Source organism: Grimontia marina, assembly GCF_900060185.1.
GTDB classification, from domain to species: Bacteria; Pseudomonadota; Gammaproteobacteria; order Enterobacterales; family Vibrionaceae; genus Enterovibrio; species Enterovibrio marinus.
The window spans coordinates 1-57,671 of sequence record NZ_FIZY01000023.1 but is presented as its reverse complement, the minus strand read 5'-3'; the positions used below and the strand labels follow the sequence as shown (position 1 = coordinate 57,671).

Annotated in this window: 50 protein-coding genes, 1 pseudogene and 1 riboswitch (1 of these 52 running past the window's edge); of the genes and pseudogenes, 28 read left to right on the top strand and 23 right to left on the bottom strand. The window is 46.5% G+C overall.

The genetic code is table 11. The features are described from left to right. The 8 genes from thiP to leuA all read right to left on the bottom strand — a co-directional run. On the bottom strand, positions 1–363 hold the 5' end (the start) of the coding sequence (gene thiP, locus GMA8713_RS13230) for a thiamine/thiamine pyrophosphate ABC transporter permease (protein ID WP_062710522.1). Its footprint begins 1,239 nt before the window's first position; only the first 363 of its 1,602 coding nucleotides appear in the window; it begins with the start codon at positions 361–363; its stop codon lies beyond the left edge, outside the window. Positions 364–367: 4 nt separating this feature from the next. Beyond that, on the bottom strand, positions 368–1,339 hold the full coding sequence (gene thiB / locus GMA8713_RS13225; RefSeq protein ID WP_422615200.1) for a thiamine ABC transporter substrate binding subunit: 972 nt from the start codon (positions 1,337–1,339) through the stop codon (positions 368–370). 71 nt (positions 1,340–1,410) lie between these two features. Further along, positions 1,411–1,513, bottom strand: a riboswitch (TPP riboswitch). 81 nt (positions 1,514–1,594) lie between these two features. Beyond that, entirely contained in the window at positions 1,595–2,401 is an 807-nt protein-coding gene (locus GMA8713_RS13220) for a DUF547 domain-containing protein (protein ID WP_062710513.1), read from the bottom strand. A 54-nt stretch (positions 2,402–2,455) separates the two neighbouring features. Then, entirely contained in the window at positions 2,456–3,205 is a 750-nt protein-coding gene (locus GMA8713_RS13215; RefSeq protein ID WP_084387728.1) for a DUF4344 domain-containing metallopeptidase, read from the bottom strand. 93 nt (positions 3,206–3,298) lie between these two features. Beyond that, on the bottom strand, positions 3,299–3,901 hold the full coding sequence (gene leuD, locus GMA8713_RS13210) for a 3-isopropylmalate dehydratase small subunit (RefSeq protein WP_002537722.1): 603 nt from the start codon (positions 3,899–3,901) through the stop codon (positions 3,299–3,301). Positions 3,902–3,911: 10 nt separating this feature from the next. Then, complete coding sequence (leuC, locus tag GMA8713_RS13205; RefSeq protein ID WP_062710507.1) at positions 3,912–5,312, bottom strand: 3-isopropylmalate dehydratase large subunit; 1,401 nt, start codon at positions 5,310–5,312, stop codon at positions 3,912–3,914. 39 nt (positions 5,313–5,351) lie between these two features. Further along, positions 5,352–6,440, bottom strand: coding sequence for a 3-isopropylmalate dehydrogenase (gene leuB, locus GMA8713_RS13200; RefSeq protein ID WP_046306228.1), 1,089 nt, complete (start codon positions 6,438–6,440; stop codon positions 5,352–5,354). A gap of 2 nt (positions 6,441–6,442) precedes the next feature. After that, on the bottom strand, positions 6,443–7,999 hold the full coding sequence (gene leuA / locus GMA8713_RS13195) for a 2-isopropylmalate synthase (RefSeq protein WP_062710504.1): 1,557 nt from the start codon (positions 7,997–7,999) through the stop codon (positions 6,443–6,445). A gap of 453 nt (positions 8,000–8,452) precedes the next feature. Between leuA and GMA8713_RS13190 the strand changes: the two genes are divergently transcribed. The 10 genes from GMA8713_RS13190 to GMA8713_RS27715 all read left to right on the top strand — a co-directional run bounded on the left by GMA8713_RS13190 (position 8,453) and on the right by GMA8713_RS27715 (position 21,769). After that, positions 8,453–9,097, top strand: coding sequence for a TetR/AcrR family transcriptional regulator (locus GMA8713_RS13190; RefSeq protein WP_062710500.1), 645 nt, complete (start codon positions 8,453–8,455; stop codon positions 9,095–9,097). Further along, the gene (locus GMA8713_RS13185) at positions 9,094–10,425 is read left to right on the top strand and encodes an efflux RND transporter periplasmic adaptor subunit (protein ID WP_062710497.1); all 1,332 of its coding nucleotides are present in this window, start codon (positions 9,094–9,096) and stop codon (positions 10,423–10,425) included. The genes GMA8713_RS13190 and GMA8713_RS13185 overlap by 4 nt, the downstream gene beginning before the upstream one ends. Next, complete coding sequence (locus tag GMA8713_RS13180; RefSeq protein WP_062710494.1) at positions 10,422–13,538, top strand: efflux RND transporter permease subunit; 3,117 nt, start codon at positions 10,422–10,424, stop codon at positions 13,536–13,538. Before GMA8713_RS13185 ends, GMA8713_RS13180 begins: the two co-directional genes overlap by 4 nt. Positions 13,539–13,627: 89 nt before the next feature. Then, positions 13,628–14,134 (top strand): phosphatase PAP2 family protein, encoded by a 507-nt coding sequence (locus tag GMA8713_RS13175; protein WP_062710491.1) that lies wholly within the window; start codon positions 13,628–13,630, stop codon positions 14,132–14,134. Between the two features lie 28 nt (positions 14,135–14,162). Continuing rightward, positions 14,163–15,299, top strand: a complete 1,137-nt coding sequence (locus tag GMA8713_RS13170) for an MJ1255/VC2487 family glycosyltransferase (RefSeq protein ID WP_062710488.1) — start codon at positions 14,163–14,165, stop codon at positions 15,297–15,299. 336 nt (positions 15,300–15,635) lie between these two features. After that, on the top strand, positions 15,636–16,583 hold the full coding sequence (gene leuO, locus GMA8713_RS13165; RefSeq protein ID WP_062710485.1) for a transcriptional regulator LeuO: 948 nt from the start codon (positions 15,636–15,638) through the stop codon (positions 16,581–16,583). Between the two features lie 345 nt (positions 16,584–16,928). Further along, positions 16,929–18,725, top strand: a complete 1,797-nt coding sequence (locus GMA8713_RS13160; protein WP_062710481.1) for an AMP-dependent synthetase/ligase — start codon at positions 16,929–16,931, stop codon at positions 18,723–18,725. 521 nt (positions 18,726–19,246) lie between these two features. Beyond that, positions 19,247–20,965: an acetolactate synthase 3 large subunit gene (locus GMA8713_RS13150; RefSeq protein WP_062710477.1), complete on the top strand. Its 1,719-nt coding sequence runs from the start codon at positions 19,247–19,249 to the stop codon at positions 20,963–20,965. Beyond that, positions 20,965–21,462, top strand: a complete 498-nt coding sequence (gene ilvN / locus GMA8713_RS13145; protein WP_002537707.1) for an acetolactate synthase small subunit — start codon at positions 20,965–20,967, stop codon at positions 21,460–21,462. Before GMA8713_RS13150 ends, ilvN begins: the two co-directional genes overlap by 1 nt. 154 nt (positions 21,463–21,616) lie before the next feature. Beyond that, positions 21,617–21,769 carry a hypothetical protein gene (locus GMA8713_RS27715; RefSeq protein ID WP_198159506.1) on the top strand — a complete coding sequence of 51 codons (153 nt, stop codon included), beginning with the start codon at positions 21,617–21,619 and terminating at the stop codon, positions 21,767–21,769. Between the two features lie 86 nt (positions 21,770–21,855). Here the strand turns inward: GMA8713_RS27715 and pykF are convergent, their stop codons facing one another. Continuing rightward, on the bottom strand, positions 21,856–23,268 hold the full coding sequence (gene pykF / locus GMA8713_RS13140) for a pyruvate kinase PykF (protein ID WP_062710474.1): 1,413 nt from the start codon (positions 23,266–23,268) through the stop codon (positions 21,856–21,858). A gap of 642 nt (positions 23,269–23,910) precedes the next feature. Between pykF and GMA8713_RS13135 the strand changes: the two genes are divergently transcribed. Next, positions 23,911–25,350: a transporter substrate-binding domain-containing diguanylate cyclase gene (locus GMA8713_RS13135; protein WP_062710581.1), complete on the top strand. Its 1,440-nt coding sequence runs from the start codon at positions 23,911–23,913 to the stop codon at positions 25,348–25,350. On the opposite strand, the gene GMA8713_RS13130 is transcribed toward GMA8713_RS13135, so the two are convergent. Beyond that, positions 25,347–26,240: a GGDEF domain-containing protein gene (locus tag GMA8713_RS13130; protein WP_062710471.1), complete on the bottom strand. Its 894-nt coding sequence runs from the start codon at positions 26,238–26,240 to the stop codon at positions 25,347–25,349. The genes GMA8713_RS13135 and GMA8713_RS13130 overlap by 4 nt on opposite strands. A gap of 312 nt (positions 26,241–26,552) precedes the next feature. On the opposite strand from GMA8713_RS13130, the gene GMA8713_RS13125 reads away from it, so the two are divergent. From GMA8713_RS13125 to GMA8713_RS13105, 5 genes are all read left to right on the top strand, one after another. After that, a complete protein-coding gene (locus GMA8713_RS13125) occupies positions 26,553–27,032 on the top strand; it encodes an SEL1-like repeat protein (RefSeq protein ID WP_062710468.1) in 480 nt (159 codons plus the stop codon). A gap of 111 nt (positions 27,033–27,143) precedes the next feature. Further along, positions 27,144–27,470 carry a ribbon-helix-helix domain-containing protein gene (locus GMA8713_RS13120; RefSeq protein WP_062710464.1) on the top strand — a complete coding sequence of 109 codons (327 nt, stop codon included), beginning with the start codon at positions 27,144–27,146 and terminating at the stop codon, positions 27,468–27,470. 113 nt (positions 27,471–27,583) lie between these two features. Continuing rightward, complete coding sequence (locus tag GMA8713_RS13115) at positions 27,584–27,979, top strand: VOC family protein (RefSeq protein ID WP_062710461.1); 396 nt, start codon at positions 27,584–27,586, stop codon at positions 27,977–27,979. 51 nt (positions 27,980–28,030) lie between these two features. Continuing rightward, positions 28,031–28,573, top strand: a complete 543-nt coding sequence (locus GMA8713_RS13110) for a hypothetical protein (protein WP_062710458.1) — start codon at positions 28,031–28,033, stop codon at positions 28,571–28,573. A 2-nt stretch (positions 28,574–28,575) separates the two neighbouring features. Continuing rightward, positions 28,576–30,150 (top strand): GMC family oxidoreductase, encoded by a 1,575-nt coding sequence (locus tag GMA8713_RS13105; protein ID WP_062710455.1) that lies wholly within the window; start codon positions 28,576–28,578, stop codon positions 30,148–30,150. Between the two features lie 30 nt (positions 30,151–30,180). Here GMA8713_RS13105 and GMA8713_RS13100 read toward each other — a convergent pair whose 3' ends face one another. Beyond that, positions 30,181–30,915: a VOC family protein gene (locus GMA8713_RS13100; protein WP_062710453.1), complete on the bottom strand. Its 735-nt coding sequence runs from the start codon at positions 30,913–30,915 to the stop codon at positions 30,181–30,183. A gap of 291 nt (positions 30,916–31,206) precedes the next feature. Between GMA8713_RS13100 and GMA8713_RS13095 the strand changes: the two genes are divergently transcribed. Further along, complete coding sequence (locus GMA8713_RS13095) at positions 31,207–31,767, top strand: hypothetical protein (protein WP_157515604.1); 561 nt, start codon at positions 31,207–31,209, stop codon at positions 31,765–31,767. A 30-nt stretch (positions 31,768–31,797) separates the two neighbouring features. On the opposite strand, the gene GMA8713_RS13090 is transcribed toward GMA8713_RS13095, so the two are convergent. Together GMA8713_RS13090 and GMA8713_RS13085 are read right to left on the bottom strand one after the other, a co-directional pair. Next, complete coding sequence (locus GMA8713_RS13090; RefSeq protein WP_198159505.1) at positions 31,798–32,565, bottom strand: substrate-binding periplasmic protein; 768 nt, start codon at positions 32,563–32,565, stop codon at positions 31,798–31,800. Between the two features lie 155 nt (positions 32,566–32,720). Beyond that, positions 32,721–33,353, bottom strand: coding sequence for a 3'-5' exonuclease (locus GMA8713_RS13085; protein WP_062710443.1), 633 nt, complete (start codon positions 33,351–33,353; stop codon positions 32,721–32,723). Between the two features lie 311 nt (positions 33,354–33,664). Between GMA8713_RS13085 and cspE the strand changes: the two genes are divergently transcribed. Next, positions 33,665–33,877 (top strand): transcription antiterminator/RNA stability regulator CspE, encoded by a 213-nt coding sequence (gene cspE, locus GMA8713_RS13080; RefSeq protein ID WP_062710440.1) that lies wholly within the window; start codon positions 33,665–33,667, stop codon positions 33,875–33,877. Positions 33,878–33,939: 62 nt separating this feature from the next. Here the strand turns inward: cspE and GMA8713_RS13075 are convergent, their stop codons facing one another. The 3 genes from GMA8713_RS13075 to GMA8713_RS13065 form a co-directional block, all read right to left on the bottom strand. Next, positions 33,940–35,661 (bottom strand): glycoside hydrolase family 30 protein, encoded by a 1,722-nt coding sequence (locus GMA8713_RS13075; protein ID WP_062710438.1) that lies wholly within the window; start codon positions 35,659–35,661, stop codon positions 33,940–33,942. 187 nt (positions 35,662–35,848) lie between these two features. Next, on the bottom strand, positions 35,849–36,700 hold the full coding sequence (locus tag GMA8713_RS13070; protein ID WP_062710435.1) for an alpha/beta fold hydrolase: 852 nt from the start codon (positions 36,698–36,700) through the stop codon (positions 35,849–35,851). Between the two features lie 396 nt (positions 36,701–37,096). Continuing rightward, a complete protein-coding gene (locus GMA8713_RS13065) occupies positions 37,097–37,444 on the bottom strand; it encodes a hypothetical protein (protein WP_062710432.1) in 348 nt (115 codons plus the stop codon). Between the two features lie 241 nt (positions 37,445–37,685). Here GMA8713_RS13065 and GMA8713_RS13060 point away from each other — a divergent pair, with 241 nt between their 5' ends. From GMA8713_RS13060 to GMA8713_RS13050, 3 genes are all read left to right on the top strand, one after another. Further along, positions 37,686–38,093: a MerR family transcriptional regulator gene (locus GMA8713_RS13060; RefSeq protein WP_062710428.1), complete on the top strand. Its 408-nt coding sequence runs from the start codon at positions 37,686–37,688 to the stop codon at positions 38,091–38,093. 33 nt (positions 38,094–38,126) lie between these two features. After that, positions 38,127–39,020 carry a sterol desaturase family protein gene (locus tag GMA8713_RS13055; RefSeq protein WP_062710425.1) on the top strand — a complete coding sequence of 298 codons (894 nt, stop codon included), beginning with the start codon at positions 38,127–38,129 and terminating at the stop codon, positions 39,018–39,020. Between the two features lie 410 nt (positions 39,021–39,430). Continuing rightward, on the top strand, positions 39,431–41,278 hold the full coding sequence (locus GMA8713_RS13050; protein WP_062710422.1) for a bifunctional helix-turn-helix transcriptional regulator/alpha/beta hydrolase: 1,848 nt from the start codon (positions 39,431–39,433) through the stop codon (positions 41,276–41,278). A gap of 217 nt (positions 41,279–41,495) precedes the next feature. On the opposite strand, the gene GMA8713_RS13045 is transcribed toward GMA8713_RS13050, so the two are convergent. The 7 genes from GMA8713_RS13045 to GMA8713_RS13020 form a co-directional block, all read right to left on the bottom strand. Continuing rightward, positions 41,496–42,467 carry a TAXI family TRAP transporter solute-binding subunit gene (locus tag GMA8713_RS13045; protein WP_062710420.1) on the bottom strand — a complete coding sequence of 324 codons (972 nt, stop codon included), beginning with the start codon at positions 42,465–42,467 and terminating at the stop codon, positions 41,496–41,498. A 19-nt stretch (positions 42,468–42,486) separates the two neighbouring features. Beyond that, a complete protein-coding gene (locus tag GMA8713_RS27710) occupies positions 42,487–42,663 on the bottom strand; it encodes a hypothetical protein (protein ID WP_198159504.1) in 177 nt (58 codons plus the stop codon). Between the two features lie 8 nt (positions 42,664–42,671). Beyond that, entirely contained in the window at positions 42,672–43,439 is a 768-nt protein-coding gene (locus GMA8713_RS13040; RefSeq protein WP_062710416.1) for a hypothetical protein, read from the bottom strand. Between the two features lie 682 nt (positions 43,440–44,121). Continuing rightward, the gene (locus GMA8713_RS13035; RefSeq protein WP_062710413.1) at positions 44,122–44,655 is read right to left on the bottom strand and encodes a DJ-1/PfpI family protein; all 534 of its coding nucleotides are present in this window, start codon (positions 44,653–44,655) and stop codon (positions 44,122–44,124) included. Positions 44,656–45,419: 764 nt separating this feature from the next. Continuing rightward, the gene (locus GMA8713_RS13030; RefSeq protein WP_062710410.1) at positions 45,420–46,451 is read right to left on the bottom strand and encodes a hypothetical protein; all 1,032 of its coding nucleotides are present in this window, start codon (positions 46,449–46,451) and stop codon (positions 45,420–45,422) included. 579 nt (positions 46,452–47,030) lie between these two features. Further along, positions 47,031–47,216, bottom strand: coding sequence for an IS1 family transposase (locus tag GMA8713_RS26775; RefSeq protein WP_084387727.1), 186 nt, complete (start codon positions 47,214–47,216; stop codon positions 47,031–47,033). 286 nt (positions 47,217–47,502) lie between these two features. Next, positions 47,503–47,928, bottom strand: a complete 426-nt coding sequence (locus tag GMA8713_RS13020) for a hypothetical protein (RefSeq protein WP_232314435.1) — start codon at positions 47,926–47,928, stop codon at positions 47,503–47,505. 735 nt (positions 47,929–48,663) lie between these two features. Between GMA8713_RS13020 and GMA8713_RS13015 the strand changes: the two are divergent. The 7 genes and pseudogenes from GMA8713_RS13015 to GMA8713_RS12985 all read left to right on the top strand — a co-directional run. After that, positions 48,664–49,088, top strand: a pseudogene (locus tag GMA8713_RS13015) (IS3 family transposase); the annotation flags it as partial. A 424-nt stretch (positions 49,089–49,512) separates the two neighbouring features. After that, positions 49,513–50,811: a tyrosine-type recombinase/integrase gene (locus GMA8713_RS13010; RefSeq protein ID WP_062710399.1), complete on the top strand. Its 1,299-nt coding sequence runs from the start codon at positions 49,513–49,515 to the stop codon at positions 50,809–50,811. Positions 50,812–50,814: 3 nt separating this feature from the next. Beyond that, the gene (locus GMA8713_RS13005) at positions 50,815–51,642 is read left to right on the top strand and encodes a hypothetical protein (protein ID WP_062710396.1); all 828 of its coding nucleotides are present in this window, start codon (positions 50,815–50,817) and stop codon (positions 51,640–51,642) included. A 110-nt stretch (positions 51,643–51,752) separates the two neighbouring features. After that, positions 51,753–51,938 carry a helix-turn-helix transcriptional regulator gene (locus GMA8713_RS13000; RefSeq protein ID WP_062710394.1) on the top strand — a complete coding sequence of 62 codons (186 nt, stop codon included), beginning with the start codon at positions 51,753–51,755 and terminating at the stop codon, positions 51,936–51,938. Between the two features lie 2 nt (positions 51,939–51,940). Further along, positions 51,941–53,194, top strand: a complete 1,254-nt coding sequence (locus GMA8713_RS12995) for a VapE domain-containing protein (RefSeq protein WP_084387726.1) — start codon at positions 51,941–51,943, stop codon at positions 53,192–53,194. Positions 53,195–53,514: 320 nt separating this feature from the next. Continuing rightward, on the top strand, positions 53,515–57,033 hold the full coding sequence (locus tag GMA8713_RS12990; RefSeq protein ID WP_062710390.1) for an esterase/lipase family protein: 3,519 nt from the start codon (positions 53,515–53,517) through the stop codon (positions 57,031–57,033). A 90-nt stretch (positions 57,034–57,123) separates the two neighbouring features. Then, positions 57,124–57,671, top strand: a 548-nt coding sequence (locus GMA8713_RS12985; RefSeq protein WP_198159503.1) for a helix-turn-helix domain-containing protein, incomplete at its 3' end; no start/stop codon positions are given.

Genomic DNA, 57,671 nt, shown 5'->3' with positions numbered 1-57,671 from the left:
CAAAGGAAGCCAATCTGACAGCAATCCTCTTTTTCCGTAAATCGCCAGAATACCGAATACGCCAACCAGCACAGGCAGGACCAGCGTCATGGAAAATAATTTCAGTAATAAGCGCTTGCCGGGAAATTGCCGACGTGAGAGCGCATGGGCAACAGGAATCGCTAACCCGACGGACAACAGCGTGGAAAGGACTGCCTGCTTAATGCTGAATAGGGTGACATGCTTGAGGTAAGGATCGTGCCAAAGTGAGGCGATATCTAGCGTTGGAGCCTGAGTCAGTAAAGAAAACAACGCGGTGCTAATCAGCACCGCGATGACTGACGCCGACAATATGCCGGGCCAGGTTCTGGAAGGGTTTAGCACGGACTTATTTCACCAGCGCCGATTGCCATTCACGAATCCAGTTGCGGCGGTTGTCGGATACTTTTTCTGGTGCGAATTGCAGACTTTTCGACGGCACAGAAAGGGTGTCGAAGCCTTTTGGCAGTTCAACCCCCGTAACCGGATACATCCACTGACCCGTTGGTACTGCATTTTGGAAGCCATCACTCAGGATGAACTGCATAAATTGATCAGCCAGTTCCTGCCTTTCCGAACTCTTCACTTTCGCTGCCACCTCGACCTGCATGTAGTGGCCTTCTTCAAAGTTAGCACTGCTGAAGTTCGGGTTTTCTTCCGCAATCAGGTGATAAGCCGGAGACGTGGTGTAAGACAGCACCATGTCTGATTCGCCATTCAGGAACATGCTGTAAGCTTCAGACCAGCCTTTGGTCACAGTAACTGTTTTCTCTGCCAGTTGCTGCCAGGCACCCGCAACATCATCGCCGTAAACGGATTTCATCCACAGCATCAGGCCTTGGCCTGGTGTTGATGTACGTGGGTCTTGATAGATAACGGAGATGTCATCACGCTTCTCAACCAGCTCTTTCAGGCTCTTTGGCGGATTTTCCAGCTTGGTTTTGTCATAAACAAAAGCGAAGTAGCCATAGTCGTATGGAACGAATGTGTTGTTGTTCCAACCGTCAGGCAGAGTGACAGACTTTGTGTCCACACTGTGAGCGGCCAGCAGACCGGTCTTCTCTGCTTCAGTCATTAGGTTGGTATCTAAGCCCAGAATGACGTCAGCTTTGCTGTTTTTTCCCTCTAGACGCAGGCGATTAAGGATGGTTACGCCATCTTCCAGAGCCACAAGGTTCAGGGTGCAGTGACATTCTGCTTCGAAGGCTTTTTTAACCGCTGGGCCCGGGCCCCAGTCAGCGGCAAAAGAGTCGTAAGTGTATACTGTCAGGGTATCAGTAGAGTGTGCCAGCGCAGGACCAGCCATGGTCATTGCCAACATCAGAGCAGAAATAGAATATTTCATCGGTGCCTCACGTCAATGTGCGGCGAGGGTGAGGTCATTGAGCGGGTCAGCTTTGGACATCTCATTCCTACGCCAGCATTATCTGGTTCAGGTACATGGGTTTAGCGTTCGCAATCTCAGCCGACGAAGTCAGCACCCCACGAGATGGTCAATATTGTAAACCAATCGTAATGATATAAATAGCAACGGGCGCGTAATGCGCCCGTCTTTAGTTTTTCAACAAAATACATTTTAAGGTTGGTTAAGTGACCAATCGTAATCGTATTTAATTTTACCCTTCCAGCCTTCAAGCTTTGAGCCGTCGCGGTGTTGGTCGATGGCTTTTAGTATTTCTTGCTCGTTATTACCGAAATCTACGCCATACCAGTCGTAGATCGAGGAAAGAGTCAGAGTATTACCGTCAATGCTGGCGCCTTTATTACTGTTGGTGAACTGCTTGGCTGCTGCTTCCAATAGCGCTTCACTGTTATCTGCGGAGAACGCGGTCGTAGCGAGGTTAGGGCAACCCAAGCTAGCACAATTGACCGCATAGTGAATGCGTGAGTCATTCCAGATGGGGCGAAGAATACGGTGCTCAATGTCATTGAGCGTCAATGATTGCCCTGCGATTTTGGCAACTTCATCATCCCAAGGACCAAAACTTAAAAAGCCACCCAGCTTAGTAATTGATTTTACAGGGTACTCGTCGAGAATAAGTTGAACAGTCAGCGCATTGTATAGATTTACCCAGTAAGCAAACTGTTCAGCCTTGCTGTAATTGCGAGGATCCAGAGCAGTCAGATTAGTCAGATATTGACTGAGCAATGCCTTATCAGCCGGACTGACTGCGCTGTAATTGAAAAGATTGTGCTGGCCTTTTTCGAGAAGGTACTTGTCTAGGATTTTCTGCCAATGGCCGTGATCAAATGAAGCAGAGCTAGACTCATTACTCTTTTCCCAAATAGGCCAGAGGTCGCTTTTTGGGGCAGCGAATACAACGGCCGGCGAGAGAAAAGCGATCAAAAGCAAAGGACGCAATAGTGCAAAAATTGGCTTCATGGTGATACTCAGTGAAAAGCTACAATGTGAAAATAGACCGGAGAGTGACTATTTTCATTCACTTTCACTGAGCATTTCTATCACTCTTGACCAGTTGCGCGACTGGGTTTCAAATTCATAAGGACAAAACAAATCCCGTTCTGCCTCGACAAGCTCAGGATCCATTAAATCCTCAAATTTCTCAGGATCGCTGCCGTAGATCAAACATAGCGATCTTGCGTAGCGCTGGGCATCGAGACTGTGCTCTCCCCACATGGAAACATCATCGATAAACTCAGTGTCCATATCCTCGATGGCAAAAAGATCGACGCCAATAAATGCGGTTTCAGCGTCATAAAACTTAATGATGGATAGCGTAGCAAAACTGTCGACGGCGTCTTCCTCTTTGCCGAGTGCTGGGAAATCCCACAGAAAAAGATACGCATGTCCATACTCATGCAGCAAGGTGTGAATAATCGACGCCTTCGTGGCTTCATCCGGTGTAATACCTTCGTGGGAAGGAGGGACGCTCTGGAATTTTTCTTTCGCGTAACGCACAAATTCGTAAGGCATTTGAATAGTTGTGGTATCAGGGTCAAAGAGTGGCCCGTCCAGATCTCCAAAACGGATGGTCAATGTGTCAGGAAGGGGAGCGTAGTCATTGACCAGTTTTACTGTCTCTTTGGTAACGTTCTCAACCAACTGTTTAGCTGTTTTATCCTCTGAGGTCGTAGGCGTGTCAAAGATAAGCTTGGTCTCGGCACTCACTTGCACTGTGTTAAGGAAAAACAACACTACCATTGCAGTGATAACTGGGCGCATCATGACCTTCCTTGTCGACGTGGCTTTCTACCAGCATAGAAAAAGCCGACTCAAAGAGTCGGCTTTATTGTGAGATTTAGTTGATAAATCCAATTGTTAGGAAAGAAAAGCAGGGATCTTACTTTCGTATTCTGCGATCTTTTCTTCGTGTTGAAGCGTCAAGCCGATGCTGTCTAAGCCATTCAGCAAGCAATGACGGCGGAACTCGTCGATTTCGAACGAGTAGGTTTTGCCACCGGCAGACACAGTTTGCGCTTCCAGATCCAACGCGATCTCCGCGCCTTCATTGGCTTCCACAAACTTAAACAGTTCGTCGACTTCTGCTTCAGTTAGCTTAACAGGTACCATCTGGTTATTGATGGAGTTGCCGTAGAAGATGTCCGCAAAGCTTGGCGCGATCATCACTTTGAAGCCGAAATCAGCCAGTGCCCAAGGTGCGTGCTCACGGGATGAACCACAACCAAAGTTCTCGCGTGCCAGCAGCACACTTGCGCCTTTGTACCGAGGTTGGTTCAGCACAAACTCTGGGTTGTCCTGCTGACCTGCATCGTCCAGAAAACGCCAGTCGTGAAACAGGTGCTTACCAAAACCGGTGCGGGTCACTTTCTGCAAAAATTGCTTTGGAATGATGGCATCAGTATCGACGTTTGCTGCGTCCAGCGGTGCCACCAAGCCTGTGTGTTGTTTAATTCCTGACATGGTGGGCTCCTTATAAGCTGTTTACGTCAACAAAGTGACCAGCAACGGCTGCAGCAGCTGCCATTGCCGGGCTCACCAGGTGAGTACGTCCTTCGCGACCCTGACGGCCTTCGAAGTTACGGTTACTGGTGGATGCACAGCGCTCTTTTGGTCCAAGGCGGTCATTGTTCATCGCCAGACACATAGAGCAACCTGGCAGACGCCATTCAAAGCCAGCTTCAACGAAAATCTTGTCCAGACCTTCTGCTTCGGCTTGCGCTTTTACCTGCTCAGAGCCCGGCACTACCAGCGCCTGAACGCCTGCAGCCACTTTACGGCCTTTGGCAACAGCCGCTGCGGCGCGCATGTCTTCGATACGTGAATTGGTGCAAGAGCCGATAAACACTTTATCGATGGTGATATCAGTAATTTTCTGGCCAGCTTCGATGCCCATGTAGCGAAGCGCACGCTCTGCAGAGTGACGCTCGATAGGGTCGCTAAAGCTTTCCGGTGCTGGAACCACATCGTTGATACCCACCACCTGACCTGGGTTAGTGCCCCAAGTGACTTGGTTGGAGATGTCTGCCGCTTCCAACGTGACGATAGTGTCGAACTCAGCGTCAGCATCAGTTTTCAGGCTGTTCCAGTATTCAACAGCTGCATCCCAGTCTGCGCCAGTTGGTGAAAACTTGCGGCCTTGCAGGTATTCAAAGGTGGTTTGATCCGGTGCCACCAGACCCGCTTTCGCGCCCAGCTCGATCGCCATATTACAGACCGTCATGCGGCCTTCCATGGTCAAATCTTCAATCGCCTGACCACAGAACTCAACCACGTGACCGGTACCACCTGCGTGGCCGACTTTACCGATGATCGCGAGGACGATATCTTTCGCGGTCACGCCTTCAGCGACCTTGCCTTTGACCTCAATTTTCATGGTCTTGGCACGGCCTTGCTTCAGGGTTTGAGTCGCCAGTACGTGTTCAACTTCAGAGGTACCGATACCGAATGCCAGTGCACCAAACGCGCCGTGGGTTGCAGTATGGGAATCGCCACAAACAATGGTGGTGCCCGGCAGGGTAATACCCAGCTCAGGACCCATCACGTGAACAATACCCTGGTAAGGGTGGTTCAAATCGTAAAGGGTGACGCCGAACTCTTCACAGTTCTTTGCCAACGTTTCCATCTGAATTTTTGCCATCTCGCCCGAGGCATTGATGTCTTTGGTCTCAGTAGAAACGTTGTGATCCATGGTCGCGAAGGTTTTAGAAACCTGACGCACTTTACGACCGTGTTGACGTAGGCCATCAAACGCCTGAGGAGAGGTCACTTCATGGACCAAGTGACGGTCGATATACAGCAACGGGGTTTCGCCCGGTGCTTCTACGACGATATGCGCGTCGTAGATTTTTTCGTAAAGGGTTTTTGCTGACATTGCCCTGTCTTCCTTAATAATTATGTGCTTCCAGTGCGCTTAGGCTTCGCTTACATACGCTGCAATCTTATCACCCATTTCGGATGTGGTCAGCGGGGTCGCATCGCCAGCCAGATCAGCTGTTAGCTCGCCCGCTTCCAGCGCTTGGCTGACCGCAGCTTCGATAGCGCGTGCAGCGTCTTCTTCGCCAAGGCTGTAGCGCAGCATCAGAGCGGCAGACAGGATTTGCGCCACTGGGTTGGCAATGTTCTTACCTGCAATATCCGGTGCAGAACCACCTGCGGGCTCGTAAAGGCCAAACTTGCTGTCGTTGAGGCTTGCAGATGGCAGCATGCCCATGGAGCCAGTGATCATCGCGCACTCATCAGAGATGATGTCACCGAAGATGTTAGAACACAGCATGACATCAAACTGCGATGGGTCTTTGATCAGCTGCATGGTCGCGTTGTCGATGTAGATGTGTGACAGCTCAACATCTGGGTAGTCTTTCGCGATTTCTTCTACCACTTCGCGCCAAAGGATAGAGCTTTGCAATACGTTCGCTTTATCTACTGACATTACCTTTTTGCGGCGAAGACGTGCAGACTCAAACGCGATGCGCGCAATACGCTCGATTTCATAGCGATAGTAAACTTCCGTGTCGAACGCCTTCTCTTCTGCGCCAGAGCCTTCACGGCCTTTAGGCTGACCAAAGTAGATACCGCCGGTCAGTTCACGTACCACTACGATGTCAAAACCTCGCTCAGAGATATCCGCACGAAGTGGTGAGAAAGCTTCAAGGCCGGCATGAATCTGCGCGGGACGAAGGTTACAGAACAGTTGGAAATGCTTACGCAGTGGCAACAGCGCACCACGCTCAGGCTGTTCATTCGGTGGCAAGTGTTCCCACTTAGGGCCACCCACCGAACCAAACAGCACCGCATCAGCCGCTTCACACCCTTTCAGGGTTGCGTCTGGTAGTGGGGTGCCGTGGTTGTCGATGGCGATACCACCGACATCGTATTCTGTTTTCTCAAAGCTAATGCCAAATTTAGCGCTTACGGCATCAAGAACTTTGTGGGCTTGTTGCATCACTTCCGGGCCAATACCGTCTCCCGGTAGAACGGCAATCTTATAGGTGCCTGCCATGGTTACACTGTCTCCATTTTTAATGTTGCTTGTTCTTTTATTTGCGCGATGCGGTCAGCGCGGTAAATGCTGTTAATCACATGCAGCAATGCCTGACCTGAGGCTTCAATAATGTCTGTTGAGACGCCCGTACCGTGGTACTTGCGACCTTTATAATTGGCGATGATGTCTGCCTGACCCAAGCCATCTTCCCCTTCGCCTTTGGCGGTCAGGTCAAACTTGTCCAGCACAATGTCATAGCCAGTGATGCGGTAAATGACCTGATACAGTGCATCAACCGGGCCGTTACCAATCGCAGCGTCGCTGACTTCCTCATCGCCGCACTGCAGGCTGACGGTTGTGGTTGCCATCACACTGCCACTTTGTACGCTCAGATACTTCAGCTTGTAGAAGTCATCTTCTTCCTGCAAGTTGTTGAAGAACATCAAAGCTTCCAGATCATAATCGAAAACCTGACCCTTGCGGTCTGCCAGTTTCAAGAAAGATTCGTACAAGTTGTCCAGGTTGTAGTCGTCGTCACTGTAGCCCATGGTATCCATGTGGCTCTTCACCGCCGCGCGGCCTGAACGGCTGGTCAGGTTCAATGCTTTCTGACCCAGACCAATCGACTCTGGCGTCATAATCTCGTAGGTGTTCTTGTTCTTCAGCATGCCATCTTGGTGAATACCAGAGCTGTGGCTGAATGCATTGGTGCCGACAATCGCTTTGTTGGACTGAATCGGCATATTACACAGCTGGCTGACCATCTTACTGGTGCGGCTGATTTCTTTGTGATTGATGCCTGTTTCCACCCCTAACAACTCGCTGCGGGTTTTGATGATCATCGCAATCTCTTCCAGCGCACAGTTACCGGCACGCTCACCGATACCATTGATGGTGCCTTCAATCTGGCGCGCACCTGCTTGAACTGCAGCAATCGAGTTGGCGACCGACATGCCCAAGTCATCGTGACAGTGAACCGAAATCACTGCTTTGTCGATGTTTGGCACGCGGTTGAACAGGGTTTCGATAATGCCACCGAACTCACCCGGTACGGTGTAGCCCACGGTATCAGGGATATTGACCGTGGTAGCTCCGGCTTTGATGGCTTCTTCCACCATGCGGCACAGGTTATCAATCGGCGTACGGCCTGCATCTTCACAGGAGAATTCCACGTCATCTGTGTAGCGACGAGCGCGTTTGACGGCATTCACACCCATTTCAACAACTTGGTCGTAGCTACGGCGAAGTTTGTCCTGAACGTGAATAGTAGAAGTGGAAAGGAAAGTGTGGATACGGAACGCTTCAGCAACTTTGAGGGATTCAGCGGCGACGTCGATATCTTTATCGACTGCACGGGACAAAGCACAAATGCGACTATTCTTAACCGATTTTGCGATCGTCTGGACGGATTCGAAATCACCCGGGCTTGAAACAGGGAAGCCAGCTTCAATCACATCCACACCCAGACGCTCCAGCGCCAGTGCAATCTGCAACTTCTCTTTTACAGTCAAACTGGCGGACAGCGCTTGTTCGCCGTCGCGTAATGTGGTGTCAAATATGATGACTTGGTCTTTCATGGTCGTTCCCTCATGTGCCGTTATTAGGTTGTACTCCGCACCTTTGGCAGGTCATACAAAAAACCCGCGCCTTGGCGCGGGTTTCGTGTGTCAGGTGAAAACTGTTTTCAATCCATGACCTACCCGCGCGAACAATTCACGAGAAGTAGAAGGTCTAGAAGGAAAATGCGTTTCATCATTTGTAACAGTTCTCTAAAGATGTCTGCACAAATGAATACCAAACAGCTTACTAAAGCGTCAATATCAAATTAGAAAATAACAAGAAAGCGTCACTCATAATGTTAACTGTGGTTTAAAAAACTGCTTTTTAAGTAAAAAACCAGAGTATTCATCTGTGTCTATTTTTTGAACGGAAATTCATCACAATCCTATGCTCTAGGGAATTAAATGGCGCGAAAAGAGACCGAACAGGGAGTAGTATAAATTCAACGCTGATGAATTACGGATGATGCCATGACCAAAAAACCAGGTCGACCAATGGGAGGCTCTGATGCCAGAGCTGCGCTGATCGGCGAAGCCCAACGCTTTTTTCACAAACAACCCTATCACAAGGTGTCGACACGCCGTATTGCAGAAAATGCTGGTGTCGATGTGGCGATGATCCGCTATTACTTTGGCAATAAAGCTGGCTTGTTTGAGGCCATGGTCAGAGAGACAGCGGCGCCGATGATCACCCGAATGCGTCAGGCGGTTGAAGAAGGGAAAATTGAAAGCCTTAATGATGTAGTCACAACGTTTTACCGCGAGATGTCTACAGGACCTAATCTGCCTACGTTGATCTTCCGTAGCATGATGCTGGATGAAGACGATCAGCAGCGACAGGTGGTTGAAAAGCTGTTTCAGGACATTCTCTTGCCCCTTCATCAATTACTCTTTCAGCGTCTACAGGAAAAAGGCGCTTTGAGAAAAGACATCGATCCGGAACTTGCACGAATGAGCTTCTCAAGCTTGATGGTGTTTCCATTTATCATTCCCACGGCGCTCGCTGACATTCAAGGGATCACCATGGACAGTGCTTTTCTGGAAAAACTCGCCAAACACAACGCCGCACTTCTGCAACACGGAATTTTCAAGGTTCAGGGAGACAACACACTATGACACTTAGCCGTAAACTGCTTTTCTTTCCCGCCTTGGCTGTCGGTATCGCGGTGCTCTTCATTGCGATAAGCAGCAGGCCTGATGTGCCTGTGAAACCCGCCCAATCGAAAGCACGAGCGGTGGATGTCATCACTTTAGAGCAGTCTAACATTGCCCCAGTGGTCACAGGTTTTGGCCGGGTGACACCGAAGCTCACTTGGCAGGCAATTGCGGAAGTGAACGGCAAAGTGATTTACCGCAATCCTGCTTTGGAAAAAGGACGAGTGCTGCCTGCGGGCACTGAGCTATTACGCATCGACCCGACTGACTATCAACTGGCGGTGGCACAGGCTCAGGCAGATGTGAGTGTTCGGGAAGCGCGTTTGGCGAAACTGGAACTGGATGAGTCCAATCTGAAAACCACGCTGGCGATAGAGAAGCGCAGACTGGCCCTTAGCCGCGATGAACTGACGCGACAAAAGAATCTGCGCAAAAAAGGTCTGACATCACAATCAGACCTGGACAACGAACAGCAGGCATTTCTTTCCCAGCAAACCCGTGTTCAGGACCTGGAAGCTCAGCTAAAAGTTCTGCCGGACGAAAAACGTATCACTGAATCAGAACTTGAAGCGAGCAATCTAGCGCTGGAACAAGCCCAGAGAAATCTCGATAAAACCCAAATCGTTTTACCAATCGACAGCCGCATTGCGGAAGTAAACATCGAACGTGATCAGGTTGTCACGCCGCAGCAAGTGATGGTTATCGCCCACGGCCTTGGTGCGGTAGAGGTGGATGCGCAGGTCTCCATTCATGACATACAGACGGTTTTCGACACCTTAAACGGCGAGCAAAGCGAGGGGTTTGCCGAGAAACTGCATCAGCTCAACGCGAGTGTGAACCTTTCCAGCGGGAGCTTTAAAGAGGAATGGCCTGCCAAGGTGGCGCGTCTCAGTGATACGGTCAGCCTGAATCAGGCGACGGTCGGCGTTATCCTCGAAATTGCACTGGGCGAAGAGCAAACCCAAGGGATTGCTGCCCAGCCAAGTCTGGTTAATGGCATGTTTGTTAAAGCGACGATTGAAGGCAAACCCGTTTCCCATTGGGTGATCCCGGAGCGTGCCCTTCGCGGTGACAAGGTCTATCTGATGGAAGACGGAGCATTGAAAGTGATGCCGGTTACCATTTTGTTCAGGCGCGGAGAGAGCGTTGCGATCGCCGGGGATCTGAAAGCGGGTCAGCAACTGGTGCTGAACGATCTTCTACCCGCCGTGCCTGGAATGGAACTTCGCGCGGTGACCCTAAACGGTGACGTGGTAGAAAACAATGCGGTGAACGGGGAGGCATCATGATCCGTTTCTTCGCCCGTCACCCGACAGCCGCTAACTTGCTGATGCTAACGTTGATCCTTCTTGGGTTAACGTCACTGCCACAACTCAAGCGTGAAACCTTTCCTGAGTTTGCGCCGCCTTTTATTCTCGCCACGGTAGTGTATCCCGGCGCCAGCCCTGAGCAGGTAGAGCAAAATATCTGCCTGTTGATGGAAGACGCGGTAGACGGTCTTTCCAACATCGTTGAAACCCGCTGTGAAGCGGTGGAAGGTTCGGCAGGGTTAGTGGTGAAGCTCGATGCCCAAGCTGATATCTCCCGCATGCTGGTGGACATCCAAACCCAAATCAACGCTATCAATAACTTCCCAAGTGATATTGAGCCCCCTGTGGTGCGTGAGCTTGACTGGAATGAGCCCGTGGTCGATGTGGCGATTGCTGCTGATACCGATTGGGTGGGGCTTAAAGCCTACGCAGAGGATCTCAAGCAGACACTTAAACGTGATTACGATGTCCCCTTGGTCAGTGTGGCGGGCTTTTCGGGCAAGCAAATCCGCATTGAAGTGCGAGAGAGTGCGCTTCGCCAGCTAGGGTTAAGTGTTTCTGATATTGCCGCTCAGGTCAGTGCGCAGAACATTAACCTCCCTAGCGGTAACGTTGAGCTTGATAACAAGAGCCTGCTGATCCGCTTTGACGAAAGACGGATTGCCGCTGACACATTGGGGCAAATCGTGGTTGCCGCAGACAGCGACGGCGGCGTGATTCGCTTGCAGGATATCGCCACCCTGACCGAGCGCTTTGAGCTGGATGAACAACAGGTGTGGTTTGATGGCAAACCTTCGGCGCTGCTTAAAATCAGCAAAAACAAAGCTGACGATGCCCTTCGCATTAAAGAAAAAGTCGCGCAGTTTGTTGATGACGAACGGGCCCGTACCCCAAATGGCGTGACGCTCAACCTTACCAACGATTTCTCGTCGCTGCTTTGGGATCGTCTGACCATGATGACCCGCAATGCCTGGCAAGGGGTGATCCTAGTGTTTGGTGTGATGTGGATGTTCTTCTCGCTGCGCTATTCATTCTGGGTGGCGGCAGGCTTACCCGTTGCCTTCCTCGGTAGCTTCTTTTTGATGGCGCAACTTGGGCTTTCCATCAACATCATGTCGCTGGTAGCGCTCTTAATGGCTATCGGTATCATGATGGATGACGCCATTGTGATATCCGAATCCATCGCCTCACATATCGATCGGGGGCAAAAACTTGAAGATGCTGTGGTCAACGGGGTCAAGAAGGTACTTCCCGGCGTGGTGTCTTCTTATCTCACGACGGTGTGTATATTCGGGAGCTTGATCTTCTTGCAAGGGGAAATGGGAGCGGTGCTCCGGGTCGTGCCTATGGTACTGATCCTGGTGCTCACACTCAGTCTTGTCGAAGCCTTCCTTATTCTGCCGCATCACTTGCAGCATTCTTTGGCGAAAGCCAAAGCGCCAAAACCTGATTTGGCTTTCAAACGCATCTTTCTCGAGAAGTTTGAAGCTTTCCGCGCAGGTAAACTGGCGGAGTTGGTTACCAGTGCCGTGAAATGGCGTTATCCCTTTGTGGGAGGGGTGATAGCCATGCTTTTGATTTCAGTTTCACTGTTGGCATCCGGTCAACTGCGGTTTGTCGGCTTTCCAGAGCTCGATGGGGATATTGCGGAGGCCCGCGTCATTTTGCCGCCCGGCTCATCACTGGCGCAAACCGAGGCTGTTGTCGCGACACTGGTTGCCTCAGCGAATCGAGTGGGTGAGCGACTAAGTGAAGAAAATGAGAGTGGCGAGCCTTTGGTGGAGCACATTACCGAGCAATTCAACTTTAACGCCGATGCCGATGAAAGTGGTCAGCATATCGCGACTGTGAGGCTTGATTTGTTGAGTGCGGAGATCCGCAGCACCTTGATTGATGACTTCATCTCAGACTGGGAAAAAGAAACCGGCGTGCTGACCGATCCTATTTCCATGGTGTTCAAGCAGCCCGCGTTTGGACCCGGTGGACGCGACTTTGATATTCGCTTGCAACATGACAATTTGAACGAGTTGAAACAAGCCTCGGTCGCCATCCAGCAGTTTATCAGCCAGTTTCAGGGCGTGTCAGGGGTTCTCGATGACATGCGGCCCGGCAAGGAAGAAGTGAAAGTCACGCTACGTCCCGGCGCGGAAGCTTTTGGCGTAAACGGCCAATTGATAGCTCGGCAGCTTCGTGCTGCTTATTTCGGCCAGACAGCAGATGAAATTCAGGTTGGTCCAGAAAGTATCGAGATTGATGTGCGGCTTGATAGCGACGATGCTGCTAGCCTGCAAAGCTTCGCCAACTTCCCGATTGTGCTGCCCGATGGTAGTCAGGTGCCGCTTTCTACCGTGGCTGAGCTTAATTACCAGCGTAACTTTGTTCGCATTCAGCGTATTGATGGCTTACGGACGCTAAGTGTATACGGTGACGTGGTACAGAGTCAGGTGAGTATCGGTGATGTTTTGGCGCAATTAAAACGTGATGTGATCCCAGGGCTAGAAACGAAATATCCGGGGTTACGCGTGTTGTTTGAAGGCCAGAGTCAGGACACGGCTGAGACCAGTCAATCCATGAGCATTGGTTTTGCTCTGGGCTTGTTCGGTATCTTCGTGATCCTGAGTTATCAATTCCGCAGCTATCTGGAACCCTTTGTGGTTTTGATTGCCATTCCGCTTGCCTTAATTGGCGTGCTGTGGGGGCATTGGCTGCTTGGGCATCCGCTCAGTATGCCAAGCCTGATGGGGTTTGTGTCGCTGGCTGGCGTGGTGGTGAATGACTCCATCTTGCTGGTGCAATATATCCGTCACCACTTGGATGAAGGTGAAGATATTTATGATGCGGTGGTGCGCGCCAGTCAGGAACGTTTCCGCGCGGTCTTTCTGACATCACTGACGACGGCTGCTGGCTTATTGCCGCTTCTGTTGGAAACCAGTTTGCAGGCTCAGGTGGTGAAACCTCTGGTGATTTCCATTGTGTTCGGGATTTTCACATCGACACTGTTGGTGCTGTTTATGATCCCGGCAGCCTACGCCATACTGGCCGACTTCGGCAAAGTGAAAAAGCACGAGTCTCTGCACGGAGATTTTGCTTAAAAGTTCATCAACTCGTCTGCAAAGCGTCACGGGACTGTCATTCCTGACTCCTAATCTGAACCGGTAACGTGAAGAATTGGAGCAGATGAATGCGGAGTCTCGTCGCTATCCAAAGGGTGGATAATGCCGTGTCCACCCTTTGCCTTAATCACCGTTTCAGTGCGGATATCGCACGGATTTTCCGTTGGGTTTCTAAAAGTGGAGACGGTCACCTTTATGCGGCAATAGGCGTTTTGCTTGCGCTTTTCGGCGGTATGCAGGGTCTGCATTTCCTGATCGTCGGTCTGATGGCGTTTGCCATTGAAGTCCCTCTTTTTATGTGGCTGAAAAGACGTTTCCGCCGAGCAAGACCACAACATCTTCCTTCATTTATTACACCGTCAGATCTCTACAGCATGCCTTCCGGACACACGGCAGCGGCATTTGTGATGGCGGCATTACTGAGTCACTTCTATCCCGAATTCAGCCATGTCTACTGGGGATGGGCCGCTGCGATTGGCGCTTCCCGTGTGTTGCTTGGTGTTCATTTCATTACCGATGTTATCGTCGGTGCCTTGCTTGGATTGGCCTGCGCGTCATTAGCTTTGATGGCCTGATGAGTGGGAAACAACAACGAGAACCTACATGAAAATACTTTATGGCGTGCAAGGCACAGGGAATGGGCATATTTCCCGTGCACGTGCGATGGCAGACGCTTTTTCCAATCTGCAACATGTTGAGGTGAAGTTCCTGTTCTCTGGTCGTCCTGCATCGGAGTATTTTGATATGGACGTGTTCGGGGAGTATGAAGTGCGTCGCGGGCTCACCTTTGTCAGCGAGGCGGGGAAAGTCAGCATGCTGAAAACCACGTTGAACAACAGTCTAGTGTCGTTCGTCCGCGAAGTGCGGGAGCTGGATGTGTCGGGCTATGATCTGGTGGTTTCTGACTTTGAGCCGGTTTCGGCACATGCTGCGAAACGACAAGGTGTGCCGACGGTGTCCGTCAGTCACCAGTCTGCGTTTGCCTTCGACGTACCGAAGCAGGGGCAATCCCTGCTGGATAAGCTCATCATGCATTACTTTGCGCCGACAGAGACGAAAATCGGCTTGCACTGGTACCACTTCAATCAGCCTGTCTTGCCGCCGATCATTGATCTTCAAACGGTGGAACCCACTAAAAATGGCACTATTTTGACGTATCTTCCGTTTGAAAATCTGGAAGAGGTTGTTCGGGTGCTACAACATTTTCCGCAGCGGTTTATCTGTTTTCATCCATCCTGTCAGGAAGCGAGAGTGGAGGATAATGTGGATGTCCGTCCATTGAGTAAGGCAGCTTTCCACAAGGTATTGGCAAGCTGTGACGGTGTCATTGCCAATGGTGGGTTTGAACTGCCTTCAGAGGCGTTATCGCTGGGCAAGAAGTTGCTACTTAAACCGCTCAGTGGTCAGTTTGAGCAGCAAAGTAATGTTTCGACGCTGGATACACTGGGGTTGGCAACTTCGATGGAATCACTGGATTTGGATACGATTCGTGAATGGTTGAAGCAGACAGAAAGCAGTCGCGTCAAATACCCAAACGTTGCTTCAGAACTGGCAGCATGGTTGGGGGAAGGAGATTTAAGCACCCTGCCTTTGCTTCGAGAATCCCTTTGGTCGCAGGTATCATTTCCAGAGCATGTCACCGATCTTTTGTCAGATTTCTGGCCTCAAAAGACTCGGAAGAGAGCCATGCTCAGCATGAGGCTGCCGTCACAGGCAAATAAAAGTTTGCGTCAGCATTGATGAAGTGAATGTGTAACTAACAAGGTCGTTGGTTGTGTTTTTTAGAGCTAAGAGGCTGTTTATCAGCCTCTTTTTTATTTTATTTTTAGGTTTTTACCATTTCCGTCGCACATGATTTTATAACAATTTACTGGGGTGTATTTATCCGATCATGTTACTAAGTTGGTGCCTTGGTTAGCGTGTGTTCAGTTTCACTCATTATGCTGGGGCATGAGCAAGCTAAGTTGCCTAACTGATGCCTTTCGACCCTTTTCAATTTAAATACTCATTTTCAGGGTCGTTCGGTGTTTTGGGTGGCGTACGCTATACATTTACTCCTTCCTTTAGGGTTTCGCTATGACGCAGAAAGAGTCGGTTAACAATATTGAAAACCGTACGGATACGACGTTAAGAAGTGTTGATCTCAATCTCATCACTGTTTTTGATGCAGTGATGCAAGAACAAAACATTACACGCGCCGCACAAAGTCTAGGCATGTCACAACCAGCGGTGAGTAATGCAGTGTCGCGTCTTAAAGTGATGTTTAACGATGAGCTGTTTGTTCGAAATGGCCGCGGCATTAAACCTACACAACGTGCCCGTCAGTTATTTGGCCCGATTCGCCAGGCGATCCAGTTAATCAAGAATGAGTTGCCGACCTCAGTCTTTATTCCTGAAACCAGCAACCGTACATTCCGTCTGGCAATTTGCAGCCCATCAGACATGCGTTTTGTTCCGCAAATCCTGAACACGATTTCTTCCGTTGCACCAAGCGTGAAGGTTCAGGTAGAGACGGAATTTGATCGTGATATCGCGCGTAAGCTGCGTTATCAGGAAGTGGACTTTGTGATTGATTACCTTCATTTCAACGAGTTGGGCTTCAGCAGCACAGAAATGTTCAATGATGAGCTTGTCGTGGTGGCGAGTAAGAATCACCCACGTCTTACTGAAAGCATTACCGCGAAAGAGCTGGCATCTGAAGCGCATGCAGTACTTAAACGCAATGGTGAAATGCAGGGTTACGCAGAAGCACTTTACCGTGATGGCCGTTACCGCGAAGCGTACCAGGGCGTTAGCTTGAGCAACATCCTATACGTGGTTAGCCAATCACAGTTGGTGGCTGTGGCACCTCGCTGGATGATCGAAGCAGGCAACAATCGCGATAACCTGAAAATGCTGCCACTGCCGCTGGATAACAACCGTATTAGCGGTTACCTGAGCTGGCATGCGTCTGCAGAGAAAGACAAAGGGCATCTTTGGATGCGAGATCAACTGCTGTCTATCTGCGGCAATTCGTTGGTATAAACCGCGTAAAAACACCCAGAATATTGACGAAAAACCGGCTTATGCCGGTTTTTTTGTGCATGTTACTTCCCGTGGAATCACGCTTTCAGGGGCGGCAGACCCTATTGATTACAGCCTGTTACAACTTTTCTGAAAGTTGAGAAAACAAGTGTACTCTGAAATGAACAGTAGTCTTCAAATGCATTGTCTATATTTTATCCTTTCTGCATGCGCTTTTTCTTGTATTTGACGGGGGAGCTATTACACTGCCTTCGGATTTTTAGCTTACAAGTGTTAGCTAAGTTTTTATCGTCGTTCCCCCCACGCATTCATAGGGGACGCAACCTCGTGCTGAGAGAGAATTAAATGGCGCTGGAACTTCATATCGTTAACCGAATCCGCGAGCAGGTAAAAGCTCAAGGCGACAAGATCGCGCTGCGTTTCCAGCAAGGAAATAGCTGGGGCGAAATAAGCTGGCATCAGTTCGGTGAGCGCATTGATACAGCTTCTAAAGCGATGCTGGTATCTGGCCTCGCTGTGCAGGACAAAGTTGGTATTTTTGCCAACAACTGTGCGGAGTGGAGCATAGCGGATGTCGCTGCTCTACAGGTGCGCTGTGTGCCAGTGCCAATTTATCCAACTAATACAGCTGAACAGGCTGCCTATATCCTGCGTGATGCAGGTGCACGTATTCTGTTCGTTGGCGACCAATCGCAGGCTGATGCGGCGATGTCGATTGCGTCTAGCTGCCCAGCGCTGGAAAAGATTGTCAGCTTTGATGACAACGTTGATTTTGCCAGCCATGAAATGGGCCAAAGCTGGGAAGCTTTCCTACAAACTGCCAATGACAACGTAGAGCAGGAAATGCTGGTGCGTATTTCAGACGCTTCAATGAGCGATCTGATGACATTGATTTACACCTCTGGGACCACAGGCGAGCCAAAGGGGGTGATGCTGGATTACGCCAATGTAGCAGCCCAGATTGAAAGCCACGATAAGGTGTTGGGGATCAGTGAGAACGAAGTATCTCTGGCATTTCTGCCGCTGTCTCACGTGTTTGAGCGTTGCTGGAGCTTTTATGTCCTGCACCACGGTGCGACCAACTGCTACCTGTCTAGCACCGAGGCCATCCGTGAAGCGCTTCAGGAGGTAAAACCTACCGTAATGTGTGCGGTTCCGCGATTCTACGAGAAGATATACAGCGCCGTACACGAGAAAGTGGCGACTGCCAGTCCGGTGAAAAAAGGTATGTTCCGCGCCGCGGTATATATCGGCAACCTGATGGCGGAAATTACCCGTAAAGGCAAGAAACCAGCGCCGTGGCTGAAAAGCGCTCACCGAACTGCTGATAAGTTGGTATTGAGCAAACTACGCCAGCTTCTGGGTGGCAATATTACTATGATGCCGTGCGGAGGCGCGAAGCTTGAGCCAGCTATTGGCCGTTTCTTCCACGCGATTGGTGTGAACGTGAAACTGGGCTATGGCATGACCGAAACCACGGCGACGGTTTCTTGCTGGGACAGTGCGAGTTTTGACCCGGACTCCATTGGCATGGCAATGCCAAATGCTGAAGTGAAAATTGGCAACAACAACGAGATTTTGGTGCGTGGCCCTATGGTCATGCGCGGCTACTACAACAAGCCAAAAGAAACAGCAGAAACCTTCACAGCTGATGGCTTCCTGAAAACTGGCGATGCTGGCCATATTGATGCGCAGGGTAACCTTTTTATTACTGACCGCATCAAAGAGTTGATGAAAACCTCCGGCGGTAAATACATTGCGCCTCAGATGATTGAAGGTAAGCTGGGCAAGGACCACTTCATCGAGCAAATCGCGGTGGTCGCAGACGCACGTCATTTTGTATCTGCCTTGATTGTACCTTGTTTTGAAACGCTGGAAACCTGGGCGAAAGAGTTCAACATCAAATACCACGATCGCATGGAGTTGATTAAACACAGTGAAGTGGTAGCAATGTTCGAAAAACGCGTTGAAGAGCTACAAAAAGAGCTGGCGAAGTTTGAGCAAGTGAAGAAGTTTACGCTGTTACCTTCAGAGTTCTCCATGGCACAAGGTGAATTGACGCCTACCCTGAAGCTGCGCCGTAAGGTGATCCTCGAGCGCTACAAGAAGCAAATCGAAGCCATGTACAAGAAGCACCGCTGATTTGTTTTCACTGAAAAGCCCGGCCTAAGAGTCGGGCTTTTTTATCGCATCCTTTCGCGTATTCCTGCTTTGGAACTGGTGTTAAAGTGTCTTTAATGTGCTACTTCAATTGCATTCTGTCGGTAACAGCCAAAAACATACTTTTTTCATGCCTCATTTTTCTTGGTGAGCGAACACTAAATATCGCCAAAAAGGAACTTTTCAGCAATGAATGCTAATTCAGGTATTTATATTAGAGTCTTTAGTGACGAAAGTTCATCCAATCAGAGTATTACTGGGAATCTGGGTTAAGCGATAGACATATTTGCTAACAAAGCGTTAAAGTTGTGGTGCTCAAGAGGTGGTGAGTTGCTGGTTGCAGCAGCCATCAAAATAGCCCTTGAGTGGAAGCTTTTTTGATTCTTGTTACGACCGGAGTCAAAAGCATAGCTGGCATGGATTGGCGGCAAACAGGTAGTCACGCCGACATCCATCTCTAGGCTACAAATAAGTCCTAAACTATGCATACATGGAGGCATATAGTGGAAATGTTGTCAGGAGCCGACATGGTCGTTCGTTCGATGATCGACCAAGGCGTAAAACATATATTTGGGTATCCGGGCGGATCGGTTTTGGATATCTATGATGCACTGCATGAGAAAAGCGATATCGAGCACGTTCTCGTTCGCCACGAGCAAGCAGCTGTTCACATGGCCGATGGCTATGCCCGCGCAACTGGCGAAGTCGGCGTGGTACTGGTCACTTCAGGCCCAGGCGCAACCAACGCCATCACCGGTATCGCAACCGCGTATTACGATTCAGTCCCAATGGTTGTTTTGTCCGGTCAGGTAATGAGCAACCTGATTGGTAACGATGCCTTCCAGGAATGTGACATGGTGGGTGTTTCCCGTCCTATCGTAAAACACAGTTTTCTTGTGAAAAACACTGAAGACATTCCAAAAGTCATCAAAAAAGCCTTCTATTTGGCGTCAACCGGCCGTCCAGGTCCTGTGGTTGTTGATCTGCCAAAAGATATGCTGAACCCAGCAAATAAATATCCTTACGAGTATCCGGAAAGCATGTCCATGCGTTCTTACAACCCGACAACCTCGGGTCACAAAGGACAAATCAAGCGTGGTCTAAAAGCACTGCTTGAAGCGAAAAAACCGGTTCTGTATGTGGGTGGCGGCGCTGTCATTTCTGAATGTGGCGAGCAGATTAAAACGCTGGCAGACACACTGAATATTCCTGTTATCAGTACGCTGATGGGCCTTGGTGCTTATCCGGGTACGGGTGACAAATCGCTGGGTATGCTAGGCATGCACGGCACGTACGAAGCCAATATGGCGATGCACAATGCTGACCTGATCTTCGGTATCGGTGTCCGCTTTGATGACCGTACAACCAATAATCTTGAAAAATACTGTCCAAATGCCAAGGTCATGCACATCGACATCGATCCTTCGAGCATTTCAAAAACTGTTTCGGCTGATATCCCAATCGTAGGCTCGGCGGATGTGGTACTGAACACCATGTTGAAGATCCTGACCGAACAGGGGGGCACGAATGATGAAACAGCGCTCGACGCTTGGTGGAACAACGTCAATGTATGGCGTGAGCGTCAGTGTCTGGCTTACGAAACGAACAACGAGCGCATCAAGCCGCAACAAGCGATTGAAGCGGTTTACAAGCTCACCAATGGCGACGCATACGTAGCATCGGATGTTGGCCAGCACCAAATGTTTGCTGCGCTTTATTATCCGTTTGATAAGCCCCGTCGCTGGATTAACTCTGGTGGTCTCGGCACCATGGGCTTCGGCCTGCCTGCTGCAATGGGCGTGAAGTTCGCGATCCCAGATGCAGAAGTGCTGTGTGTGACCGGTGACGGCAGTATCCAGATGAATATTCAGGAACTGTCGACGGCATTGCAATACGATATCCCCGTCAAAATTATCAACCTCAACAACCGCTTCCTCGGTATGGTGAAGCAGTGGCAGGACATGATTTATCAAGGCCGTCACTCTCATTCTTACATGGATTCGGTGCCTGATTTTGCTGCGATTGCAGAAGCTTACGGTCACGTAGGTATTCGCATCAGTGATCCGGCTCAACTGGAAAGCGAACTGGCACGCGGCTTGGCGATGAAAGACAAACTGGTTTTCTTCGACATCAGCGTGGATGAAACAGAGCACGTTTATCCTATGCAGGTTCGTGGTGGTGCAATGAATGAAATGTGGTTGAGCAAGACGGAGAGAACATAATGCGCAGTATTGTATCGATTTTGATGGAAAACGAACCGGGCGCATTGTCTCGTGTAGTCGGCCTTTTTTCACAGCGTGGCTATAACATTGAATCTCTTACGGTTTCCCCGACAGACGATCCAACGCTTTCCCGTCTGAACATCACGACCACCGTAGTTAAAGCGTCAGAGCGTGAGCAGATTGAGAAACAACTGCACAAGCTAATTGACGTGTTGAAAGTGAGCAATGTGACCGAGTCAGAGCATATTGAGCGCGAACTAGCGATGGTGAAAGTGAAAGCGAGCGGCTTTGCCCGTGCAGAAGTGAAACGTACTGCTGACATCTTCCGTGGCCAGATTGTAGACGTGACTAACTCGCTCTACACGGTGCAGATTGCAGGCTCAAGCGACAAGATTGAAGCCTTCATCGCAGCGATGAAAGATGTCACTGACATCATTGAAGTGGCACGTAGTGGTGTTGTAGGCATTGCACGTGGTGAACGCGCACTGCGTCAGTAAAACTGACAAGCGATACCAGTAAAAACCGACAAGAGCCGTCGGTTTTTTTGTGTCTGATGGGCTGCTGGAAGATGCTCTCGGCTTGTGACTTTCTGCCCGAAATGTATACTCCCGGGGTACAAGAAAAACAAAATAAACCCAAGAGAAAGCTGTTGTGTTGCAAACCATCAATAAGTATTTGGTGAGAGTGACAACCTTGTCTCTGGCTGTCCTGACGATTAAGGTCGGCTGGATTTATCTGGTGCCGATGGCGGTACTGATGAACACTCACCGCAATGAACTGGTTCCATCCAGATTGAAGAAGTAAAAGCCCAAAGAAACAGAACTTTAGCCCGAGCGCTAAAAACAAAAAAGGAGCCAATTGGCTCCTTTTTTATGCACGGTATGGTTCGATTACAGAACGTGTACAGATGCAGTGTTGGTAGTACCAGAAGCAACCAGTGCGCCTGAAACCATAACAACAATGTCGCCTTTCGCAGCCAGACCTGATTCCAGAGCGATTTCTTTACCACGACGGTAGAACTCGTCAGTGTTTTCGAACTGGTCAACAACCACTGAAGTCACGCCTTTGCTCAGGCAAAGTTGCGCAGCCGTTTTCTCGTTGATGGTTACAGCGATGATGTTTGCAGTTGGGAAGTACTTGCGGATAGAACGCGCAGACTTACCCGCTTCAGTAGCAACAACGATCAGAGGAGCACCCAGCTTCTCAGCGGTGTCTACTGCGCCTTTACATACTGCTTCAGTGATACGCAGGCGAGAGCTGTCCAGACGTGAGCCCAGTTCAGCTTTCAGTACCGCATCAGTACGCTTAGCAATTTGCGCCATGATGGTCACAGCTTCAACTGGGTATTTACCCTTCGCAGTTTCACCAGACAGCATCACTGCGTCAGTACCGTCCATGATCGCGTTTGCAACGTCGCCCGCTTCTGCGCGAGTTGGACGTGGGTTCTTGATCATTGAATCCAGCATTTGGGTTGCAGTGATAACCACTTTACGTGCGCGGTTACATTTCTCGATCATCATCTTCTGAGCAAAGATAACTTCTTCAGCTGGGATTTCTACACCCAGGTCGCCACGTGCAACCATGATGCCGTCAGACAGCTCCAGGATCTCGTCGAAGTTATCAACGCCTTCCTGATTTTCGATTTTAGAGATGATTTGGATGCTCTCGCCGCCGTTTGCTGCAAGAAGCTCACGAATTTCTTTAACGTCAGACGCTTTACGGATGAAAGAGGCAGCGATGAAGTCAACGTCTTGCTCACAACCGAATACCAGGTCACCTTTGTCTTTTTCAGACAGCGCAGGTAGGTTGACAGAAACGCCTGGCAGGTTAACGCCTTTGTTTTCGCCCAGATCACCGTTGTTCAGAACTTTACAGATAACGTCAGTTTCTGTGGTTTCCAGAACTTCCATTTCGATAAGGCCATCATCAACCAGGATAGTGTTACCTGCAGCCAGATCTTTTGCGAAACCAGGGTAGGTTACTGCAACGCGCTCTGCGTTACCTACTACTGAAGCGTCAGTAGTGAAAGTGAAAGTTTGGCCTGCAACCAGAGAAACATCGTTGCCGCCTTCCAGCTTGATGGTGCGGATTTCAGGACCCTTGGTATCCAGCAGGATAGCCAGTTGCTTGCCGCTGTTTTCCATTACCTGGCGCAGGTTAGAGATGCGCGTGCCGTGCTCTGCGAAGTCGCCGTGCGAGAAGTTCAGGCGCATTACATTCATGCCTGCATCTGCCAGCTTAGTCAGCATCTCTACTGATTCGGTTTTTGGTCCAATCGTACAAACGATTTTGGTCTTTTTCATGTAGGGTTCTCTCCGGTCGAACTTTTACTACCCAAGGGATAAATGTCACTGTAGCCACGTTATTCAGGCTCTTGCGTTTTGTAATAAAACAACAAGCTACTGTGTGATGAGCGGCAATATTGCCAGGTGCTCTTACAGCGTTAATACAGATTCATGCCACATAATTGTGTTGTCCAAACGCAGATTCGCTTGGACAACACAACTCATCGATGAAAGCGGACACAAGTATACATGCTTTATATGGCGGAAATTTGATCATAGGCAATGGAAAAAGGGTTATTCCAACCTTCCTTCCACGTTCCACCCTAATGATACAGCCAAGTGCCTTTTTCAGGGCCGTAAATTTACCACATAAACTTAGCTAGATCACTAATCAGCAACGATTAGATAAAGCGCAGTGAACATCAGTAAATATTGGGTTGAATGCGTCAAAAGATAGCTCACTTAGCGAGGATCATGCCTGAGTTTTTTTGAAAAAAAATGACATTATTTCGTTGTGACGTAAGCGTTTTACGAAATTTTTCATCAATTCATGGATCTATATCCCGCTCTGACTATTCAATCGTTAGACAACACGTGGTCTGTTGATTAATTTTTGCGACAATGTTGGCACTGATTCACCTGGAGGAAAAACTGCCTTTGATGCATTTGCTTCGGTTATGCCGGTTCGTGTGTGGCGTTGTAGTACTTGCACTGGGGATCTCCCAGTCGGTTGCGTTGGCTGAAACGGATAAAGACACCATCATCGTAACGAATTCTCATAGCTGGAAGCCATTTGCTTTTTCGGAAAATGGCATCGCTAAAGGGTTGTTGGTTGACTACTGGAAGTTGTTTTCAGAGATTAACAATACGCCTGTTGAATTTACTCTCTCAGACTGGAACGACTCTTTAGTTGCCATGCAAGAAGGCGGACGAATAGTACACGCCGGTTTGCTCTACTCAAAATCCCGCGATAAATATCTGGATTACGTTTTTCCCCTCTTTGAAATTACCACCACCCTCTATGTGGTAAACGATAGCGAAGAGCTGAAAACACAGGGAGTGGTGCCGGGTATGGTGATTGGTGTGGTAAGCGGCGGCTTTGAAGAGGAATATCTGAAGATGCGCTACCCATTGGTTGCCACTATGGGTTTTGATAACAATGCTGCGCTGATTCAGGCCGCGAGGAATGGCAAAGTCAAACGCATGTTGGTGGACACGCAGGTCGCTACTTACTACTTGCTTCAGCAGGAGAATTCGCTGGGATTCGTGCCTATCGAGCGCATGTACAAGAAAATGCTGTATGCCGCCGTGCCAGCAGGCAATGAGTTACTGATGCGTGAAATCGAAAGCGGTATAAAGAATATCCCTCCTCATGAAATAGACCGCATCAAACAGAAGTGGCTTAACACCAGCAGAACCACGAAAATCCCCGGCTGGCTTTGGCCTTTCATAGGATCAGCGCTTTTACTTGGCGCAGCTAGCTACATCCTCTTGCTTAAACAGGCAGTCAATCGCAAAACCCGGGCCCTTAAGGCGCTAAACAGCAAACTTGAAGAATATGCGTTTACGGATTCCTTGACCGGACTGATGAATCGACGTGGCCTAGATAGGGTTTTCGCGAGCAAGCGTGTAAAAATTATGCTCAAGCGTGGTCAATTGGGTGTGTTGATGCTTGATGTTGACCATTTCAAGAAAATTAACGACAAATACGGCCACCTGAAAGGTGACGAAGTGCTGAATAATTTGAGTAAGGCGCTTAACAACTATCTGCGTGAGGCTGTGGCTATATCGCGTATTGGGGGCGAAGAGATTTGCTTGTTGCTACCTGCAGAAGACTTTCACGACCTAAAAGTAATCGCTGACTATATATGTAGCTTTATTGTGCCGCAGGCTTCTCAGGACGGTATCGGTTTAACCGTGACGGTATCTGTCGGGGCGTTGTTGGTGGATAAAGATGGAAAGGAAACGTCGCTTGAGGCGCTGCTGCATCACTCAGATCGCTTGATGTACCAAGCCAAAGAAGCGGGGCGTAACAGGGTGATGCTGGGCTGCCTTTCCAGCCAACAGCATCATAGATATTCAAATCCGGTTAGTGTTTAGCTTTTATCATCGGACGGCTCGTCGTAATTTATCACTCGGTTACGTCCGGTTTTCTTTGCAGTGTAAAGCGCTTCATCTGCACGTAAACTGGCTGACAGAAAATCTTCTGTTGCGTCGAGCGCTGTCGCGCCAATGGATATAGTGCAACTGATGGAAAGAGGCTGTGAATTAGGGTGACTGACCCGCACTTCACGGTCTTCCACTTCCTGCCTTAGTTGCTCTAATCTCAAGGTGGCTTCGGCTTGGTTATCCGCCCAGATAAGCAGGGCAAACTCCTCCCCACCAAGACGGAACGCATACTCATCCGGTGCGGTGAAATCTTCGACTTCCTGAGCAAAACGACGCAATACAATATCGCCAACCGGATGGCCAAAGGTGTCGTTGATACGTTTGAAGTGATCGATATCTGCCATGGCGAGATACTGACGACGCTGTTGGGCAGCATGGCGTTCACTGAACAAATCCAGCAAATAACGACGGTTGTAAAGATTGGTGAGGTCGTCCCGGTTTGCCATATCGCGCAAGGTGCGTTCACGACGGATTTGGTCGGTCACAACACTCACAAACGTACACATGGCTTTTTCACCATACCAGTCAATCACTTTGTCAGAGATTTCTGCGATCATCGGATTCCCTTTCAAATCCGTATGATTAATCACTTCCGGTGGCGTTGGGATCCCGGTTTCCATCGCATGATTGTAACGGCGCTGGGCTTCTGGCCAGTGTTCCTCTTCAAAGAGCACACGGATCGAAGGCAGACTCAGCACGTCTTCTGCACTTGCCATTCCACTGAACTTGGCGAATGCGTTATTGGCATACTTAGGAACAAAGTTTATGTGTATAACGCAGGGATTGGGGTGGATGTCGAGTATGTCTTTAAAATCTGGCATCGCGTGGAGAAAGTGCTGGTCAAAAATTTAATGTGAAAGTTATCACTTATCAGTGTAAAAACTGAGATGTGTTTCAAAAATTTTGAATTGTCGTTAGAAACTAATCATTTTTAAGACAGCTGTCTTACATCTTTGTTTGCAGTGAGGCGAAAAACTATCATTCCGCTCAATACCGACACGGCTTTATCACTGTCCAGTTTTCCTCGTTTTTTCACCTAGATCTGACAAAATGGCAGGTTATTTTCGGTAAGAAAAGCGAATGACTGCTAGTGTGAAACCAAGACTGTCAGGATTGGTTGAAGAGGTTGTTTCATGTCTGGATGGAGAGTTTTTCTGGGTATTGGTGTTTTTTCTCTACCTCTTACCCTATCTGCGCAGTCGAGCGAATTTGCTTACACCGAACAATTAGACAGTGATAACCGCATGAAGTGTCTTTATGGTTACTTCGCGGAGAAAACCGGTGACCATGATTTTGCAGTCGCTATTCTCGAAGACTGCATTGCTCGATGGAATGACGTTTATTCTATGCTACTGCTAGCCCAAATCCACGAAAACGGCGTTTACTCCGCCCCCAATCCCGTCCGCTCCACAGCCCTGATGAAACAGGGGGCACAACTCAACGACGAAGCGGGCTACTCACGACTTGCCCGATATCACTATGGTAAGGCTCTTTACGAGGGTTTTGGCATCGCTGTTGATAAAAGCAAGGGCAAAAAATACCTCCGAATGGCTGCTCATGAAGGGGTTGAGGCTGCATGTGAATACCTTGAACAGAATGATGAGACCTGCTGATTGTAGACAGACGTAAAGTTTCCTATCGCTTCGCTGTCTTAAGGATGAGGCAAGACCACATGGCGACTATGGATATGCTCAATAGGAGTAGTAGCGCAAAGGTAAGAAGTCATGTGTACCATTTTCGCTGGGCAGGATCCCACCAATTACGAGATGCATTCCCGCTCTGTTCGCCTTGCGGGACATTCCACCAGTGTCAGGCTGGAAAAGAAGTTCTGGCAAATCATCGATCATATCGCTCACTCCCAGGGCATGAACACGGGTAAGTTCCTCTCCACGCTTTACGATGAAGCCTTGGATATCAACAGTGATGTCACCAACTTTGCGTCGTTGCTTCGCTGTAGCTGTATTCTTTATCTGAGCGAGCCACACGGAGTGTTGGACCTTGCCAACGCTGAACTTCGCCAACAAGCCGCGCTGGAGAAAAAAGTGGTATAGGTCAACAGACCTTCGTGATGTTAACAATATTTTCACATGCGGTAGCATGATACCACCTAAGCAGTTGTTCCCATCGTTATAGTGGGTTTACCCAATAACGTATGGAGGAGCTTATGGCGAAACTCATTCATTCGATGATCCGGGTATACGATCCGGATCGCTCAATAGCTTTTTACAAAACCGCCCTCGATCTCGACGTTGCACAGCGCTTCGATTTTGAAGGCTTTTCCCTCATCTATCTGCGCAATGCCAGTAACGACTTTGAGCTGGAATTAACGCATAACCACAGCCAGACCGAACCCTATACCCACGGAACGGGCTATGGGCACCTTGCCGTCTGTGTGGACGATCTGGCAGCAACGCACTGCAAAATCAGGGATGCCAATCTAAACCCTGCCGAAATTAAGTCCATGAGCTACCAAGGTACGCCTATGGCAAGGTTCTTTTTCCTGACCGATCCCGATGGCTACAAAATCGAATTCCTTGAGCAGTCCGGACGTTTCCAATAGAAAAAGCGCAGCACTGTTTGCAAAAGGACACTGAAAGCGAGGAGAACAGCAATGAATAACGTGAAACCCCAATACTCCAGACGAGCCATTCTAAAAATGGGAGTGATGACCGCCACCGCCGCTTATGCCTATGTGGCAGTGGGTATTTCCCTGTCCGGTAAATCCTGGGCACTGACAGTCAAAGTGCTGGATAACAAAACCGCAAACAATCTAGTGAACATTGCCCGCAGTATTTATCCCCACCCGAGTCTTGGTGATGTCTACTATGCCGCTAGCGTGGAAAGTATTGATGCGCAGGCCGCCAATGATCCTGCTTTGAAAAAAGCTCTGACTGATGGCGTAGCAAACCTCATGAAAGACGCGGGAGGTGATTGGAATGGCCTTGCCTCGTCGAAGCAAGCTGAACTGCTTCAGCAGGTGGCGAGTGAACCTTTTTTTCAGGCAGTCCGCGGCAACATGGTGGTGTCCCTTTATGACAACCCTGGTGTCTGGCCTGCCTTTGGTTTTGAAGGCTCTTCATTTGAAAAAGGTGGTTACATCAACCGTGGCTTTGACGATATTCAATGGCTGCCAACATCCGGTAAGGAGGGGTAATCATGGCTAAGCAGTATGACCTGACTGACGAGAATGTGGTGGTAGTGATTGGCTCCGGAGCCGGTGGCGGAACTTTGGGAAATGAGCTGGCACAAAAAGGCGTCGATGTTGTGTGTCTTGAAGCCGGTTCGCGCCTTGATTACCGTAAGGACTTTGAAAACAACGAATGGAAGATGTTTGGTAAAGAAGCCTGGCTGGAACCCAGAACCACGTCCGGCACCTGGGAAGTAGCAAGAGATTTTCCCGGCTTACCCGCCTGGATTTGCAAAACCGTTGGCGGCTCAACACTTCACTGGGCAGGCGCAAGCCTTCGCTTTCAGGAGCACGAATTCCGCACCCAAGACGTGTATGGAGATGTGAAAGATGCCACCTTATTGAACTGGCCAATCACACTGGCGGAGCTTGAGCCCTACTACGACAAAGCGGAAGACAAAATGGGCGTGACCCGCACTCATGATATTCCCGGTCTTCCCGGCAATAACAACTTCAAGGTATTGCAAGCTGGTGCCACTAAAATTGGCTACAAAAATGTGCATACCGGACGCATGGCAATCAACTCCGAACCGCGAGATGGACGGGCAGCCTGCCAGCAGCTTGGGTTCTGCTTCCAGGGCTGTCGAATGGGTGCGAAATGGTCGACGCTTTACACTGAGATCCCGAAAGCGGAAGCGACAGGTCACTTTGAGCTTAGGCCCAGCTGCCATGTGCTGAAAATTACCCACGATGCATCAGGCAAAGTAGATGGTGTACTTTATGTAGATGCCGATGGTAATCAGCAATATCAGAAGGCGCGCATTGTCTGCTTAGCCGGTAACTCAATTGAAAGCCCGCGTGTGCTGCTGAACTCCGCCACTGCCATGTATCCGGATGGGCTTGCAAACAGCTCAGGCGAAGTGGGGCGTAACTACATGCGCCACGTGACAGGCTCTGTGTATGCTGAGTTCGAAAATCCCGTGAACATGTACCGCGGAACCACGATGGCGGGGATTGTGACTGATGAGTCCAAACACGACCCATCCCGAGGCTTTGTTGGTGGCTATGAAATGGAAACCCTTTCGCTGGGCCTTCCTTTTATGGCGGCTTTTTTAAGGCCGGGGGCCTGGGGCGAGGAGTTTGCCAAAGACATGGAAGGCTACGAGCTTATGGCGGGCATGTGGATTGTCGGCGAAGACATGCCACGTTCGACCAATCGCATCACGCTCAACACCGATGTCAAAGACCAATTCGGATTGCCGGTTCCTAATGTTCACTACGATGATCACCCCAATGATATCGCCATGCGAAACCATGCCTACAAGCAAGGTGCCGCCATTTATAATGCCGTCGGCGCAGTGAAAACCCACAAAGTCATTCCATATCCGTCGACGCATAATCTTGGCACCAACAGGATGAGTGCCAAGGCACAGGATGGTGCAGTCAACCGGTGGGGGCAGTCCCACGATATCGATAACCTGTTTATTTCTGATGGCAGTGTATTCACCACGGGTGCGGCTGAAAATCCGACTCTGACCATTGTCGCCCTCGCGATCCGTCAGGCAGATTACATTGCTGATTCAATGAACAAAAAGCTGATTTAGCCTACCACTCCCCGGCGAAAGCTGGGGAGTTCATTTCCCAAGCCCTGCGTTTTTAAGTGTTTTAGGCGTGATTTCCTCCCCGCTTGCCTCAAAAGCAAACAGGCCGCTTTCTCCCTCTTCAGGCAAAGCGAAAGGCTGTGCGTCATCAACCAGCTGAAACTCCAGCACAGTGTAGGGACGCTGCCACAACCATTCGCGGTTAGCGACTGAATTTAAATCCTGCTCTGGCAAAGCCTCATCAATGAAAGAGTAGAAATAGAGTGTGAAGCCATATTGGGTAACCGGCTGGATAGATTTCAGCGTAAGGCCAATGCCGTCAGCCCACTTCTGCATGGCATCTTTGTTATGACAGCGAAGCGTAATGTGCGCTAATGTCGCACCATCAGCTACAGGGTGTGAGAGCGTCAGGTTTTCAGGCTTATTACCTTCAAAAGTGGTTTGTAGCAACTCAATGATCAGCCCATTGGGATCAGACAGATGGGCGAGGTAGCCAATATCTTGAAACTGGCGGGGGGAAGAGACATTCGCACCCTGCGAGCGCAGCCATTGGCAGGCGGCGTCCAAGTCCACCACAGTGATGCCGATTTTCCAAAAGCCATCGGTTGGTGCTGGTTGGTAAGAGGTCTCTGACGGCACAAAAGAGAGGGATGCACTTTCGCCTTCAAACTGCCAGCCTGAATCAGTCAATCGCATACCGATAAGGTCTTGATAGAAAATAAAAAGGTTCTCAGTAAGCTTTGCTTTGATAGTAATGGTAGTGAACAATCACGTAATCTCCGCCGTCTGTGTGGTTTTCATTGTCACTGTTTTAGCAGTAAAAAGTGCGATGAAAAAAGTGTGATTTCAGAACGATGTTCTATTATTGGATTTTAAATTAGCCAACAGCGCCACAAAACACACTGATAGGTTTGCAATTTGAACGTTATATGTACAAAAATCACTACAACTCATATTTTTTTGGGAATGGATCTCTCGGTAGTGCTTAGGGCTTCAATTCTTGCAGTTTCATTGTTATCAGTTTTAGGCTGTTCAAACGAAAAAGATGGGGATGTCTTTTTGGAGCAGTGCTTTGCTGACCGTCAATATAACTATGAATGCGATGGTGTGACCTTCACAGCATTGGAGGGCTTGATTGAGCAAGCCAGCAAGGAAGAACTGATGGTTAGAGTGGGAAGAGAGCCTTTTACACTCTCTGACCCTGCTGGCTTCGAAGGACTGTCTGACGTGGATGTCGATTATCTGAAAAACCTTTCTATCAAATTCTCCGGTACGATCAAAGAAGCCACATGGATCCAGAAAAGCTTTGATGTAGAAAACCCACGCATAGACTGGTTTGAGATGCCGGATAAAGAGCACATTGACAATATTCTCAAAGAACAAAAAATGCGCTCGGCAATGTTGGATGCCCGCGGCGGGGAACATGAAGCCTATCAATACTGCGCAGCGCAGGCGGAGAGCTTTTATGGTGCCGATTGTGGTTTCGACCCAACCTTTGAGTCTATATGGGACAAAGACACCCTTTTCACCATGGTGAGCTGCAAAGGGGAAAGTGGCAAGAAAACCCGTTTTAAGTGCAGTACCTATAACGGTACGACCGTTCTTGAATCTTATTGGTAATCATCCCAAGGCATCTGCTGGACTTTCACACTAATATCCAAGGTCCGAATAACGGCGTATGATTTCCCCATACTTGCCTGATGCTTTTACCTGATCCAATGCTGCTTGCCAGCGGGCAATTTCTTCATTTGATGTGTCTTTCGAGAAGGCAATATAAAGCTCGATGTTAAATAACTTGATGTCGACTTTTTCAATGGTGTCCGGATTAATACCACTTTTTAGTATCATCGACTGGTAGGCAAACTCCCCAATCGGAACCAACTCCCCTCGTTCCATTGCCAACATGGCAAAACTTTGTATCGGCGAATTGGTCATGTAGAGGTTGTTGAAACCTTGAGCCTGAAGAAAGTCTGTTTCTGGAAAACCACGGGTGACCAGAATAGAGTTCACCGCTCGTGCATCATCCAATGATTGGATATCAACGTTACTATCTTTATGACGAAAAAAACGCACCCTGTCTTCGACCAAAGGGCCAACCCATTTGAATAGTGGCTCTCGCTCTTTAGTGCGGCTCATAGAAAAAATAATACGGCGTTTTTTCCGCTGTGTCTCTTTGAAGGCTCGCGCCCAGGGAAGGAGCTCGATATCGTTAGGGTGTTCCACAATTGCGAAAACCTCCCTCACTATCTCGACGGATAAACCTCTCAGCTCACCGTTTTCCACATAACCAAACGGCGCAAAATCCTCTGTCATGACTGTGAATCTTTGGGATACTGCGTGCTGACTGAATATCAGCAGCGGCAGTACGAAAAGGCATCGAATGGCGGAGGTTAACAGCGACTTATCCAGGATATTCATTCCTTCACCTGACATTACGGATCGTTTCGTTCTTACATGTATAGACGACTAAGTCTACTCAAGACGATTGCCAGGTTGTGTTTATTTGCGCGAAATCTCAATAGTGAATTCAGTTGCACCAACATGTCGCATAATTGTTGTCTAAGAGATTGATACTAAAGACTGATTTTGCTGCGCTGTTTGTTCAAAAAGGAAGGCAATGCCTGCTTGCTGGTTTTACTGATGGTTTGCATCTGTGCAAAGGTGAGGTTGGTGATACCTTGTTGCTCCAGTTCATGCAGCATCAGAAGCCAGAGTCTTGCTGTCATTTCGGCATCCGCTAACGCGCGGTGGAAAACACCATCGTGTGCGATGTGTTTGAAACGCACCAGATCGCCAAGTTTATGGGTCGGAGAGTCCTGAATCAAACGACGTGCAATGAGCATTGAACAGGTAAACTGGCCGGAGTAACCCGCGCTCAGACGCTCGAGCTCCGCATCTAAAAAGCGTTTATCGAAAGAGGCGTTATGTGCCACAAGGTTAAACCCGGCGATAAACTCCGCAAACCTGATCATCACATCTTCACAGTCCGGTGCCGAGCGTAGCATATTGTTGGTAATGCCGGTGTAACCCTCGATAAAACTGCTGACACGGAAGCCAGGGTTCATCAATTCCTGAAAGGTATCGACCACTTTACCATCAACTAGCTTCACCGCACCAATTTCAATGGCACGGTCGCCCATGTTTGGCGATAAACCTGTGGTTTCGAAGTCGAGCACGACAACGGTATTGGCTGGTGTAGATGGCATAGAGAGGCTTCCGGAACGAAGAAAACAGAGGATGGAGTATACAAGTAAACGGCGGTATGCGTGAAAAGTGAAAATAAAGCTCGCTATTTAACCAGTAGCCTGTATAGTGCGCGTCTGGCTCAGAAAGAGCTGTTAATGCCAAATTTAGTTTAAGTTTCTGCTCAGCGACTTCTCGATAGTCTTCGTTAATACCCTGCGTCAACTTGTGCTTCATCGACCATTCAATAGCTTTCCGTACAGCCTTATTGTTTAACGCTTGCTTTGATGTTTCGCGTTAACACACTCATTTAAATACAAAATTAGAGGTTACTATGTCTGATAAAATGACTGGTCTGGTAAAATGGTTCGACGAAACTAAAGGTTTTGGCTTCATCACTCAAGACAACGGCGGCAAAGACGTGTTCGTTCACTTCCGTGCAATCGTTTCTGACGGTTTCAAAACACTGGCTGAAGGCCAAAAAGTACGTTTTAACGTTGAGCAAGGCCAAAAAGGTCCTCAAGCGACTAACGTAGAAGCGCTGTAATTCAGCGAGAGACTGCGCAGTAATCAGTATATTGCGCAGTCTTACTTCAAATTTTCACTTCCTCAAGCACCTATCCTCAATAGTTGAACCCTCACCGTTTGCAACGCATTCGCTGGAAGGGTTATCTGCGCAACCTGCGCACCAATCCTCAAATCAAACTTTATCGACTTCTTGGTCGTATTCAGCAGTTGTACACTGAGCAACCCCGACTGATTCAGCGTCGCGCTGGCATGTAAATCATCATGCCCCAATCCGCCTAACACGGTATCGGTTTTGACTGCCTGGTCACCAGGACGAATCGTACGGCTGAACTGTGCCAGCACATGGTAAATTGGCGTGTAGTAGACGTGGCCGGTTTCCGTATCAATCATGATTGGCGCGCCACAGAAATTCCCAGCGTGGTTGGGGCCGCCTTTGGCATCTAATACGGCATTCCAGTCTACCCAGCCGTTCATCCAGTGATTGAAGCCAACAATAATATCGCGCGCGTAGCGATGCACCGGCGTATAGATGGGGTGGTTTTCCGGGTTTGGCGCCCAGGTGGCGGTGTATGCCCAATCCGTGGCGTTTTCATTCCACCAGAACCCGTCATTATCAAACCAGCCGGACTCCTGAAACTTCACCGGATCCAGAATACCTTTTGGCGCAGGTTTACCGAGATCATCGATACACCCTTCGGTATGAATGATGGCAAAATCCGGGAACTTTTTGTGTACCTTCTCCAACACCTTCTCATATACATCGACCGTGCTGGAATACCAGTGAACCGCAGATCCATAGACATAAGTCGCGGTGTCTGGATCACCCAGGATGATATCCGTCCAATGCTCCAGATGATCGCGGTTTTGATCGTAGATCAGCAATCTTGTATCGCTGAAAGCGCTTTCTTTTAAGGCCGGACCAAGGAAGGTTTTGATGAAGGTATTCTGGCTCTCAGCAGAGAAGTGCATGCTCTCCCAGTTGCCGCTGTTGCCATGTGGTTCATTGACTGGCGTTAAGCCCCAGATATCAACGCCGGCTTCTTTGTAATGTTCAAGGTACTTCACCAAATAATCCGCATAAGTGGATTCATATCCCGGTTTGAGCGAGCCGCCCGTTCCCTCCCAGTCGTTCTTTTCCGTGCCTTTGATAAACCAGGTATTGATGTCCTTCATCCAGGGCGGCGCTGTCCACGCGGAAGCAATGATGTTCAAGGAACTGTCATCCTGTATGGCTTTAATCGACTGAGCCTCTTTGATCATCGGTAACACATCGAACGATTCATCCTGAATTCCAGGGTACTTGGCTTTTGAAAAGCCATTGCTGTCTGGCTCGATGGTGAAATACTCAAGCGTAGTATCACCTTCTACTTCGGCGTAGCTCAGTTTGCCTTCGACTGAAAAGTCGGTAGAACCAATTGGCGTGCGCGTCAGCGAGAAGTTGGCGCCTGATTCGGCATAAAGCTTTTCCATTACCTCATGGCGTTTTGCTGGTGGTAGATGCGCTAAAACAAACGCTGCCGACTCGGTAAAAGACGTACCAATTCCGGTAATGGTCTGTTTGGTGATATCTGGCTGGATCACAACCAGCGTGTCACTTTCTTCGCATTCGGTGGTAAAAGGCTGGTTTGGTACCACTGACATCTTATCGCCCGCCTCACTGGTCAGCAGGATTTCAGTGGTCGACGTTAAGCCAAAGTTCTTGTTTGTACTCAATGCTTTCTCCCTGTTGTCACCGGAAGTGCAGAAAGCAGCGTCATCGCGGAGCGCAAGATAAGCGCTTGTAGCGATGGCACTCACTTCCATGTTGTTCGTTCCACAAGGGGAATGATGATGTAAAGTAAAAAAGCCGCACATTAGTCCCTGCTGTGCGGCTTGTTACGTATACCTTTTCTGATTTTCGAATGTAACCAGAGGCCAGATTTACTGTTTTGCTTTTCTTGTGATCAATACAATCTCAATAGTTCCAAACAGATCAGAAAAACGGTGGATACTATTCGTTGCGCTCGGCATCCGCGATGGCAACTAATGCATCAGCGACACCTTTTGGATCAGAAAAAATCACGGCATGGCTTGAATCAAGCGTGAACTTACCTTTAACAGGTTGCCCCTGAATCATCGCGTCCTGAACGGCTGGTGGAATAGCATTATCTTCAGAGCATTTCACGTAATAGCGCGGAATGCTGCCATAATTTTCCTCTGTTAGCGACAGCTTATAGGTGAGCGGTGCAGTCGGCTCCATCACCATAGCGGCTTTTGCACCTTCAACGGCTTCTGCGGGTAAATCATGGGCAAAGGCATGATGGATTTCGGACTCTTTGATCCCAACAGCTGTTTTATCTTCGTTAAAGAAGAGGTTATCGAGCACGGCAGAGCCCTGAACGCCTTGCGTGGCATCCATAAAAGAGACACTATCAGGCAGCATGAAAGCACAGAGGTAAACCAGTGCACTGATTTTATCAGGGCGCGCTTCGGCCACTTGGCTTGCAATCATCCCTCCAAAACTGTGACCGACCAAAATGGTCTTATCATCTTGTTTATCCAAGATATCGGTCACTGTTTTGACATAATCCTCGAAAGTAATGTCTGCTGGTTTGGTTTTGTCTGCCCCATGTCCTGGCATGTCGGGGGTATTGAAGGTGGCGGATTGTTGCTTCAAGACTTGCTCTTGAACACCTTGCCATTGGAAGCCCCCAAGCCAGGCTGAATGGATCATAGTGAAATTATCAGATGCAGGCACGTTTTCTGAAGTCACAGAGTCAGAAGAGCATGCGGCAGAGAATAAGGCGATTGCAATGGTGATGGTTTTTACGATATTGGTGCTGAAACGTGGTTGAAAACTCATATTTCTACTCCTTTCCAATAGAGTTAATAGGTCAACCCAAATGGGATGTCGCGTCTTGCTTCCTTTTTTCTATTCGCTTTGTTGTGAATCTCCGAATGACTATTTCTTTGTCGTAAAAACAGAAAAAGTTCTTTACCCAATGGATCAATGTGAGTACTGAACATATCTTTTCAACCAGGGCTTTTAGCAGGCGTCGTTAACAATATGATGTGTAAAGTGAGTTTGGTGTAGAAGGCTTTTTTAAAGTGTATCAACTAACTCAAACACTTATGATATGGGCCATGGCTTAAAGCTTTCTTTTTGACTGTAGGGCTTTATGTTTCTCGAAACACTCTTGAAAGTGAGACCTTCTGCCTCACTAAAGCCGCCCAGAAAAGGGTCGGCAAGGTTAATTTTTCAGGAGGTGGTTTCTGTCGATTTCAGCCACTCAATGGCGAGTTTTTCCAACGAGCCCCAACTCGTAATTTCATGGGTGCCGATATGAAAGCGTGAGGAGGTGAGTTGTCCGTATAGTTTGAAATGTACTTTTTCCCTAGGGTACTGAATAACGCAATACACTGACTTGGCAAGGGTGTCGATATCAAACGCCACCACCATGATAGGGAGAGAGGTATCCCCCCCGCGAATGTTCAGACGCAGCACCACAGGTAGCCCTGCATCGTTAGCAAACATATACATAGGCACGACACTGTGCTTGCTGCCACTGGGGAGCAACTTGTGAAGACAATCCAGCCTGTCGAGCATACATTTCCCCTTAGAAATTAAGGATGAGAGAATCCTTAGCTATCTATCGAGTGTAGTGGCGGATACGAATTTTAAGTATGATCTGGTTAAAAGTTAAGCAATTTCGGTCTCGAAGTGATGGGCCTGTGTCTGTTGCAAGGTGGTGGGATGTAACTGAAAAATACACGGTCTTAAAACCTCTCTCGAGAGCTGCACTATTCTATCAATCAGTAGCCAAGCTTATAGCCAGGAGCAAGACGAGATGTACATTGGCAAATTATCGGAAGTGACGGGCGCATCTATTAAGGCAATAAGGTTTTACGAAGAGATTGGTTTGCTGAACAACATAAAGAGAGCTGGCAAGTATCGGGTTTACAACAAAGATCACATTGCCCTTGTCAGGTTGATCATCAAAGCCAAATCACTGGGTTTCACATTGTCACAGATGAAGAAATTTGTTGAGCGGGAGCGTCATGCCAGCCCTTGGCATTCTATTTTAGAGATGATCACCCAGAGAATCGCTGATATTAATGACACGATCATCCAACTTGAAATGAAAAAAGAACACCTCTCAGAATACAGAACAAGCATTCTGGACTGTCTTGAGAATAACCCTTCCTGTGCGCTGGAAGATGCAAAGCTTGACTCTCCCCTTATAGGGAGACTTTAAGGTAGACCCTCAACACATAAAAAGGGGGTTACCATGGTTCATTTACTATCACGCTACTTACTTTCTGTCTCCCTGTTTCTGAGCATCACGCTTTTTACTGTTGCTTACACACAAGGCTGGGATCTTGAACTTGCTGTGTTGGTGTCAACCATCATGACACTTTTAGCCGCGAGTATTGTCGAGCGCATACACCCCTTCAAAGCCACATGGAACAATAGTCAGGGCGATATTAAGATGGATGTGGCTAGCGCATTGGTGCTCGCAGGTATTCTGGACCCCGCTTTGAAATATATGGCCCCTATTGCCATTATCGCTCTATATTCGATATTCACGCTTTCTGCAGACAGTACAAACCTCGGTAGCTTGCCAATAGCGGTACAAATCATCATGGTCACGCTGCTGGTTGAATTTGGGCGCTATTGGTCACATCGCCTGCACCACACCGCCATGCCACTGTGGCGTTTCCATGCCATGCATCACAGTAGTGTAAGGTTATATGCTTTCAATAATTTACGCTTTCATCCACTCAACTACATCATCAATTTTTCGGTTGGGGTCTTTCCTGTCATGCTTCTTGGTTTTTCTGCTCAGGCCTTTCTGGGGTACCTTGCCATCAGCCAACCCGTATTAATGCTTCAACACGCTAATATTCCCCTTAGAAACGGTGGGCTGAATTACCTATTTAACACTAACGAGCTGCATCGTTGGCACCATTCAACGTCGGTTGATGAAGCTAATTCAAATTACGGCAACGCCATCGTGTTATGGGATCAGCTATTCGGAACGTACCGGTATGAGCCGAGTGCGAAGGATGAAGTCAGAAGTGTCGGCTTATTCCAATCCAGTAACGATTACCCGGCAACTGGAGGCTACTGTAAGCAGCTATGTACTTCCTTCAAAATAAGCAACCGAGGTATGAGCGAATAACACAGAACTTGATTATTAGAATTGAGAGGGCTGATAAAGCCTGACTTTAATATTCTTTCAGATTAGCTAAGCACAAATTTTTGATGCTTAGCTAAACATCTAATCAATATTGAGCGTCTTCATTCTGATATACCCAAACAGACTGAAGATACTTGTGTTCAAAGGTCATCAATGCGTTCAGCTTGAGGCAAATTTCACGAGGAATAGTCGTTCTATTTCCCCTGAGGTTTAACGAAGAAGTGGGCGCATTGAAGGCCTTCCTTCGGGCGAGTTGACTGACGCCGTGCTCATCGTTGTACTTTTTGATGGAGATGACGACACCTGTAAAGGCACACCGCGATCACAACGCCAGTCAATCTCGCTGAATCCTGAATCTTCAGGTTATTTGGGTATAGCAGTAGGTTGTTGTTGTGTTAATCTCTAATGAAAAGCTTCATGATCTTATTGAAAATATTTATGAAGCGGCAGTTGATCCTGAAAAATGGCCAGTATTAGTGACAGCGGTTGCTAATTTACTGGAAAACACGAATTACCAAGACTTTAGGGGATATTCCCAGCATCACCAGAACACATTTCTCCCTGGCAGCGAAGCGCCAGAAACAATATCTCTGCAAAGTGCATTGCTTCAGGTTTGCCCTCTATCATCAGATTCTGAAGAGGCAAGCGGCCAATATAGCCAAACAGAGCTTGATGCAATTCTATTACGCCATTTTAAATCTGCTCTGGGGATCGCACAAAAACTGAATGTACGAGAATCCTACAGAGCCATTATGACGTCGGTGCTTGATCAGCTTCCTGTTGGCCTGCTCATTCTAAACAGTAAAGGAAGCGTGCTGGAAAGTAACTTTCTCGCCAAGAAAATGCTGGAAAACCAAGGCCTGCTCAAGATCGAAGATGGCATCATTAACGTCAAGGACAGGGAGTTAAAAGCCCGCTTGTTTAAAGCTATTCAGGCAGTCGCTTTAGATTTTTCTGGTAAGCACAATCAGGTATTAATGTTGGGAGAGGCTGCCCGTCCTCTGGAAAAATTGATGGTACTGCTCAGCACCATTTATGGCCAACAAGATGAGAGCGGGAATCAGCTTGTCGCGGCTTTCCTGTCGAGTCCGAAAAACCAGCCCGTGTCTATCCCCGATTCCTTGACGCAATACTACGGCCTGACAAAAAAAGAGGTGGAGGTCGCCTGCCTGCTCATTCGGGGCTTTTCGGTGAAAGAGTTGGCCAATGAGATGCATGTTACTGAGCACACGGCGAGAAGCCATCTAAAATCCTTGCTGTCAAAAACCAAAACGCAGCGACAGACTGAATTAGTCCGCATTTTGTTGACCGGCCCTAGGCCTATCATCGAGCAAGCGCAACAAGTCGCGCTATATCGTGGTTCGATTCAGAACCAAGAAGTAAAACAGGTCACCGTGAAGGATGGACGAACATTGAGTTATTCCGAGTATGGTAAACCAATGGGTAAGCCCATACTTTACTTACACAGCATTCTGGGGGGAGGAAAGGAGCTGGAATTGATGGCAACCTCAGATGAGATCAGCGAGTTGGGTTACCGGATTATCGCGCCTGATCGTCCGGGCTATGGCAGATCGAGTGTGGACAAAAATGGCTCTCTTTCAGCATTTGCAGAAGATCTAAACGTATTACTTGAGCATTTGAAAATAACTCAATTGCCCGTTTTGGGCTTTTCGATGGGGGCGCTTTACGGGGGCAGTTTTGCGAATGCCTACCCTAACAGAGTGCAAAAGCTTATTGCTGTTAGCGCTGGTTTAGCCTCTACGGAAAAATCAGAGTTTCAGCAAATGAATCCGCTTTGGCGGGTGAGTATGCTTTTAGCCAGAGATGTCCCCAAAGCTTTTCGGTTGATAGCGAACTTAATGTACACCACGTTCCGGAAAAACCCGCATAAAGTCTATAGCCTCATCTCATCAAGTGTTGTTGGTGAAGAAAAGACACGTTTCCTCGACAGCAAGTTCGAAAAAGAATTTTGTAACGTTCTTAACTACGGCTGGCAACAAGGCTTATATTCGGTATGTCGAGAAGTAGAGCGACTGGTGGGGAAACCGGATTTTGAACCAGGTTCGTTACCGACACATGTTGTGTTTTGGCATGGTAATAAGGATATGCATGTGCCACTGAGCGTAGCCAGGCGACTTGAAAAGCAACTGCCTTCTACTGAGTTTAGGGAGGGGCTCAATAGCAGTCACTTTTTTATTTGCCTCAAATTGAAAGAGATACTTTGTGTCGAGATGAGCTGAAAAAAGAAGGCGCTTTTTCAAATTTAGCGAAATTAGCGAAAATACCCATGCTGAAGTTCCCAGCGCACGCCTCCTTTTTGGGGCGACCAAGGCAAACGAATCAGCTCTAGTACCTGGCATAGGAACAACCAAGCGCTAGAGCGAGTCAGAGCAAAGAGAGTATACCGAGAGGAATCTAAAACTCCCTGGCTGTATCTGCCTTATGATTGAGCGCCAGCTAGTACTCTTCGTCCTCTAACTTATCTTCATCAAGAGGGAAGTAAGACCAATCTGATTGGCCCTCATCTTCTAGATAGTCATAAACACTTGCCCAGTTAGGGTTCGTGTTAGGATCATCAGCCAAGTCAGCAACATTGGCATAAATACACGTTGCCAATTCAATCATCGATGCGTTTCGTTTTTTCTTACGGAAGGACTTGCCTACCAATAGTGCGCGCACACCAACGGTCTCAATTGACTGCACTTTGCCAGCAATTTGGTAATTAACGTTTTGCTTGCTGTAGAAACCGGCCGTCTGGGAAATTTGGTCATAATCCAGTTCTGCCAATGTCCACTTACCCGTTTTCAAATACTCATCAACCACTGCGTAAGGTGCACCACCAACCAAAACTAGCGGCATGCTGGTGTCATTTGGGTTGTTGGCGGCTTCAACGACAGAGAGATTCAAATTGAAGAAGTAGCTCAGCGCTTGTGCCGAGACCATCGAGCCTCCCCATGAGCCTACTGTCTGTCCTTTTAGCATAGGGAGTTCAAACTTCTGTGCTTTCTTTTCAGAGCCACCGAACCACTTAGTCCACATTCCGCCACTATCATTACCCTTGGGTTTGTAGTTTTTAGGAATTAAAAGGTGTACGGCTTCTTCGTGTAAACCAGATAGAACCTTTATGCGGTTTTTATTGACCTGTTTGGGTGAGCGCTTAGCATGAAAGTTAAGAACATCTTCTTGCACCATACCGAGTGCATACTTCTTATTGGTAATACCGAGCAAGTTATCAACAGACCCACCGGAGTTTGTGATGGTTAAGTCGAAGTCTGTTACTTCATCGGCACAGTATTCAGCAATATCATTACCCATACCAAAATAGTTACCCGTAGGACCGCCGGTTCCCATCACAAGCTCTTTAGCTACCAAAGGGCTCGATATAAAAGATACTGCGAGTGCAGCAGCCACCAAATATTGATGTTTCATTTCGCTATTCTCCTTTAGCTTAAAATGGGCTTTCCGTTAATACGTTGTTGTTGTGGCTTTCTGATGAATCTCCGTTTGTCGTACTTAGGAAGCTAAGAACACCCAGAGCCAAAGTCGCAGCGCACAAAATACCAATGAAAATCTGCATCACTTTCGTTGTTTTACCGACTTTAGTCTCTTGCTCGATATTCGACATATCAGCTCCTATTCTTTGTTGTCAATTTCGTAATCCGCAACGGAGTTCTCAACACTCACCATGGCTTCATGGAAGTCTTGTTCAATGGCTGCAAACGCTTCCATGCCAAGCATTTCCTCAAGTTTGTTACCGTTGGAATCATTGGCAAATTTCAGTGCGTCACCCACCATGTCAGAAAATTCAGCCATTTCTTTATAATCGCGGACTTTTATTTCTAATTCTTTATGCGCCCGGGCGGCTCGATCTACGTTGGCTTTTACCATGCCATAAGCGGCTTCAACTTTTTCAGCCATCTCAACCTTTCTTGCGTAGTTAGATGACTCTTTATTTGATGTTTTGAGCCGTGCATTGATTTTATTGACAAAACCACCCATTTTGTCCCTTGCTGCACGTGCAGAATCTAAACGATTCCCTGACTCAATAACCATATGGGTCAAGGTTTCAATTTTGTGAGTTTTCGCTTCTTCAATCATTTTCTTTAAAACATGATTACGCATTTTTTGCTTAATCATGGGATCCGCCATTTTCAGATAACGAAAGGCGTAAACCATAAGTGCCACAGCACCAAGCCCAACCACCAGAGCAATAACACCGGTAATTATCTGAAACAGGATCGTCCCCAAAAGCATCAATCCAACAAGCGCAAATCCAGCAAACCCTAAATTCCGCGCCGTGCTTGTCACAGACGAATTTTGCTCGCGCTTAATGTCCGCAATTCTCTTGTTGCTCTCTTCAACGAGAGAGGTGAAATTTAAAGACTTTGTGACCGTAGACAAGCTACCTCCCAATCCTTTGGTTTTTATCCAGTGACTTACACTTAAATTTGAATGTGTGCGAAAGAAAACGAGTCTCCAAGAACGACTCCACGCTACTTTCTCAAAAAGTCAGAAGTCAGTGTGTGAATAATTCTTGAGCAGTGTTTGTGTCGCAGGCATTTGATGTACTGGTAATTGTCTTAACATTGAGAATACTACTTTTTCTCAACGACTCTGGAGAGACTAAATGAAAGCATGCAGTCAATTGAGTCGCATAAAAGAGAATATGAGTAAACGATTAGTGCCATGTCCCATATTGCAATATTGAGACGATTAACTTTTTAGAATATCTCGGGAAGAGCCGCTGATAGATAGGAAAATGAAGGGAAAGAGGATATTCAAGAGGCTTTTCAGGGGCTCTCGCCTTATGCTCCAAACACCTGAATTCGAGTATCTTCAGGTGGTTTAGGTAAACATAGATATGACTATTGGACCAATGAAGCAGGCGCTCAAAAAGATTGAATTTATAGATCCGTGAATCCTTAAAGGCGCTCAGAGTTAAGCGTCGTAACGTTTTTGACGCGCTTGGCTCCGCGCCATTTCATTCTCCAGAATAGGAGCGGCATTTAATGGTCTTAGGGTTTGTCATCTCTCGCTATTTCACCATCTGCAATCAGTGACAAGTAACGACTGCAGCATACCCTCAGAAATGAGGTGAAGTTGCTGATATCATGATTTGTACAAGCTTTCCATCTGTGATCGCTTCATCCATAGCCATTTCTACATATTTCCCTTTCGCAAGCTCAACTTCAGGTTTGCAGGCAGGGTAGGCCGTTAGTGTTTTTCCCTCTACCACCCCAGCAGATGTTAGTAGTTGAATACCATGGCAAATTGATGCCACAGGTTTATCAGCCGAGAAGAAATCACGAACGAGCGCTATCACTTTCTCGTTCAAACGAAGGTATTCAGGCGAACGGCCTCCTGGGATGTAAAGAGCTTCGTAGTCTTCAGCTTTTACATTCTCAAATAACGCATTGAGGGTAAAGTTATGTCCTCGTTTTTCCGTATAGGTTTGATCCCCCTCGAAATCATGAACAGAGGTTGCGATGGTTTCACCTATCTTTTTGTTCGGGCACACCGCATCGACTTCGTGTCCCATTGCGGTAAGCGACTGGAAAGGAACCATATTTTCGTAGTCTTCGACAAAGTCACCGGTGATCATTAGCACTCTTGCCATTATTAGCTTCCTTTTGTTCCTATAAATCAGCGCAAGTACGATGTCTGCGCGGTTAATGGTTATCTAACCGCAATTTATTAACAGCGTGGTAACACTTGGATGTTACATCGTGCCATCTCCAAGGCGAATTGAGATTGACCCGGCCAAGATGAGAGCAGTTTTTGCCGAGGTAATGGGGTAGCTGGTAGAGGATATTTTCTAGTTGTTTCTCATGAAGGTAAGCGCTTTTGGGGCCGTATGACCCGGATGATACTTAGCTCCAGTTCTTTTCAAACAGACACATGCCGAACCGGATTCGACTAAGCAGTTTAACCTGATAACTTTTGAAATTATGGACTGTCTACCAATTACAAAAAGTCAGGTGTTAACCCAAAAACTCAACGTCAGGCTATTCAAAGAGCAACGTTTAAGGTTTCGGCTGCTTCAATACCGATCCATCCCCAGCTGGAATTGATTTTTTCGGTCACGTCCATGATTTCCGCGATATGTCGTTGAAATAACAAATACTTCGATATTGTGCGACACAATGGCATAGGTAGTATGTTTCAACATTGGAAAAGTACGGTTCTGATTACAAAAAAATTCGTAATTCAGATGCCGTACTTTGGGGGGCATAATGTGCCAGAACAGGTCGGCCTGACACGATTATGGGCAAAAGCTTGTTGAGGAATTTCTGCATGAAATGAGGTGCTCAGATGGGTACCTCAGAAACCTATCCATTTTTCAACAAGCTCGGTCATGTCAAAGTCATAATAGATAAGTTTTTATACTTTTAGCTTTTCTATTACGTTCAAGACATCTTGAGTATTGTAGGTTTTCCAACCGCTTTCCATATCGGTAGTGAAAAGAGAACGAAAACCATTGTCACTCTTTAAAAACTTATTGACGTTATCTGATGCTTTAGCATTATCACCATTCAAAACTCTTATCTGAATTGGTAGGAACTGCTCTAAGTCTTCGGACTCATGGCTTGCTTTTAGAAATAGGGCCAGATTAACCATATCGTGCTCATTCATCAGTCTCAACGCTTGTGGTTTCATGGCACCTTCAAGCTTTTGTGTATACTTGCCCTTTTCATTCATAAAGGTATTGATACCACCAATTCCATCTCCTTTCTGTTGAAAGGTATTCCCATCCAAGCTTGAGTCAAGATTACTTGAAAACTCTAAAACGCCCAGAAGAGGATAACCTGCAGCTTTCCATGAACCGAGCTCTATATTATTCTGTAACTTATTCGCTGCGTTCTGCCTAGCTTTAGTAAACGCATTCCCTGGCCTGTCACTAATCCCTTTGTCACCTGTTTGAGCAACAAAGAAGTGGTGGGTTTGAGATTTATCTTCAACCCCACCACTGGCATCTCCTCCCAGTACTTTTATGCCTGCATGCCCGCCCCATACTTCGCGGCTGGACAGTATTTCACCAATAGCATCTGTACCATGAACCCAAGTTTTGGCCATGTTAGTATTAGTCTGTGCTGGTAGTTTAACTATTTCACTCACAATCGTAGCAGTAGACTTCTGCTTTCCTAACTTATTTACAAGGTTATTGAATTCACCTACAGTGATTTTCTTTGAATCTCTAATTGGTTTCATTAAGCTATCAATATCATTTTGACTGAGCCCGAATTCTTTTTTTAATCCCTCAGAAATGGCATCGATTGCTGCTGTTCTAGCTCCACTCTTTCCTAATGAGAGGGCGTTAAACCTAGGCGCAGTCTCAATATTTTCGCCATTTTTAACAATTTCTTTATCTATGCTTTTTGATAATATTGGCTGTGTAAACGATTCAATTTTCATTAATTATACTCTCAATACTTTGTTTATAAATGAGGTGTTTTTACTTCTATTTCCACTCAGTAAATCTGTCCATTCAATGATTTTTCTAGTAAATGAAAGAAATGTATTTGTTAGGTCATCATCTAGGATTAATGTCTGAAAGCATATATGCCCATCTGTATCGATACCTATTGAAATTCCAGTTTCGGTATAACAGGCGTTGTATTCTAAAATTAACTTATAATGATCAGGGTTGACTTTTTCATCTGTAGGGTAACAGGATAATTTGGTGTAGCCTTGTGCACTAACGAATAAGAAAAAAACGTCATTCGATGTTTTTACGTAGAAGCTACCATTTTCATTGTCAATTAAAGTTGCTGATTCGAGATTTTCTACTAACTTAAGTATTTTATTATAAAGGTCACACATTATTTATCTTACCAGTTTAAACTAATAACAAGTGCGACTTTAATACTTTATAAATTTAGTGCATACCAAAATTGGTCGTATTTTTTTAGCTATGAAAAGAACCAAAAATCCGATCGTTTTACGGATAAGTTGCTTAAATCTTGAACCTGATGTTAAGTTGCTCTCCTCAATTCACTGAGTGAATCTTTTGCTTACAACGTGATTTTCTCTTGGTAATGTTCTCCCGCAGACATTGAAGTAATCTGTGAAAAATAAGCGGATTTCGAACGGCTTTAGTAAAGCAAATAGCGCTCGCAATACAGCCGCATTAAGTCTACCAAATGCATGAGCAAAGGTGAGTTTATAACGTGGCTCCACATATTAAAATATGACCATCAATTTGGCTTCGCCCCCTGCTTATAGCTTTTATTGTTCGCTTAATAGATTGGGCTTTCAAATTAGTTTTACTAAGTCAAACTCATATTAACAGAGCATGAATGAGTAAAAATTCTAACTCGAAGTGTGGAAGAAATGAATTAAAGCAATCTGTCAGGTCTGATTCAATCTTAAAGACGGATTGCTCTCTGATTAATCCTGTTTATTAATCAATGACTTATAAATTAAAAACCACCTCTCTTTGACTGTGTTTTTTGTTTGTGTTGCGTTAATCTTCAATAAACTCATCCTGACTTACTATAAACTCATCAAATACATCGGATTTTGCGGCATTAAAGCAACCATAAGTTCTAGATGATGAGCCATCTTTCATATATCCAATAGAGCGATTCGCTTCACTTATCAGAATGTTAACAGCTTCGGTATAGGGATCATTCTCCGTTTCAAATGTGTCTACGTTTTGAACAATCCTGTAGTCACCTTTACCCATGAAAGACAGCGCTCGTTTAGTGAAATTCAAGTCTTTGGCCAATTTACTCTCTGGATCGATGGCAATAAGACAGCTTACCAGTGCGTAGTCTTTTAGATTATTTCTAGCTTCAAGTATCTGCCCACTGAGGGCTACCGGAGAATAAGCACATCCAGCCGAAAGGACCGTCACTGCTGCCAGTTTGTTCAATCTTTTAATTCCCATAGCATTACTCTTTTGGGTGAAACTGCGCCACCATAACGCTCGTAGCTACCTAGTCCATGGTAATGAGTCGTAACCAGTTGGTCATCCTAGTCAGTAACTCGATCTCCAACATTAACCGCCTCGACCATATCTACTTCCTGTTCGATAGGATAGATATTAACTAGAGGAGTCAGAGGCTGATGGCAAGTTAGTGTTTGCGAAACATAGAATCTAGTCATGCGGGGGCAAGATTTTGCGTAGTTGGCAAAAAGTTGCTTACAAATTCGTCAGGTGAGCCAAAGAGGCGAATACCATGTCTGGCGTATAGAAAACCAACCTTATTCTGACTTCACTGGAGCCTTGGATAATTTAGAGGTTCTACGAACAGCGCCGTTTTTTTTAAAATTGCGCACCCTGCCAGGATGAATTTATTTTCTGTTGGGAGTGTTAAATAGTGTATAACTCTTCCCTGTCTGGGTAACTGGGGGGGTTGTTATCTTTGGCCTCGTTGGTGTAGCAATAACGGGAAAATCAAGGTTCGGTCGCGTAAATCAGCGATTTTAAAAACAGAGAGTGAAAACACACTAACTTATTAGTGAGCATCGCCATTGGGCGTTTTTTGTGTTTCTGATAAGGACAATATGATGGATAAACAGGTTGTTAAATGTGGGGTGTTTCTCTCCTTTGCCGAGACAGTGAGTCGCATTTTAAGTAATGTCACGCCCTGAGATAAGTAGGCACATTGGAGACTTATCTATGAGCACCCCAGGAAAGACAACGCTTAAACGCACTCAACGTGACTACTCCCTTGCCTTCAAACTGGACGTGGTTTCCCAAGTCGAAAAAGGCAAGCTGACCTATAAACAGGCTCAACAGCATTATGGTATTCAAGGTCGCAGTACCGTGCTTGTCTGGCTCAGAAAACACGGTAAGTTGGATTGGTCACGACCTCGTACGCATTCTCCTGTGTCTATATCGTCCGAAACACCTGCACAAAAGATAAAGCGACTCGAACGCGAACTCGCCAATGCTGAAGCCAGGAATATGATTTATGACGATGTGGTAGTGCTGGTGAAAAACGAGTACGGCATTGACCTTGAAAAAAAGTACTTAGCCGAGCGCTTTGGCAAGCCAAAGCGCTAGGGAAAGTCAATCTGGCGCTGAACTGTCGGTTGTTTGATCCTTTCGATAATCCCCCTATTTGATGGTATCAAGTTGCTCCCTAATGCGCAGTGATGTCTGCAAAAGGCGCCGAGTAAACCGCCCCATGCTTTTTCATCACGTTTGGCGGCCCGATAGCCATTCCTTGTTTGACTAAAAAACGGAAGACACAAAAAAGGTTAGTAGGCATTACGCCTGTTAACCTTCTGGAATATAGTGAACCCTCGCGGATTTGAACTAAGGACCAATCGATTATGAGTCGTGATTATCTAATATCTCAAGAAATCTCACATTATCTTAAAATGTAATAACATACTGTTTTTAATAGGGTGGTGTGAGCTTTGTATATACCATGACATCTCAATAAATCTCATTTAGTGATATCCTAACTACACCCACAACGTCACCTAAATTTATTTGGGTGTAGTTATGAAAGGAGCATGTATGGCGATTACACAGCGAGAGATTGTTGGCTTAAAACCTAAGAGAGATTCTTTCTATGTTTGGGATGACGACAGGTCAAGAGGAACTGGAAGGCTTGGGGTAAAAGTCTATCCCAAAGGTCGGAAGAGCTTCGTTTACCGATATTTCAAAGAAGGCAAGCGTGTGTTTATTTCTATCGGTGATTTTCCAACCGTAAGCCTAGTGGACGCCAGAGAAAGGATCAGAAAATTCGCTGATATGCTCAAGCAGGGTTTGGATCCTAAAGCAGAGCTAGAGAGACGAGAGCGTCAGAAACAAAAAGATTTTGAAGAGCAACAAGCTAAGGGCTCGATAGAAGCATTGTTCAAAAGCTATGTGTCTCAAATGGAAAAAGACGGCAAGCGGACGCACCAGAGTGTATATCGAGCACTGGAAAAGGAAGTGTATCCTTTTATCCCTCCAGAGACGAAAGCTTGTGATGTCACTACTAAAGAACTCACTGCTGTTTTGTCCAGCATGATTCAAAGGGGAGCCGAGACTCAAAGTAATCGTGTTCGTAGCTACCTTCATGCAGCTTTCAATCATGGTCTATATCATGACAATGACCCTGCCAATTATCTGAATCATGATAAGTTTGCCTTGTCATACAACCCAGTCAGCCAGATAAAAAAACAGAAAAGTGCAGAGCGTGTGGGGCAGCGGTTCCTTTCTTACCCAGAGCTAAGAGAGTTTATGCATGATATTGAGCATGAAATCGAGGGTGTTAGAGCCAGCCCAGTGATGAGAGCGCTACTTTTACTGTGTATTCACACTGGCGGCCAACGTCCGTATGAGCTGGCGGCATCCAAATGGGAAGCGATAAACTGGGAAGAAAAAACACTCTTAGTTGTAGCCGATGTTTCCAAAAACAAACGAGACCATCTATTGCCTTTGACGGATACAGCGATGGATCTTTTCAGGCAAATTAAGAGTTATTCAGAAGGTAATCCCTACATATTTCCCCATACCCGAGACCTTTCTAAACATATCCGCTTGGACTCGCTGAGTCAGGTGATTGCCAGATACAGAGAAGACCATCCCCACTTTGAGCACTTTATTCCGAGGGACTTGCGTCGAACATGCAAGACTTTGATGGGGGAGATAGGTATCAGTAAAGAGTTGAGAGACCGAATTCAGAACCATGCTATGAACGATGTCAGCTCAAAACACTATGATAGATATGACTATTTATCAGAGAAAAGGCGTGCGCTTGAAGCATGGGAAGTACGCCTGCTGGGTGTCGACCAAGATGATTCTAATGTTGTGCCACTTAGGGGGTAAAATTTGGAAAATCAGACAAGTGCCTTTGCACGCGCTTTTCCGCCTATCGAATATGCGGATGTTTCTAGAGCTGTATCTCTTTTCAAACCATACGGAGTGGAAGAGTGGGATATTGAGCACCTCATCAAAATGGGGGAGGTTTCGCTGTTTGTACCGCCAAAGATCTCTCTTCTCTCAGAAAACATTGAGATAGTCACTAGCAACAAAACTCTTGTCGATAAGTTGTCCGTCGCTATAGATGGGCATCGGGTAGACGACTTTATTTCTTGTGATATCAAAGTGGATAGCATTAACGAAATCACTGAGTTCTCGGATTTGGCTGAGTTGAGCCTTTTCCCTGAGCAAACGGGGTGGAAAGTATCTTGTGTTGGTGAGATAGCAGGAAGTTGGCGGCTGGAGGCTGATGAAGAATTCAAGTTTGTTGGAAAGGAAGGCAAACCGCTATGTGTATTGGCTGAATTACCGCCTGACGTTGATGATGTCCTTCAAATCAAAGCGACAGTCGAACAGCCCCGCTGTCTTAAAGAATGGCTTATCTCACGCGAAGACTTACTGCTTATTAAGCAGGCGACTCTCGAAGGCAGAACGGTGAGTGAGGTCTATTACCAAGCCTATGGTGAACCAAAAAAACAAAGGAAACCACGCACTGAACCAAAGCAAGTTGCAATGATAAAAGCCCTGGTGATGAGTATTCCTGAGTTGGGTGAAGGTGTCATCAATAAGCCCTCTATCGCACTTGCTGCCATCCAAGAGCATTTCAATAAAACTAATACTCCCTATGATGACCTTCCTTGTGAGAAAACAATCGCTAATTGGTTCAAAAGCAACTGAAGTAGAAAGATAAATAACTTTCCCCGAAAGTTATTTATCTTTCGTGAGCTTAGAACTGCTAACCGGCAACCTCCTTAGTTAACGGCAACAACTGCTTCGAGGAGGTTACCATGCCGCAAGATAGAATTATGTCACTGCAAGAAGTGTCTGCTGCTCTCAACCGTGACCCCAAAACGATTTGGCGTTGGTGGGCAAAAGAGAAACGTTTCCCTAAACCTATCCAATTTAATGGTCGTTGCCTTGGCTGGAAAGCATCCGTCTTTCAGGCTTGGTTGGAAGAGCAAGGAGTGGATTAGTGATGAAACGGATTAATGAACAAAAGACGCCATCTAGTCCCGAGTTGCCAGATTTTCCGCATGTCAGTGAGCGAGGAGGGCAGAAGCGAATACAGAATACAGCGGAAAACCTCTCTGCCTTACTTCACTTTGTGGGATTTAAAGCGGCATTCAACTTAATGACGTATCGCGTCGAAGTTCATCATAAAAATATTATTTTCAAAGAAGATGAGCTCAGAAGTAAGCTCATCAGCGTTTCTTCCATAACAGGTTTTCCAAAACAGGGTATCGATGATCACCTCATCACAGTAGCTAGAGAAAACGACTATCACCCCGTTCAGCGTCTTTTAGCAGCAAAAAAGTGGGATGGGGTATGTCGGGTCAATGAGGTCATTCAGTGTTTACCGGCAACGAATCCAATAGTCGCTAAGATTGCTTTAACTCGGTGGCTTGTTGGCTGTATTGCTTCTGTTTATGAGCCCGGTTTTAAAAGTAAGCTGATTCCTACAATAAAGGGTGAGCAATCTAGCGTTAAAACGGCATTCATCCAAAGACTTGCAAGTGTCGTTGACCACGGATTCCTCGAAGGTGCAGAGCTAAACCCTCACAATAAAGATCAGGTACTAACGTGCATTCGGGCTTGGATTGTAGAGCTCGGAGAGTTGGAAACCACGACAAAGCACAGCCAGGGTGCACTGAAGGCTTTTATTACTAAGGGGATGGATACTATTCGGCCTCCATTTGGCCGTTCGGATATCCATAAGCCTCGCCAGACCAATTTCATTGGAACAGTAAACCGAGCTGACTTCCTAAAAGATGCAACCGGTAATACCCGATACGCATCGATTGAAATTGAAGGCCGCATAGACATTGAAACAGTTAACAGCATACTTGGGTGGAAGTTCACTCCCAACGGCAGAACTACACTAGTAGATCCAGAGTCTCTTATACAATTTTGGCTCGAAGTGAAACACTGGTACGAGCGCGGCGAAGGCTGGCATCTCTCTGAAGAGGAACTGAAGTTGATTGGAGAGGCCAATGAGTCATTTGTCGATAAAGGACCATGGTACGAATTGCTGAAAGAGCGTATTTGCCAATCCAACGAAAGCACAGATTCTCAGTTTGAGTGGCTTACAGCTGGTCATATTTGTAAAAACATGAGCTTTCCCATCAACCAAAGTGGCCGTGTTGGCAGAGCATTAAAAGTGCTTGTAGAGGATGGATTTATTGAAGTGAAAAAGCGTGATGGGTACAGCCTCTACTTTTTCCCAGTCTAAGTTGGAACAAGAGTGTTGTAAGTGGGGAAGGTTACTTCACTTACAACACTTGGAAGATGAAAGATATTGCTCTAGTTTAGTGGTTCGATTCGGGAAGAAAATGAAAACGGTTTTGTAAAAATGTACGTCAGCAAACTAAGGGTAACTTCTAGTGTGACAAATCATCATTTGTGAATGTGAATAGCTACCGACTTGATAGACAACATATAAGACACTTCGGAAACCAATCAGTAATATACTGAAATATTGAGATTTGTTCCGAGACAAGTTTTAGCGTGTTAATATGCAATTGATTGAAAATACTGTCTAAGTGATCCTATATGGCTTCTCTAAAAATACTCTACAGCTCAGATGAGACACCAAATAAGCATGTTATTTTTGTGCACGGTTTGGATGGCCATGCTATCGATACATGGAAATCTAGTGATGAAACGGTGTGGCCCGTTTGGATTGGTGAAGACCAGGAAAGTACTTTTGTATGGTCTGTCGATTATGATGCTAAAAAATTCGGTAATGACTCTATGCATCTGGTGCGTAGGGGGAGCAATATATTCGAGTTACTCCTGACAATTCCTGAGTTGAAAAGCGGCGAGATTATATTGGTAGGACACAGTTTCGGTGGATTAGTGATCAAGCAGTTACTGCGTCATGCTAGCGATCAACGCTCTGAACGAGAGGATGTTTCTTCGTTCTTAATTCGAGTGAAGAAAGTTGTATTTTTAGGCACTCCTCATACGGGATCGTCACTAGCAACTCTTAGTGACAAAGTTAGGATTGTATTGACTAACTCAGGAGTCACGGAGAGCCTAAAGAAAAACGATCCGCATTTAGTGGGTTTAAAAAACTGGTATAAAAACTGGTCAGCCAATTATGGTGTTCAAAACTTAGCCCTAATGGAGGATCGTCCCACAACATATAGTTGGTGGATATTCAAAAAATCTGTTTGGGTAGTAGAGCCTGATAGTGCAGATCCTGGTGTCAAAGAAGATCCAATAATGGTTGACGCAGACCACTACTCAATATGCAAACCTGACACAAAAGAATCAGAAGTATATAGGCATGTAAGCAGTTTCCTGGAAAAAAAAAATGAATTTGTTTCTCAACAAGAACGGATAGAGCTAAAGGTCGATGGACTCAGCGGTGAACTGAAAAATGTTAACAAGGTGGTAACAAAGCTAGACCATTTTGCTAGCACTCAAGTTTTTGCTACGAAATTCTTAGATACTGAGTTAAATCAGCAGTTAGAAAAAATCATTAAATATAGGTTTTTTAATATTTTTCCAACAATAGAACTCTCTATCAAGTTGGGTCGAGCACTGTTAGATGATGGTATGTTTGCTAAAACATCGGTTGAGCTTCGAAGCAGAGCTTGTGCATGGATAGCTAGACTGTTGTGTTTTGAACAGTCCGAATTAGTTCTAGTATCTGATCTGATTGAAAAATCAATGCAACTATATACTCTCGATGAACAAAGTATTGCTCATGCTTTCATAAATTCTAACGAAGAAAACGTAAAAGAGTGCGTTGCAAGTCTTCTTAAAGATATTTCCTCTGAACGCTTATCAGCAGCATTTATATTGCTAAATAAGTATGATTCGAGTATGGCGATTTCTTGGTTTGAGGACACTAATATATCCATATGTGAACTCTTTGTTGATGGACAGATATCTCTTCTGATGTCACTCATTAACCAACAGCGTTGGGATCAAGCCTTAACTGAAGTAAATCAATTGATTCAAGAGGATTTACTATCAACTACTACCTTAAAGTACTTTACAGCTTTAATATTATTGTGTTCATCGGTTGTAGAATCAGCTCGAAACCAATTGTTGGTAGGTGTTCCTGTTCTAGTTCGTAACTTCCCATTTAAATCAGATGTAGACTCGATAAATCTCAGGAAAAGAGCTGTATGTCTTTTTAGAAGTGTGGTGGATGAATTGAAGGATAATGATCTAGAAACTGTTGGAAAGGTAGCGTCTGATTATGCGCTATGGATAGAGCTAAATGACAGAGAATCATTTGCTAGTGCAAAATCTATAGTGGAAAATATTTTTAGTGATGAGAGAAATATTGATGATGCAATTCGTATTCTTCCCCTTATTGGTGATTTAGAACTAGACTTTAGTTTAGTAGAATTAGAGATAAATAAAAGAGTTACGATAACACTTGGAAATGACTACCATGCAGTTATAGCAAAGTATGCTTTACTTCTAAAAATTAATGAGCCACAAAAAGTTATAGAAGAAATTGAAAAAAATATAGATTTATTTTTGAAGTATATAGAGTTGCACTCCATTTTTAATTTAAAGATTCAAGCATATAACTTTATGGGGAAAGATGTATTAGCTCAAAAAGAATGCGGGGCTTTATATAGAAAAGGTAAGCTAACTAAAGAGCAGTATGATTACTTTATATCTGTGATTGGATCTGAAGAAAACATAGATAAACTCTCTCTTCTAGAAGAACAATATAGTAAAAGTAATAGCTTGGAGGACTTGTCAGTACTAATTTCTCTATTGAGAAGACTTAAAGATGAACGATTAGAGAAATATCAAGAAGAATACTATTCTATAACTAAAAATATTAGTGCTGCTGAAGATTTGATTATTACCTACAGTTCAAATCATAATTTTGAAAAGATTTCAAAATTTATATCTAAAAACTCTGAGTTAATTGAGCAATCTACTCAACTACAAATTCATGCAGCATGGAATCTATATAGGGAAGGTAAAGTTCATGAATGTAGAGAATGGATTTCAAAGTACTTTGGAAATGAAAGTGGAAATCATCATTTAATTGATGATCTTGAAGATAGTCTAAACCTTTGCACAGGAGATTGGGAAGCGCTTGTTCGCAACATTGAGTTAGCATGGGAAAACCGAACAGAGTTGAGTGCAAAAGAGCTCTTTAGAAAGTCTTATTTAGCAGAAGCTGTTTTACCAAATAGAGCAAAAAAATTCGTTGCAGAAGCCGTAAACAAAGAACCCAACAACCCAGAAATATTAGCATCAGCCTACTCCATTGCGACGAATTTAGGTCTTGATGACAAAGAGGAAGTAACAGATTGGCTTCAAAAGGCTGTTGAATTATCAGAAAATGATGGTCCAATTAGAAGAGTTTCTTTGGAAGAGGTAGGTGATATTTTAGGTTCTAATAAGGAAAAACCTAATAAAGCTTGGGAATTGTTTGTTTCTGGAGATGCACCAAGTACTCTTATAGCTTCTATACTAAATCGTACAATATCAAGCTTTTATATTACACCTTGGATAGTTAATAGAAATGGAATTGAAGTTAATAGGAAATGCTTGATACCAGCGTATAGCTTAAATCGTGGAGAGGTTGAGGTTAAACCAGAAATAATAGCACTAGACCTGACATCTATCTTTAGCTTGTCAAATTTTAGACTTTTGGAACAAACGATCGAGTTATTTAAGAATGTAATAATACCGCACTCGACATTGCTATCTATATTTAGTGATAGAAAGAAAACTGCCTTCCATCAACCTAGTCGAATAGCTTTGGCGAAGTCTTTGAAAGAAAATACTAAGTCGTTTTCTATATTGAAATATAATTCGGTTAAACATATTGAACTTAGAGCTAAAGTGAATGATGAAGCGGCAGATTTTATCTCTCATGCAATGGAAGGTGAAACAGATAATGTTCGACTTGTTTGTATTTCCACACCTGTATATGTCGCTGGAAGTTTGATGAGGGAGGAGTTTGATTTAACGCCCTATCGAGAATGTTTAGTTTCATGTGAGCAGATCATTAAGTTTCTTTATGAGTGTGGAAGTATTATGAAGGTTGATGCTCAAGAGATGCTAAATAGCTGTTCCTAATAGTAGATCTCAAAGATAAGAGAAACTCAGTCCGCTTTGTGCGATCTGATCAATCGCCAAACCGAAACATACCGACAAAAGGACTGAGTGATGGCCATCATAGCACCGATACCTCGTGGCGAACGTCGTAGGATGAAAAAAGCGATACAGACTACCAAGGACAAGGATTATGCCCGCAGACTTATTGCTCTCATGCAACTCCACGAAGGCAAAACGATTGTCGATGTCTGCCGTATTATCAGTGCAGCCCGCTCCTCAGTGGGTAGGTGGATTGACTGGTTTACTCAAGGTGGTATGGATGCCCTGCACGCTTTGCCTGTTGGCAGACCGCCAACGCTTCCCGTTAGCGAAATGTGTGCGATGCTGACTATTCTGGTTCAGTTTTCCCCGCAGGATTTCGGTTATCAGCGAAGCCGCTGGAGTACAGAGCTTTTAACGATGCAGCTCAATGATGTATTCCAAAGTACAGTGGCGGCTTCTACGGTCAGGCGTTGGTTACCGAAAATCGGGATCGTCTGGCGTAGGGCGGCACCTACCCTCAATATTCGAGACCCTGACAAGGAAGAAAAGCTCGCTCAGATAAGTGAGGCGCTGGACAAATGCAGTGTTGACCATCCGGTGTTTTATGAAGACGAAGT

Excerpts from the sequence above, each read along its gene's own strand:
- thiB (WP_422615200.1), bottom strand. The coding sequence starts at position 1,339 with ATGTTGGCAATGACCATGGCTGGTCCTGCGCTGGCACACTCTACTGAT.
- GMA8713_RS13220 (WP_062710513.1), bottom strand. The coding sequence starts at position 2,401 with ATGAAGCCAATTTTTGCACTATTGCGTCCTTTGCTTTTGATCGCTTTT.
- GMA8713_RS13215 (WP_084387728.1), bottom strand. The coding sequence starts at position 3,205 with ATGATGCGCCCAGTTATCACTGCAATGGTAGTGTTGTTTTTCCTTAAC.
- leuD (WP_002537722.1), bottom strand. The coding sequence starts at position 3,901 with ATGTCAGGAATTAAACAACACACAGGCTTGGTGGCACCGCTGGACGCA.
- leuC (WP_062710507.1), bottom strand. The coding sequence starts at position 5,312 with ATGTCAGCAAAAACCCTTTACGAAAAAATCTACGACGCGCATATCGTC.
- leuB (WP_046306228.1), bottom strand. The coding sequence starts at position 6,440 with ATGGCAGGCACCTATAAGATTGCCGTTCTACCGGGAGACGGTATTGGC.
- leuA (WP_062710504.1), bottom strand. The coding sequence starts at position 7,999 with ATGAAAGACCAAGTCATCATATTTGACACCACATTACGCGACGGCGAA.
- GMA8713_RS13190 (WP_062710500.1), top strand. The coding sequence starts at position 8,453 with ATGACCAAAAAACCAGGTCGACCAATGGGAGGCTCTGATGCCAGAGCT.
- GMA8713_RS13185 (WP_062710497.1), top strand. The coding sequence starts at position 9,094 with ATGACACTTAGCCGTAAACTGCTTTTCTTTCCCGCCTTGGCTGTCGGT.
- GMA8713_RS13180 (WP_062710494.1), top strand. The coding sequence starts at position 10,422 with ATGATCCGTTTCTTCGCCCGTCACCCGACAGCCGCTAACTTGCTGATG.
- GMA8713_RS13175 (WP_062710491.1), top strand. The coding sequence starts at position 13,628 with ATGCGGAGTCTCGTCGCTATCCAAAGGGTGGATAATGCCGTGTCCACC.
- GMA8713_RS13170 (WP_062710488.1), top strand. The coding sequence starts at position 14,163 with ATGAAAATACTTTATGGCGTGCAAGGCACAGGGAATGGGCATATTTCC.
- leuO (WP_062710485.1), top strand. The coding sequence starts at position 15,636 with ATGACGCAGAAAGAGTCGGTTAACAATATTGAAAACCGTACGGATACG.
- GMA8713_RS13160 (WP_062710481.1), top strand. The coding sequence starts at position 16,929 with ATGGCGCTGGAACTTCATATCGTTAACCGAATCCGCGAGCAGGTAAAA.
- ilvN (WP_002537707.1), top strand. The coding sequence starts at position 20,965 with ATGCGCAGTATTGTATCGATTTTGATGGAAAACGAACCGGGCGCATTG.
- pykF (WP_062710474.1), bottom strand. The coding sequence starts at position 23,268 with ATGAAAAAGACCAAAATCGTTTGTACGATTGGACCAAAAACCGAATCA.
- GMA8713_RS13135 (WP_062710581.1), top strand. The coding sequence starts at position 23,911 with ATGCATTTGCTTCGGTTATGCCGGTTCGTGTGTGGCGTTGTAGTACTT.
- GMA8713_RS13130 (WP_062710471.1), bottom strand. The coding sequence starts at position 26,240 with ATGCCAGATTTTAAAGACATACTCGACATCCACCCCAATCCCTGCGTT.
- GMA8713_RS13125 (WP_062710468.1), top strand. The coding sequence starts at position 26,553 with ATGTCTGGATGGAGAGTTTTTCTGGGTATTGGTGTTTTTTCTCTACCT.
- GMA8713_RS13120 (WP_062710464.1), top strand. The coding sequence starts at position 27,144 with ATGTGTACCATTTTCGCTGGGCAGGATCCCACCAATTACGAGATGCAT.
- GMA8713_RS13115 (WP_062710461.1), top strand. The coding sequence starts at position 27,584 with ATGGCGAAACTCATTCATTCGATGATCCGGGTATACGATCCGGATCGC.
- GMA8713_RS13110 (WP_062710458.1), top strand. The coding sequence starts at position 28,031 with ATGAATAACGTGAAACCCCAATACTCCAGACGAGCCATTCTAAAAATG.
- GMA8713_RS13105 (WP_062710455.1), top strand. The coding sequence starts at position 28,576 with ATGGCTAAGCAGTATGACCTGACTGACGAGAATGTGGTGGTAGTGATT.
- GMA8713_RS13090 (WP_198159505.1), bottom strand. The coding sequence starts at position 32,565 with ATGAATATCCTGGATAAGTCGCTGTTAACCTCCGCCATTCGATGCCTT.
- GMA8713_RS13085 (WP_062710443.1), bottom strand. The coding sequence starts at position 33,353 with ATGCCATCTACACCAGCCAATACCGTTGTCGTGCTCGACTTCGAAACC.
- cspE (WP_062710440.1), top strand. The coding sequence starts at position 33,665 with ATGTCTGATAAAATGACTGGTCTGGTAAAATGGTTCGACGAAACTAAA.
- GMA8713_RS13075 (WP_062710438.1), bottom strand. The coding sequence starts at position 35,661 with ATGGAAGTGAGTGCCATCGCTACAAGCGCTTATCTTGCGCTCCGCGAT.
- GMA8713_RS13070 (WP_062710435.1), bottom strand. The coding sequence starts at position 36,700 with ATGAGTTTTCAACCACGTTTCAGCACCAATATCGTAAAAACCATCACC.
- GMA8713_RS13065 (WP_062710432.1), bottom strand. The coding sequence starts at position 37,444 with ATGCTCGACAGGCTGGATTGTCTTCACAAGTTGCTCCCCAGTGGCAGC.
- GMA8713_RS13060 (WP_062710428.1), top strand. The coding sequence starts at position 37,686 with ATGTACATTGGCAAATTATCGGAAGTGACGGGCGCATCTATTAAGGCA.
- GMA8713_RS13055 (WP_062710425.1), top strand. The coding sequence starts at position 38,127 with ATGGTTCATTTACTATCACGCTACTTACTTTCTGTCTCCCTGTTTCTG.
- GMA8713_RS13045 (WP_062710420.1), bottom strand. The coding sequence starts at position 42,467 with ATGAAACATCAATATTTGGTGGCTGCTGCACTCGCAGTATCTTTTATA.
- GMA8713_RS27710 (WP_198159504.1), bottom strand. The coding sequence starts at position 42,663 with ATGTCGAATATCGAGCAAGAGACTAAAGTCGGTAAAACAACGAAAGTG.
- GMA8713_RS13035 (WP_062710413.1), bottom strand. The coding sequence starts at position 44,655 with ATGGCAAGAGTGCTAATGATCACCGGTGACTTTGTCGAAGACTACGAA.
- GMA8713_RS13030 (WP_062710410.1), bottom strand. The coding sequence starts at position 46,451 with ATGAAAATTGAATCGTTTACACAGCCAATATTATCAAAAAGCATAGAT.
- GMA8713_RS13020 (WP_232314435.1), bottom strand. The coding sequence starts at position 47,928 with ATGGGAATTAAAAGATTGAACAAACTGGCAGCAGTGACGGTCCTTTCG.
- GMA8713_RS13010 (WP_062710399.1), top strand. The coding sequence starts at position 49,513 with ATGGCGATTACACAGCGAGAGATTGTTGGCTTAAAACCTAAGAGAGAT.
- GMA8713_RS13000 (WP_062710394.1), top strand. The coding sequence starts at position 51,753 with ATGCCGCAAGATAGAATTATGTCACTGCAAGAAGTGTCTGCTGCTCTC.
- GMA8713_RS12995 (WP_084387726.1), top strand. The coding sequence starts at position 51,941 with ATGAAACGGATTAATGAACAAAAGACGCCATCTAGTCCCGAGTTGCCA.
- GMA8713_RS12990 (WP_062710390.1), top strand. The coding sequence starts at position 53,515 with ATGGCTTCTCTAAAAATACTCTACAGCTCAGATGAGACACCAAATAAG.